General features: G+C 59.7%; 55 protein-coding genes (1 of these 55 running past the window's edge). 32 read left to right on the forward strand and 23 right to left on the reverse strand.

Annotated elements, in window-relative coordinates; translation table 11 throughout:
• Positions 1-117: 117 nt before the first annotated feature.
• The 8 genes from MLC70_RS12720 to MLC70_RS12755 form a co-directional block, all read right to left on the reverse strand.
• The gene (locus MLC70_RS12720; RefSeq protein WP_248184293.1) at positions 118-828 is read right to left on the reverse strand and encodes a sensor histidine kinase; all 711 of its coding nucleotides are present in this window, start codon (positions 826-828) and stop codon (positions 118-120) included.
• Positions 825-2471: a tetratricopeptide repeat-containing response regulator gene (locus MLC70_RS12725; RefSeq protein WP_248184295.1), complete on the reverse strand. Its 1647-nt coding sequence runs from the start codon at positions 2469-2471 to the stop codon at positions 825-827. Before MLC70_RS12725 ends, MLC70_RS12720 begins: the two co-directional genes overlap by 4 nt.
• Entirely contained in the window at positions 2468-5986 is a 3519-nt protein-coding gene (locus MLC70_RS12730) for a hybrid sensor histidine kinase/response regulator (RefSeq protein WP_248184298.1), read from the reverse strand. The genes MLC70_RS12725 and MLC70_RS12730 overlap by 4 nt, the downstream gene beginning before the upstream one ends.
• Before the next feature lie 51 nt (positions 5987-6037).
• Positions 6038-6541, reverse strand: a complete 504-nt coding sequence (locus MLC70_RS12735; protein ID WP_248184300.1) for a hypothetical protein — start codon at positions 6539-6541, stop codon at positions 6038-6040.
• 95 nt (positions 6542-6636) lie between these two features.
• Positions 6637-8403 carry a sodium:solute symporter family protein gene (locus tag MLC70_RS12740; RefSeq protein WP_248184303.1) on the reverse strand — a complete coding sequence of 589 codons (1767 nt, stop codon included), beginning with the start codon at positions 8401-8403 and terminating at the stop codon, positions 6637-6639.
• 6 nt (positions 8404-8409) lie between these two features.
• Positions 8410-8673, reverse strand: coding sequence for a DUF4212 domain-containing protein (locus MLC70_RS12745; RefSeq protein WP_248184304.1), 264 nt, complete (start codon positions 8671-8673; stop codon positions 8410-8412).
• A gap of 205 nt (positions 8674-8878) precedes the next feature.
• Positions 8879-9586 (reverse strand): 3'-5' exonuclease, encoded by a 708-nt coding sequence (locus MLC70_RS12750; RefSeq protein ID WP_248184306.1) that lies wholly within the window; start codon positions 9584-9586, stop codon positions 8879-8881.
• A gap of 17 nt (positions 9587-9603) precedes the next feature.
• The gene (locus MLC70_RS12755) at positions 9604-11520 is read right to left on the reverse strand and encodes a putative nucleotidyltransferase substrate binding domain-containing protein (protein ID WP_248184307.1); all 1917 of its coding nucleotides are present in this window, start codon (positions 11518-11520) and stop codon (positions 9604-9606) included.
• Positions 11521-11679: 159 nt separating this feature from the next.
• Here MLC70_RS12755 and smrA point away from each other — a divergent pair, with 159 nt between their 5' ends.
• The 9 genes from smrA to MLC70_RS12800 all read left to right on the forward strand — a co-directional run bounded on the left by smrA (position 11680) and on the right by MLC70_RS12800 (position 19344).
• Positions 11680-12261 carry a DNA endonuclease SmrA gene (gene smrA, locus MLC70_RS12760; protein ID WP_248184309.1) on the forward strand — a complete coding sequence of 194 codons (582 nt, stop codon included), beginning with the start codon at positions 11680-11682 and terminating at the stop codon, positions 12259-12261.
• A 67-nt stretch (positions 12262-12328) separates the two neighbouring features.
• Entirely contained in the window at positions 12329-12523 is a 195-nt protein-coding gene (locus MLC70_RS12765; RefSeq protein ID WP_248184311.1) for a hypothetical protein, read from the forward strand.
• An 87-nt stretch (positions 12524-12610) separates the two neighbouring features.
• Positions 12611-13099, forward strand: coding sequence for a (2Fe-2S)-binding protein (locus MLC70_RS12770; protein WP_248184315.1), 489 nt, complete (start codon positions 12611-12613; stop codon positions 13097-13099).
• 1 nt (position 13100) lies between these two features.
• Positions 13101-15308, forward strand: a complete 2208-nt coding sequence (locus MLC70_RS12775; RefSeq protein WP_248184317.1) for a xanthine dehydrogenase family protein molybdopterin-binding subunit — start codon at positions 13101-13103, stop codon at positions 15306-15308.
• 23 nt (positions 15309-15331) lie between these two features.
• Entirely contained in the window at positions 15332-16300 is a 969-nt protein-coding gene (locus tag MLC70_RS12780) for an XdhC family protein (protein WP_248184318.1), read from the forward strand.
• Positions 16301-16356: 56 nt separating this feature from the next.
• Positions 16357-16980 carry a methylthioribulose 1-phosphate dehydratase gene (locus tag MLC70_RS12785; RefSeq protein WP_248184320.1) on the forward strand — a complete coding sequence of 208 codons (624 nt, stop codon included), beginning with the start codon at positions 16357-16359 and terminating at the stop codon, positions 16978-16980.
• The gene (locus MLC70_RS12790; protein ID WP_248184322.1) at positions 16980-17537 is read left to right on the forward strand and encodes a 1,2-dihydroxy-3-keto-5-methylthiopentene dioxygenase; all 558 of its coding nucleotides are present in this window, start codon (positions 16980-16982) and stop codon (positions 17535-17537) included. Before MLC70_RS12785 ends, MLC70_RS12790 begins: the two co-directional genes overlap by 1 nt.
• Positions 17537-18229, forward strand: a complete 693-nt coding sequence (gene mtnC / locus MLC70_RS12795; protein WP_248184325.1) for an acireductone synthase — start codon at positions 17537-17539, stop codon at positions 18227-18229. Before MLC70_RS12790 ends, mtnC begins: the two co-directional genes overlap by 1 nt.
• Before the next feature lie 56 nt (positions 18230-18285).
• Positions 18286-19344 (forward strand): DUF3080 domain-containing protein, encoded by a 1059-nt coding sequence (locus MLC70_RS12800; RefSeq protein WP_248184327.1) that lies wholly within the window; start codon positions 18286-18288, stop codon positions 19342-19344.
• 5 nt (positions 19345-19349) lie between these two features.
• Here MLC70_RS12800 and tfpB read toward each other — a convergent pair whose 3' ends face one another.
• The 4 genes from tfpB to arsC are packed head-to-tail and all read right to left on the reverse strand — an operon-like array spanning position 19350 to position 22526.
• The gene (gene tfpB, locus MLC70_RS12805) at positions 19350-21131 is read right to left on the reverse strand and encodes a type IV pilus assembly ATPase TfpB (RefSeq protein WP_427902108.1); all 1782 of its coding nucleotides are present in this window, start codon (positions 21129-21131) and stop codon (positions 19350-19352) included.
• Positions 21132-21143: 12 nt separating this feature from the next.
• A complete protein-coding gene (locus MLC70_RS12810; protein ID WP_248184331.1) occupies positions 21144-21512 on the reverse strand; it encodes a DUF2069 domain-containing protein in 369 nt (122 codons plus the stop codon).
• 44 nt (positions 21513-21556) lie between these two features.
• Positions 21557-22159, reverse strand: coding sequence for an NAD(P)H:quinone oxidoreductase (gene wrbA, locus MLC70_RS12815; RefSeq protein ID WP_248184333.1), 603 nt, complete (start codon positions 22157-22159; stop codon positions 21557-21559).
• A gap of 13 nt (positions 22160-22172) precedes the next feature.
• Complete coding sequence (gene arsC / locus MLC70_RS12820) at positions 22173-22526, reverse strand: arsenate reductase (glutaredoxin) (RefSeq protein WP_248184334.1); 354 nt, start codon at positions 22524-22526, stop codon at positions 22173-22175.
• 69 nt (positions 22527-22595) lie between these two features.
• Between arsC and MLC70_RS12825 the strand changes: the two genes are divergently transcribed.
• The 17 genes from MLC70_RS12825 (at position 22596) to MLC70_RS12905 (ending at position 41266) form a co-directional block, all read left to right on the forward strand.
• Positions 22596-23063, forward strand: a complete 468-nt coding sequence (locus MLC70_RS12825; RefSeq protein WP_248184335.1) for a TlpA family protein disulfide reductase — start codon at positions 22596-22598, stop codon at positions 23061-23063.
• Positions 23064-23107: 44 nt separating this feature from the next.
• On the forward strand, positions 23108-26590 hold the full coding sequence (gene dnaE, locus MLC70_RS12830; RefSeq protein WP_248184527.1) for a DNA polymerase III subunit alpha: 3483 nt from the start codon (positions 23108-23110) through the stop codon (positions 26588-26590).
• Positions 26591-26769: 179 nt separating this feature from the next.
• Positions 26770-27723 carry an acetyl-CoA carboxylase carboxyl transferase subunit alpha gene (gene accA, locus MLC70_RS12835; protein WP_248184338.1) on the forward strand — a complete coding sequence of 318 codons (954 nt, stop codon included), beginning with the start codon at positions 26770-26772 and terminating at the stop codon, positions 27721-27723.
• Entirely contained in the window at positions 27707-29065 is a 1359-nt protein-coding gene (gene tilS, locus MLC70_RS12840) for a tRNA lysidine(34) synthetase TilS (RefSeq protein WP_248184340.1), read from the forward strand. The genes accA and tilS overlap by 17 nt, the downstream gene beginning before the upstream one ends.
• A gap of 88 nt (positions 29066-29153) precedes the next feature.
• On the forward strand, positions 29154-30782 hold the full coding sequence (pyrG, locus tag MLC70_RS12845) for a CTP synthase (RefSeq protein WP_248184344.1): 1629 nt from the start codon (positions 29154-29156) through the stop codon (positions 30780-30782).
• Positions 30783-30784: 2 nt separating this feature from the next.
• Complete coding sequence (gene kdsA, locus MLC70_RS12850; protein WP_248184349.1) at positions 30785-31630, forward strand: 3-deoxy-8-phosphooctulonate synthase; 846 nt, start codon at positions 30785-30787, stop codon at positions 31628-31630.
• Positions 31631-31714: 84 nt separating this feature from the next.
• Positions 31715-33010: a phosphopyruvate hydratase gene (eno, locus tag MLC70_RS12855; RefSeq protein WP_248184351.1), complete on the forward strand. Its 1296-nt coding sequence runs from the start codon at positions 31715-31717 to the stop codon at positions 33008-33010.
• 202 nt (positions 33011-33212) lie between these two features.
• Positions 33213-33485, forward strand: coding sequence for a septum formation initiator family protein (locus MLC70_RS12860; RefSeq protein ID WP_248184354.1), 273 nt, complete (start codon positions 33213-33215; stop codon positions 33483-33485).
• Positions 33486-33494: 9 nt separating this feature from the next.
• The gene (ispD, locus tag MLC70_RS12865; RefSeq protein WP_248184356.1) at positions 33495-34196 is read left to right on the forward strand and encodes a 2-C-methyl-D-erythritol 4-phosphate cytidylyltransferase; all 702 of its coding nucleotides are present in this window, start codon (positions 33495-33497) and stop codon (positions 34194-34196) included.
• 29 nt (positions 34197-34225) lie between these two features.
• Positions 34226-34705, forward strand: a complete 480-nt coding sequence (gene ispF, locus MLC70_RS12870) for a 2-C-methyl-D-erythritol 2,4-cyclodiphosphate synthase (RefSeq protein WP_248184358.1) — start codon at positions 34226-34228, stop codon at positions 34703-34705.
• Positions 34702-35790: a tRNA pseudouridine(13) synthase TruD gene (truD, locus tag MLC70_RS12875; protein ID WP_248184360.1), complete on the forward strand. Its 1089-nt coding sequence runs from the start codon at positions 34702-34704 to the stop codon at positions 35788-35790. The genes ispF and truD overlap by 4 nt, the downstream gene beginning before the upstream one ends.
• A gap of 70 nt (positions 35791-35860) precedes the next feature.
• The gene (surE, locus tag MLC70_RS12880; RefSeq protein ID WP_248184363.1) at positions 35861-36625 is read left to right on the forward strand and encodes a 5'/3'-nucleotidase SurE; all 765 of its coding nucleotides are present in this window, start codon (positions 35861-35863) and stop codon (positions 36623-36625) included.
• The gene (locus MLC70_RS12885) at positions 36625-37281 is read left to right on the forward strand and encodes a protein-L-isoaspartate(D-aspartate) O-methyltransferase (protein ID WP_248184366.1); all 657 of its coding nucleotides are present in this window, start codon (positions 36625-36627) and stop codon (positions 37279-37281) included. The genes surE and MLC70_RS12885 overlap by 1 nt, the downstream gene beginning before the upstream one ends.
• Complete coding sequence (locus MLC70_RS12890; RefSeq protein ID WP_486626568.1) at positions 37278-38222, forward strand: polyprenyl-phosphate transporter; 945 nt, start codon at positions 37278-37280, stop codon at positions 38220-38222. The genes MLC70_RS12885 and MLC70_RS12890 overlap by 4 nt, the downstream gene beginning before the upstream one ends.
• Before the next feature lie 286 nt (positions 38223-38508).
• Positions 38509-39294 (forward strand): peptidoglycan DD-metalloendopeptidase family protein, encoded by a 786-nt coding sequence (locus tag MLC70_RS12895; RefSeq protein ID WP_248184530.1) that lies wholly within the window; start codon positions 38509-38511, stop codon positions 39292-39294.
• 197 nt (positions 39295-39491) lie between these two features.
• On the forward strand, positions 39492-40490 hold the full coding sequence (gene rpoS / locus MLC70_RS12900; RefSeq protein WP_248184367.1) for an RNA polymerase sigma factor RpoS: 999 nt from the start codon (positions 39492-39494) through the stop codon (positions 40488-40490).
• A 200-nt stretch (positions 40491-40690) separates the two neighbouring features.
• Positions 40691-41266 carry a chalcone isomerase family protein gene (locus tag MLC70_RS12905; RefSeq protein WP_248184369.1) on the forward strand — a complete coding sequence of 192 codons (576 nt, stop codon included), beginning with the start codon at positions 40691-40693 and terminating at the stop codon, positions 41264-41266.
• A gap of 55 nt (positions 41267-41321) precedes the next feature.
• Here the strand turns inward: MLC70_RS12905 and nth are convergent, their stop codons facing one another.
• Genes nth through metG form a run of 8 tightly spaced genes read right to left on the reverse strand, consistent with a single transcriptional unit; the run spans position 41322 to position 49567 of the window.
• Positions 41322-41960: an endonuclease III gene (gene nth / locus MLC70_RS12910; protein ID WP_248184372.1), complete on the reverse strand. Its 639-nt coding sequence runs from the start codon at positions 41958-41960 to the stop codon at positions 41322-41324.
• Between the two features lies 1 nt (position 41961).
• Positions 41962-42678, reverse strand: coding sequence for an electron transport complex subunit E (locus MLC70_RS12915; RefSeq protein ID WP_248184374.1), 717 nt, complete (start codon positions 42676-42678; stop codon positions 41962-41964).
• A 2-nt stretch (positions 42679-42680) separates the two neighbouring features.
• Positions 42681-43382 (reverse strand): electron transport complex subunit RsxG, encoded by a 702-nt coding sequence (gene rsxG / locus MLC70_RS12920; RefSeq protein ID WP_248184375.1) that lies wholly within the window; start codon positions 43380-43382, stop codon positions 42681-42683.
• Positions 43383-43385: 3 nt separating this feature from the next.
• Complete coding sequence (rsxD, locus tag MLC70_RS12925) at positions 43386-44438, reverse strand: electron transport complex subunit RsxD (protein WP_248184377.1); 1053 nt, start codon at positions 44436-44438, stop codon at positions 43386-43388.
• A 22-nt stretch (positions 44439-44460) separates the two neighbouring features.
• The gene (rsxC, locus tag MLC70_RS12930) at positions 44461-46308 is read right to left on the reverse strand and encodes an electron transport complex subunit RsxC (RefSeq protein ID WP_248184380.1); all 1848 of its coding nucleotides are present in this window, start codon (positions 46306-46308) and stop codon (positions 44461-44463) included.
• Positions 46308-46886, reverse strand: coding sequence for an electron transport complex subunit RsxB (gene rsxB / locus MLC70_RS12935; RefSeq protein WP_248184382.1), 579 nt, complete (start codon positions 46884-46886; stop codon positions 46308-46310). The genes rsxC and rsxB overlap by 1 nt, the downstream gene beginning before the upstream one ends.
• A 28-nt stretch (positions 46887-46914) precedes the next feature.
• Positions 46915-47496 (reverse strand): electron transport complex subunit RsxA, encoded by a 582-nt coding sequence (gene rsxA / locus MLC70_RS12940; protein ID WP_248184383.1) that lies wholly within the window; start codon positions 47494-47496, stop codon positions 46915-46917.
• Between the two features lie 37 nt (positions 47497-47533).
• On the reverse strand, positions 47534-49567 hold the full coding sequence (metG, locus tag MLC70_RS12945; protein ID WP_248184385.1) for a methionine--tRNA ligase: 2034 nt from the start codon (positions 49565-49567) through the stop codon (positions 47534-47536).
• A 189-nt stretch (positions 49568-49756) separates the two neighbouring features.
• Between metG and apbC the strand changes: the two genes are divergently transcribed.
• From apbC to MLC70_RS12965, 4 genes are all read left to right on the forward strand, one after another.
• Complete coding sequence (apbC, locus tag MLC70_RS12950; protein WP_248184387.1) at positions 49757-50857, forward strand: iron-sulfur cluster carrier protein ApbC; 1101 nt, start codon at positions 49757-49759, stop codon at positions 50855-50857.
• Between the two features lie 242 nt (positions 50858-51099).
• The gene (gene dcd, locus MLC70_RS12955) at positions 51100-51666 is read left to right on the forward strand and encodes a dCTP deaminase (protein WP_248184389.1); all 567 of its coding nucleotides are present in this window, start codon (positions 51100-51102) and stop codon (positions 51664-51666) included.
• Positions 51663-52262 carry a YjaG family protein gene (locus tag MLC70_RS12960; RefSeq protein WP_248184390.1) on the forward strand — a complete coding sequence of 200 codons (600 nt, stop codon included), beginning with the start codon at positions 51663-51665 and terminating at the stop codon, positions 52260-52262. The genes dcd and MLC70_RS12960 overlap by 4 nt, the downstream gene beginning before the upstream one ends.
• A gap of 63 nt (positions 52263-52325) precedes the next feature.
• Entirely contained in the window at positions 52326-53612 is a 1287-nt protein-coding gene (locus MLC70_RS12965) for a valine--pyruvate transaminase (RefSeq protein WP_248184393.1), read from the forward strand.
• On the opposite strand, the gene MLC70_RS12970 is transcribed toward MLC70_RS12965, so the two are convergent.
• The 3 genes from MLC70_RS12970 to purM form a co-directional block, all read right to left on the reverse strand.
• Positions 53587-54366: a DUF3108 domain-containing protein gene (locus MLC70_RS12970; protein WP_248184396.1), complete on the reverse strand. Its 780-nt coding sequence runs from the start codon at positions 54364-54366 to the stop codon at positions 53587-53589. The genes MLC70_RS12965 and MLC70_RS12970 overlap by 26 nt on opposite strands.
• 78 nt (positions 54367-54444) lie before the next feature.
• Positions 54445-55119, reverse strand: coding sequence for a phosphoribosylglycinamide formyltransferase (purN, locus tag MLC70_RS12975; protein WP_248184399.1), 675 nt, complete (start codon positions 55117-55119; stop codon positions 54445-54447).
• Positions 55116-56180 carry a phosphoribosylformylglycinamidine cyclo-ligase gene (purM, locus tag MLC70_RS12980; protein ID WP_248184402.1) on the reverse strand — a complete coding sequence of 355 codons (1065 nt, stop codon included), beginning with the start codon at positions 56178-56180 and terminating at the stop codon, positions 55116-55118. The genes purN and purM overlap by 4 nt, the downstream gene beginning before the upstream one ends.
• Positions 56181-56373: 193 nt before the next feature.
• Here purM and MLC70_RS12985 point away from each other — a divergent pair, with 193 nt between their 5' ends.
• A complete protein-coding gene (locus MLC70_RS12985) occupies positions 56374-57636 on the forward strand; it encodes a DUF2066 domain-containing protein (protein ID WP_248184405.1) in 1263 nt (420 codons plus the stop codon).
• A gap of 24 nt (positions 57637-57660) precedes the next feature.
• Positions 57661-57671, forward strand: partial view of a CDP-alcohol phosphatidyltransferase family protein gene (locus tag MLC70_RS12990; protein WP_248184406.1) — the 5' end (the start) only. Its footprint extends 547 nt past the window's final position; 11 of the gene's 558 nt are visible here — the first part of the coding sequence; its start codon is at positions 57661-57663; the stop codon falls past the right edge of the window.

Here is a 57671-nt window from a genome sequence, read left to right on the forward strand (position 1 = left end):
CCATGTGAGAGTAGGTCATCGTCAGGCTCTTAATACCCAAACCCCAGCATCCTTGATGCTGGGGTTTTTTATTGCCTGAACTTCGGTGCGTCTTTTGATGCGGTTACGGATTCACCGTTATGGCAGCCAGATTTCGAACACCCCGCCACCCAGGCGCCCGTCATTGTGCAGGTGGATGCTGCCACCACGCTCACCCTCGCTGTGCAGGCGCGCGACCGATGACGCAAAAAACAGCCCGAGGCTGGTACTACCGCTGTTGAAATCCAGTGATTTGAAGTTGGGGGTGCCGGTATGCTGCATGCTCTCAGGGTAGCCCTGGCCATCGTCTTCAACGCCAATAACAAGGTAGCCGTCCCGCTCACAGGCAGTCAGCAGGATACGACTTCGGGTATATCGGATGGCGTTGTTGATGGTGTTGTTCAGTACCCCGGTCAGCAGGTCATCATCAAAAAAACCATTCATGTCTTCTGCTTCAACGGCGTATTCAATGCCCAGGCCCTGGAGCAAAGGGGTATGACGTGCAACGTGCTCCGCGAGAAAGTCCGGTACAAAGTGCTCCTCGATGTGGGCCGAGAGGTTATTCTCTCCGAGACGGTATATGCCCAGCAGTTGCACCAGATCGTTGTGCATGCGTTCCGCTTCGTATTGCAACGTGTTAAATCGTGATGACTCGCCCAGACTGGCTTGGTGATCCGCACGGAGCTCATCAATGGAGTTGAGCAACATGCCCAGCGAGTTCTTCATATCATGGACTGCCGAGGCAAGAACCATGGAAAAGTCGATGGAGTTGTCCCTGGACCGCTCATCACTGGCTGGCGTAGAGTTCATGTTGTCATTCCTTTCAGTTTTCTGGACAAGGCAACGTAGCGGCGGTGCTGACGGTGCTGCTCCGGTAGGCTGCCAAGCCGATCCAGGCACTGCTGGCACTGAACAAGGAGTTGCGGATCAGCCTGGCCATCGTGGTATTGCTTCATCAGCACCTGGACCAGGTTGAGGTTTAGGGCGGCATGGCCGGGCACAACCTTGAGGGCTTCGGTAAACTCGCAGACGGCGGCCTGAAGGTCTCCTGATTCGAACGCCTTGATACCATCCCGGTTGCAAGCCCTCGCCTGAAGTTTCTGGCGGAAACCAACCGGTTCATCCAGCAGGTTTTCAATCCTTTGCAGAACCTCGGGCTGATCGTCGAAACGTTGTGCCAGTTTCGCAAGCAGGGATTTGGCCTGGTCGTCTCGCCCAAGCCGGAACAGGGTTTTGGCGAAGTCGATTCCGGTATCCGGGTCCATTTTGTCTGGATCGGAAAGCGATTCCTTGACGGAATCGAGAGCTTTTTCGGCCTCCTGAATGCGCTCCTGTCCCGCATGTACCCGTGATTGAATCAGTCTGCTCCGGACCACCAGCGCCGACTCGTCATCCGGAAAGCGTTTTTCCAGGCGCGAGAGCACCTTCAGGGCTTCGTCAGCGTGCTCGGAACCCTCATCACTGAGATCGCCATCCGACAGGTCGGAAAGCGACTGACCCAACGCCAGATAATGGTCGGGGCTGTCGTGTATGGAGTGGGTCCCAAGTACCACGGTCTGCCGCCACGCATCCGAGGCCGTGGACATGTCCTGATTGGCGGTGGCAAGCCGGGCAAGCTGGCGATGGCGTAGGAGGGCGTTGGGTGAATGCTCGGCTGCCTTTTCAAGAACCTGTTGCGCCTGCGTGAGGCGGCCCAGGCGTTCAAGGCCCTCCGCCAGAAGATCGTAGGCTTCCATATAATCCGGGTGCTTGCTGATCAGTTCTTTGAGTGCGGCGACGGCGTCATCGTAATTTTGCGTCGCGAGCAGGATTTTGCCACGCCCCAGTCTGGCCCAGGACAGATCACGCTGCCCCATGACCTCGTCGTAGATCTTAAGTGCATGGCTGAAGTCCCCGACCTGGTAGTAAAGATCGGCCAGGGTTTTCATCAGCCAGGTCCTGTAACGGGGTTGCCTCGGTAAGGCTTCCAGGCACAGGGCGATGGCCTGCGGATAGTTTTCGCGGTCAATCTCCCGGTTGATGGGAAGCAGTGCACTGCGCTGGCTGATTAGGCCAGCCAGGCGTTTCTCCAGCATGGCACGGTTGATGGGCTTGGTCAGATAGGCGTCGGGCTGGTATTCCCTGGCGCCCATCACCATTTCTCTTGAGGTTTCCGCCGTGACCATCAGGAACAGCGAGGACCTTTTCAGCAGCTTCTTATGTCGTAATTCTTCAAGAATGTGCTGGCCGTTCTTGCCTTCCCCGAGGTTGTAGTCACACAGCACCACATCCACGTGGTTATAGGCACAATATTGAATGGCCGGTGCGGCATGAGAGACCAGTTCAATCTTGTCGGCGCCACAGCTTCTTAGCATTTGCCGCATCGACAGGCGGAAGTTCTCGAAGTCATCGATGATCAGATAATGGAGCTTTCCGAAAATATTTCCGCCGGTGGTTCTTGCTGTATCGGTCATGGGCGCTTCTGTTTCAGCAGCTTGTTAACCAGCGCCCGCAGTGCCGCAGGTTTCACCGGTTTGTAGAGAATCTGATAACCCCGTGAAATGGCGTCTTCCCTGACCTCAGGAGCCATGTAGCCAGTAATCAGTATGCCCGATATATCATTGCTGAATCCAACTCTGAGGGTATCCATGGCGTCGAGACCATTCTTGTTGTCGTCAAGCTGATAGTCAGCCAGAATGATGTCGGGTTCCTCGCCGTTCAGCTTCAGGCGAGCGTCCTCCAGGCTCTCCGCTGCGGTGACATCACACTGCCAGTTGCCCAGCAGCGCCGCCATTCCATGGAGAATAGCAGGGTCGTTGTCGATACAGAGCACGTGAAGACCGCCCAGACTGGAAACCCGGCGTGACTGGCTCTGGGTTCTGTTCGCTACCATTTGTGTAGCTTCCGGGGCAGCCGTCGGCACGGTGATACTGAAGGCACTGCCGCGGCCCTGCACGGAGTGAACATTGACCGGGTGGTTGAGCATGCCACTGATCCGGTCCACGATCGCAAGGCCGAGGCCGAGGCCTTTCTTGTCCCGGCCATGCTGGAAGCGCCGGAACTCCTCGAATATGTGGGCGAGCTGGTCATCGGGGATGCCCGGCCCGGTGTCCCACACCTCAATACGGATGTAGCCCTTCAGTCTGCGACAGCCCAGAAGAATCTTGCCTTCCGGTGTATAGCGGATGGCATTGGACAGGAAATTCTGCACCACCCGGCGCAGGAGCTTGGCGTCCGAACGGATCCAGACAGTGCTCGGCACTACGTGCAACTCGAGGCCCTGATCCTTGGCGATCGCTGAAAAATCAGTTGCCAGGTGGCGCATGATGTCATTGACCGGAAACGCGCCAATATCGGGTTCCAGCGCCCCCGCGTCGAGTTTCGAGATGTCCAGCAGAGTGCTGATGATCTCTTCCGCCGCGCCGAGGGAGCTGTCGATATGTTCGACAAGGTCTTTCATGTCCCCGTCACCGGCCTTGCCGGCCAGCGCGGAAGTGAACAGCCTGGCGGCGTTCAGGGGCTGCAACAGGTCGTGGCTCGCAGACGCCAGGAAGCGGGTTTTGCTCTGGTTGGCCTGCTCCGCGACGGACTTGGCTTTCAGCATCTGTTCGTTAATGACCTGGAGCTCCTGAGTGCGCTCCTTGACCCGTTGCTCCAGGTAGATATTGGTCTCTTTCAGGGCCTGCTCGGTACGTCTCATGGCCGTGATGTCCTGAAACGTCGTGGCGTAGCCGCCGCCCGGGATCGGGCTGCCGTCAATCCGCAGCACGGTGCCGTCGGGGCGCTGGCGCTCATAGGACATGGGGCGCCCGTCGCGCATGCTGTTGCAGCGGTCGACAATGATCTCGTCGATCCGCCGTGCTGACAGGTTGGCGTTGGTCAGGTTATACCGCATCAGATCTTCGACCGGGCGCCCCACGCGCACATAACCGGTGGGGTAGTTGAAGAGCTCCAGGTAGCGGTGGTTCCAGACCACGAGTTGCTGCTGGTGATTGACCACCGACACGCCGAGGCTGATGTTTTCGATGGCCGACTGCAGCAGCTCCCGGCTGAAGGTCATTGCCTGGGAGGCTTCATCGACAATGCTGACCACGTCCTCGATCTGCATGTCCCGTCCGGTGAGGGTGGACTCCAGCACGACACGGGCCGTTGACGCACCGATCACCGACGCGAGTTGCCGCTCGATGTATTTCATCAGGTGGGAGGAAGCGGGTCGCTGAGGATGCAGACGAATCGCGTTGCGGCGCTCGTAGTTGCGGAAGAGGGTTTCCGAACGCTCCTCGCCCATGAAACGGTCGGTCAGCGCCTGCAGGTCTGAAGTCAGAATTTCTCCCTGCCAGGTCTGGTGCTGCGGCGTTTCCGCCTTGGGCTGGGGGTCATGGAAGAACGATGCAATCTGGATTTTTTCCCGCACCCGTTGCCGTGTCAGCATGGAGAGCACGATGTAGGTTACGGTATTGATGCCCAGGCTCCAGACAATGCCGTGGCTGGTGCGATCAAGTTCGAGGCCGAAAAGTGCTGTCGGCCGGGTCCACGCCAGCCCCCACACGCCCTTGTCGATCAGCGATTCGGTCAGCCAACCGGTTGAAGCCAGCGCTGGCAGCAGCAGCGTGTAGCACCACATCAGGAAGCCCAGACCAAGGCCCCAGGCGGCGCCGGTGAAATTGCCCCGCCGCCAGATAATGCCACCCACCAGTGCCGGTCCGAACTGGGCCGCCGCCGCAAACGACAGCAGGCCAAAGGCCGTCAGGCTGTAGTCCGCGCCCGCCATGCGGTAGAAGCCGTAGGACGTGAGCAGCACCACGAAAATTGCAACCCGCCGAATGCTGAGCAGCAGGTAGCTGAGATCGGTCCGTTTGTTCATGCGCGGGCGGAAGAATTTGAGCAGCGCAGGCATGATGATTTCGTTACTGACCATGGTGGCGATGGCCACCGAGCAGACAATCACCATGGCTGCGGCTGCCGACCCGCCACCGAGAAAGGCCAGGATCGCCAGCCACTCTTCGCCCGCGAGGATCGGCAGTTTGAGAATGAGTATGTCCGGGTCAGTACTGGCGGCTTCCGGGTAGAGCAGGCCGGCCGCCGCGATGGGAAGCACAAAGGCGCTGGCGATGATCAGATAAATCGGCATGGCCCACCGGGCCGTTTCGAAATCCCGGTGATCGGTGTTTTCCACCACCATGACATGGAACTGGCGGGGCAGGCAGATGATGGCGAGCATCGCCACCAGCGTCTGGGTAATGAACGCCGGCGCCTCGAGTCCATCGGTGGTCAGGGTGCCGGTGAGGTCGGCCTCGCGAACGTTGGCCAGCAGGTCGCCAAAGCCCCCGAACAGACCGAATCCGACGAACAGACCCACGGCAACAAAGGCGACAATCTTGATCAGCGACTCGAACGCTACGGCCTGGATCATCCCGCGGTGATGCTCGGTGGATTCCAGGTGGCGGGTGCCAAACAGCACAGTGAACACGGCCAGCACCAGAGTGATGTACCAGGCGGAATCGTTCCAGGCCGCCGTACTCAGTTCCTGGTAACCGTTGCCGGTGTCCGAGAGCACGTTGAAGCCCATGGAGATGGCTTTCAGCTGCAGAGCGATATAGGGCACGCTGCCAATCAGCGCAAAGGTGGCGATCATGGCCGCCAGAATCTGGGACTTACCGTAGCGCGATGCGATGAAGTCCGCGATGGAAGTGCTGTTGTTGCGCTTGCTGATGTAGATGATCCGGCGCAACAGAGGCGCGCCAAACACGAAAACCAGCAGGGGACCGAGGTAGATCGGCAGGAAGCCCAGCCCTTCCTGAGTGGCACGGCCAACCGCGCCATAGAAGGTCCAGGAGGTAAAATAGACTGCCAGTGACAGGGCGTAGATATGGGTGCGCGCCCAGCGTCGGCGATAGAGGCCCGGGTGGCGATCGCCCGCCCAGGCAATGGCGAACAGCAGCGAGATGTAAGTGATGGATATGAGAACTAACAGCCAGCCACTGAGCATATACAGGCGTTCCCGTTAAACGAAAATTGCTGTCAGACCCGAAACACCGGGTCAGTTACAAGCGGCCCCCAACAGCCTGTCTCCGCCGGACAAGGTGCGCAGCTCATTCAGGTCGGGCTGGTTACTCCGGTCGAAAGGAACAAGCTCACGGGTATCGCAGTTGAGCAGATACATCTTGTGGGAGACGGCATCGGTATAAGACTGCTCAAACCGGTAAAGATTGAACCGTACTACGTTCTTACCGGGGTTGTCCCGGGCAACGCTCTCGGTGTCCAGCACCGTGAAAGCGGTCACCTGAGGAACCACATAGGTCCAGGGGCGCCAGGGCGCGCCGTATTTTTCTGTGCTTACGACCATTGCTTCCCCGGGAAGCATGGTTTGCTTGTGCTCAAACCAGTTGTACTCCATGTACACCAGATAACCCAGCATGCCCGCTCCGGCAAATACCGGGATAATCCACTTGGGCGCTTTCTTGCGGGTGAGGGCGCGGATGCCAAGGGCCAGGCCCGCGGCGCCCAATCCGGAGAAAATGGTCGCTACAAAAGTCCAGAACATAATCGGGTTTCCTCAAAAAAGAACGGGCTCCCTCACAGAGGAAGCCCGTTCGGGATCAACCGTCAGCCAAAGACTGGAAGCGGTTGATTTGTTGCTTAGTGGTCTTGGGCAGAACCGGCACCACGCGGGTAACGGACGCTTTCGACCAGCTCCTGAATTTCAACGGGCGGTTCTTCAGTCGCGTAAGAGACTGCAAAGGCTACCGCAAAGTTGATCACTGCACCAACTGCACCGAAGGAGAGCGGGGAAATGCCCAACAGCCAGTTGTCCGGTGTGTTGGCCAGGTTGTTGGTCTCGGGGATGAAGAACCAGCCCAGGTAGATGAAGATGTAAACCAGGGTTGCACTCAGGCCCGCCAGCATACCGGCAACCGCGCCCTTGTTGTTCACGCGCTTCGAGAAGATGCCCATCATCAGCGCCGGGAAGAGGGAGGCCGCAGCAATGCCGAAGGCCAGCGCTACCACCTGAGCCGCAAAGCCTGGTGGGTTGGCGCCCAGGTACGTCGCAACCACAATGGCAACCGCCATCGAGATACGGGCCGCTTTCAGCTCACCTTTCTCCGTTATCTTCGGATTGATGGAGCCCTTTATCAGGTCGTGACTCACCGCCGAGGAAATTGCCAGCAACAGACCTGCGGCGGTGGACAGTGCCGCGGCGAGTCCACCCGCAGCGATCAGACCGATAACCCAGCCGGGCAGGTTGGCAATTTCCGGGTTGGCCAGTACGAGTATGTCGTTGTTGACCACCAGCTCGTTGCCGGCCCAACCGCGGCTTTCCGCTTCCGGAGCAAAGGCCTCGGAATCGTTGTACAGCTGGATACGACCGTCGCTGTTCTTGTCCTCATAGGTGATCAGCCCGGTCTGCTCCCAGGTAGCGATCCACTCCGGACGATTATCGTATTCAATCGGCTCAGCCGCGGGGCCTTCCGGATAGATGGTGGTCATCAGGTTCAGGCGGGCCATGGAGGCAACAGCCGGCGCAGTCAGGTACAGCAGGGCGATGAATACCAGGGCCCAACCGGCAGACCAGCGCGCGTCAGTGACTTTCGGCACGGTGAAGAAGCGGATGATGACGTGGGGCAGACCGGCGGTACCGATCATCAGCGATAGGGTGAACAGAACCATGTTCAGCTTGTTGTCCACGTCGGCCGTGTAATCCCGGAAGCCCAGTTCGGTGATGACCTGGTCAAGACGCTCGAGAAGGGGCAGGCCCGATTCAATGTGCGTAGAGAACAGACCCAGCGGCGGAATCGGGTTGCCGGTGAGTTGCAGCGAAATAAAGACCGCAGGGATCGTGTAGGCAACAATCAGAACGCAGTACTGGGCCACCTGAGTGTAGGTGATGCCCTTCATGCCGCCCAGAACGGCATAGATGAAGACCACAACGGCGGCAATCATCAGGCCGGTAGTGGACTCAACCTCCAGGAAGCGTGAGAAGGCCACACCCGCACCGGCCATCTGGCCGATAACGTAAGTGACCGAGGCGACGATCAGACACAGCACCGCAACCAGGCGGGCCTGTTTGCTGTAGAAACGGTCACCGATAAACTCCGGCACCGTGAACTTGCCGAACTTGCGCAGGTAAGGAGCCAGCAGCATTGCCAGCAGCACGTAGCCGCCCGTCCAGCCCATCAGGAACGTGGAATTGGCGTAACCGCCGGCGGCGATCAGACCCGCCATGGAGATGAAAGATGCCGCAGACATCCAGTCAGCACCGATGGCCATACCGTTGGTCACCGGGTGAACGCCGCCACCGGCGACATAGAAATCCTTGGTACTACCGGCCTTTGCCCAGATGGCAATGCCGATATAGAGGAGGAAGGACCCCCCCACGAACAGCAGGTTGATTGCAAATTGGCTCATTTGATCTTACTCCTCGTGTACGCCGAATTTCTCGTCGATTTTGTTCATGCGCCAGGCGTAGAAGAAAATCAGAGCGATGAAGGTAAGAATCGAGCCTTGCTGGGCGAACCAGAAGCCAAGGTCGGTTCCGCCGATGGCAATGCCGGACAACAACGGGCGAAGCAGTATGGCAAAACCATAGGAAGCCAGAGCCCAGATAACGAGACTCCCGAATATGAGGCGGAGGTTCGCCTTCCAGTAATTTTCAGCGTCGTAGCTATGACCTGACATAAGATCACTCCTGTGTTGTTGTTGTATAGGTTGGGTAGGGTTCTGGAGAGCAGTAACCGTTAGAGAATTTATTATTCATATAGGTGTTTCTCCGACTTGTTGACTACTTCGACTTTACCGGTCAAGGGATTTATAGATATTGGCAAAAAGTCTAATTCTCAGTCATTTGCCGAAGAAATTACGTTTTCAGGCGGGTCTTCGAGGCTCAGATTCGATGCATGTTTTTCAGGCGGCGGTAATAGCGAAGTTTTTCGGTCAATTCGGCGAGGGTTGAGACGCCGGTTTTGTGGGCCTTGTTCAATGTCACCAGCGTCAGCTCTGCGGTGACCATGGCATCCGCTGCGGCGTGGTGACGAGCGCTGACTTCCAGACCAAAACGGTCTGCCCAGTGGTCAAGGCTATGTCCGCCGGTCCGGGCCTCCGGGAAAAAGGCCGGAAGCAGCTCAGCAACATCGATCCAGGTGTGCCTCTGGGTGTACCCGAGTACTTGTTTGAAGGTCTTTTCCAGGAACTTTTGGTCGAAAGCAGAGTGATAGGCCAGCACCGGGTCGCCGTCCATCCAGTCCAGCAGATAGAGCAGGGCATCCTCGGTTTCGTGGCCCCGTGTCAGTGCTTCCGGGCCGATGCCATGGATCAGCACGGTTTCGCTGATATCCAGTTCGGGTCGGCGCAGGATAAGATCAAACTGGTCCCCCAGAGGGATCACGTTGCCGCTGATGGCCACTGCGCCAATGGCGATAACCTGGTCCTTGGACGGATTGAGGCCGGTGGTTTCGAGATCCAGCACGATCAGGCGACATTCCGACAATGCCTGGGGCCCCGCAGACTTCGGGGTGGGCAAGTGTGCCGGGTCGAGTGCGCCGGCGCCTCCCACCCTGCGACGCTCGAACCATTGCCGGATATGTTCCAACATGTTGCCACGCCCGTGATTCACAGCTGGTACGTCACTTCCAGCTTCTGCTGGAGACGTTGTGCCTGGCGGAATGACTCGCGAAGAATCCTCCGGTCCAGGGGGTTCAGGTCATCGGGGTTGATGTAGTTGGATAGCGGCTCACCGCGCTCCAGCATTTCCTGATGCGCCCGCATGCGGATGGCCTGGATCAGGCTGTACGCCTCTTTCCAGGCATTGGCATCCTTGGGATCGAATACTTCTTTGGTGGCCAGGCGGTCCATGCGCTCCAGGGTGTTGGCTTCTTCCACCCCATTCGCCAGTGCGAAGACGCGGACCGCCTCCACGAAGGGCGCCAGCCCCTGGCGTTTGAGATCGAGGTTGCGTTTCTTGCCGTCGGGCGCGTAACGGAAGTTGCGGAACATGGTGAGTGGCGGCCGGCGGGTAATGGCGTTGCCGGCGAGCATTTTCTGGAACAGCGGGTTTTTACGAATTCGGGTCAGCACCTTGTCAAACAGCGCGTCAAGAGGCTCCATGGGGCCGAATACGGCCCGCATGTCCAGAAAAATCGATGAATAGACCAGATTCTGGGGGGTCGAGGCATCGATGAAACGGATAAACCAGTCGTCCCACTCTTTACCGCTCAGGCACAGCTTGGGGTTGCTGGCCATGATGTTGCCCTTGCACAGGGTGAAACCGCACTCGGCCAACTCCTTGTTCACCTGTTCCGCGAAGGGCAGGAGCTTTTCGCGGACCTGATCTTCGGTCATGCCCTCCGGTGTCTCGAACAGAATGCCGTTGTCCTGATCGGTCAGCAGGGTTTGCTCTTGCCGGCCCTCGCTGCCAAACGTCAGCCAGGTGAATGGAATGCCCGGGTCATGCTTTTTGATGTTGAGTTCGAGAACGCGCCGGACAGTCACGTCGTTAAGAGTAGTGATGATCTTCACCACCTGGCCGGAATCGGCGCCATGAGCGAGCATGGCGTCCACCAGTCGGGACACATCGGTGCGCAGGCTCACCAGCGTTCTCAGATGGCTGGCGGTGCCGATGGTGCGGGCCAGGTTCACCAGATCCACCCGTTGCAGGGAGAACAGGTCCCGCTCCGAGACAACACCGATCAGGCGGTGATTCTCATCTACCACACAAAGGTGGGCGAAGTGGTGCTCCGCCATCAGCATTGCCGCCTCGAACGCGTCAGAGTGGGAGGTCAGGCATATTGGGTCCCGGGTCATCACCTGCCCGATCGGGGTGTCCAGCGGGCCTTTTTCTTCCGCCACCATGGTGCGCAGGTCGCGGAGGGTGAAAATACCGATGGGATGGCGTTCATCATCGGTGACAATAATGCTGCCTACGTTGTTCTCGTGCATGCGGGCGACGGCCTTGCGCACTGGCAGATCCGTAGAGCACACAATGGGGTTCCGGAGCGCGTACCGCTCCAGCGGCGTGTCCAGAGAGTTACTGGAGCCCATGGAGGCCATAGCGCCGGATTGAATCCGCTGATTGACCTGGTCCAGCAGACTGCTGACGCCCCGCAGACAAAAATCGCGGAACGAATCGCTATCAGAAAACAGGGTGACAAAGGCGTCGTGCTCGATACTCAGGCAGAAGGTATCGCCTGCCGCCCGGTGGAGCGTGCGGGTGGGGCGCTCACCGATCAGTGCCGCGAGCGGAAAACACTCGCCCTGACTGATTTCAAAGGTGGTTTCGGTTTTATCGTCCTTTTCATTGTGGCGTTCACCACGGATCCGCCCCTGCTTGACGATGTAGAAGCGTCTGACCGGACCGTCCTCTGGCGACAACACCGCGTCATCATTGGCATAGAACCGCAGCGAGGCGTGCTCAGCGAAGTGGGCGAGGTGGGTGTCGTCCATGCTTGAGAACGGCGCATGCTCGCGCAGGAAGGTCATGATTGCGCGAGTATTCTGGGGGCGTGGCGTGTCCTGGGATGCGGCAACCATAGTTTTGTCCAGTTTACTTGTGATCGCCCCCCGAGTGTAGACCACTTCGTGGCGATGTAACCCTAAGATTTTCGTCGAAGACGACCTGCCATCTCTGCCTTTATACGCAACGGGCCTGATGGTAAAGTTTCGTCACCTCCTACGCTGAACGACATTGCCATGACGACCAAAGAAGAGCGATTGAGCTTTCTGGAAGAAATGAAGGATGTCCGGCGCATCCGCAAGCCCAATCGCGCAGAAACCCGCGTGCCGAAAGAATTGACGCCCGGTCATCTGGAGCGTCAGCGGGCCGCGGTGGAGCAGCCGCTCAAGGACAACAATCCTCTGACGGCGGATATGGTCGAGCCCCTGACAGCCCACGACATCCTGAGCTGGCAACGTCCCGGTGTCCAGCACGGGGTTTTCCGCAAGCTGCGACTGGGCCAATACCCCATCGAAGCCCGGCTGGATCTGCACCGCATGACAGTCGAAGAGGCTCGCAGGGAAGTGTTTGCGTATATAAACGATTGCATTCGCTATGGGCTGCGCACGGTGATCATCCTGCACGGTAAAGGTGAACGCAATCCAGACGGCATCGCCCAGTTGAAAAGCCATTTGGCGAAGTGGTTGCCAGAGCTGGACGGCGTGCTTGCCTTCCATTCGGCCCAAAAGCACCATGGCGGCACGGGGGCGGTGTATGTCATGGTGCGAAAAAGCGATCGCGACAAGCAGCATAACCGTGAGTTACACGGAAGCCGTTGAGTTTTGCGTCAGATAATTCATTCTTTTAGATTCACTGATTCCGGCGCCGCCGGACGTTGGAGATTTTATGTTCAAGAAACTGTGTCTACTCGCGTGCCTATCCCTGGCATTGGTCGGTTGTAAGGATCGGGTGATCTGGAACGACAATGGCAAAGTAGATGATGCCACCGAGAATCGCGAAGTGTGGAATACCCGGGGCGAACTGGACAAGGGTGACCGCAAGATCTGGACCGACAAAGACGGTAATGACGTCGTCAAGTAATGCACGCAGGCGAGCGGCCAGCGCGACGATAAACCAGGGCGCCCGGAAAGATGAGGCGCCCTGCCCAATCTCTGAGAGGAAACAGTAATGGCCCTGAGCCTGACGGTGAACGGTGAACGACGCACCCTTGAGGTGGACCTGGACACGCCCCTGCTGTGGGTGATTCGGGACGAGCTCGGTCTCAAGGGCACCAAATTCGGTTGCGGAGCGGGGCTGTGTGGCGCTTGCACCGTTCATCTGGACGGTCAGCCCGTGCGGTCCTGTTCGACCCCGGTGGAGGTGGCTCAGGACAAGTCGGTGACCACCATTGAAGGCTTGGGCACCGAGACGAAGTTGCATCCGCTGCAGAAGGCCTGGGTGGAGCATGGGGTGCCGCAGTGCGGCTACTGTCAATCCGGGCAGATCATGAGCGCGGCGCACCTGCTGGAGCACAATCCGTCGCCCGCGCGTGAGGACATCGTCGCTGCGTTGAGCGGCAACCTGTGCCGGTGCGGCACCTATTCGCGGATTATTGCCGCTGTGGAATCTGTCGTGGACGGCAGCACCTCCGCCGCCAACCGGCAGGAAGGGGCGTGACATGAGAATGAATCGACGGGATTTTCTCAAGGTCAGTGCCGGCTCCTCCGGTAGCCTGGTGCTGGCGTTGTCGCTGCCGGGTTGCGCCAGTATCGAAACCGGTTACGAAGAGGAAGACGGCAGCTGGCGGCCCGATGCCTGGCTGGAACTGACTACCGGCGGCGCGGTGTACTTCACCCTTGCCCGGGTGGAAATGGGGCAGGGCACCTACACCGGTCTGACCACCCTGATTGCCGAGGAGCTGGAAGTTGACCCGGCCTCGATTACACCGACCTTCGCCCCGGTAGCGGCGGAATACCGCAATCCCCTGTATAAACTCCAGCTTACCGGTGGCAGCACCAGCCTCGCCACCAGTTGGGAACCGTTGCGTCAGGCGGGCGCGGAAGCCAGGGAAATGCTGATCCTGGCGGCGGCGCGGGTCTGGGGCGTCAATCATCGTGAGTGCACGGCTTTTGAAGGGCAGGTGCGGCATCCGAACGGGGCTGATGCCTTACCCTACGGCAAGCTGGTAAAACTGGCGGCCAGTGAAGAGGTGCGCCATGACGTGGCCCTCAAGCCCCGCGATCAATGGCGTTATATCGGAAAGAATCGTGGTCGCCTGGACGCCACCGCCAAATCCACCGGTACGGCGGAATACGGCATCGACGTTGAGTTACCCGGCATGGTCTACGCTGTGGTCACCCGTCCACCCCGTTACGGCGCCAGGGTGAAGTCGTTCAATGGCGCCGACATCGAGACCATGCCCGGGGTTCTGAGCGTGATCGAGATCGAGCGCGGCGTGGCGATTGTGGCCAGCAAGTACTGGCTGGCCCGCAAGGCGCAACAGCAACTGATCGTTGAATGGAACAACGACGACGCCGTGACCCTTTCCACCGCTGATGTGTTTGCCCTTTACCACCATGCTGCGGACGAGGATGCCGGAGAGCGTGAGCGCAGCGATGGCAGTTTCAGTGAGGCGGCGGAAAACGCAGAGCGGGTAGTCGAGGCAAGCTATGAGCAGCCCTACCTTGCCCATGCCACCCTGGAGCCCATGAACGCGACGGCCTGGTACCGCGACAATGCCATGGAAGTCTGGGCGCCGACTCAGGCACCGGATCTCGGCCGCATCGCTGCTGCCCGGGTCAGTGACCTGTCACCGGGTGACGTAACCATTAACACCACCTTTCTGGGTGGCGGCTTTGGCCGCCGGTTGACCCAGGACTATATTGAGGAAGCCGCCGCGGTGGCCTACCGGATCCGGAAGCCAGTAAAGGTGATCTGGTCGCGGGAGGAGGATACCCGCCATGACCTGTTCCGTCCGGCCATGCTCCATCGCATGAAGGCCAGCGTCTCCGGCAAAACGGTCACCGGCTGGCACCATCAGGTGGTTGGCCCCCAGGTTCTGGACTGGTACGTTCGCAACGCGGCGCCGGCGCAATACCCGTGGTCGCCGAAATTCCTCTACAACACCCTCGGAAAGGTCGGCCTGCTGGCTGAGGGGATCGCCACACCAAAGGACATTTCCGCCATTGAGGGTGCCATCGATTACCCCTACGACATCGCTAATGTCGAGGTTCGTCACACCCACACCGATCCGGGCGTGCCCATTACCTGGTGGCGTTCGGTGGGGTATTCCCATAACGGTTTTGCGGCGGAAACCTTCATGGACGAACTGGCTCACGAAACCGGCGCTGACCCCTACGAATTCCGGCGGGGCCTGATTCGCAACCAGCCGCGCCACCTGGCAGTACTCGACAAGGTGGCCGCCATGGCGGACTGGCAAGGCGGTGCGCCGTCAGGTCGGGCGCGGGGTTTGGCGCTGTTCCAGAGTTTCGGCACCTTCGTGGCACAGATCATTGAGGCCAGTATCGAGCACGGCAATATCGTTGTCCACAAGGTCTGGTGTGCGGTGGACTGCGGGCAGGTGGTGAATCCGGAGATTGTGCGTGACCAGATCGAAGGAGGCATCATCTTTGGTTTGACGGCCGCCCTGCACGGTGAGATAACCCTGGTGGACGGCGAGGTCCAGCAGAGTAATTTCCACGACTATATGCTCATGCGCAACTACGAGCGGCCGGAAGTGCTGGTAAACATTGCCGAGAGCAGCGAGGCGCCGACCGGGATCGGAGAGCCGGGCGTGCCACCGGTGTTTCCGGCGCTGGGTAACGCTCTGTTCGCACTGACCGGCAAGCGGCAGCGCGCGTTACCTCTGAACGCCGAGGTGGGTTGAGTGTCGAGCGGGCAGGTCGGCGGATGATCAGTGCGCACCGGCAAGTTCTGGCGGACGTTTCCGGCTGGCTGGAGCAGGGCAAAACCGGTTGGCTGTGCACCATTACCCGAACCTGGGGCTCCTCGCCAAGGCCGGTGGGTTCCTGGTTGGCAGTCAGCGAGAGTGGCGACTGGTCCGGATCAGTTTCCGGTGGCTGCCTTGAGGAAGACCTGTTGCGCCGGTGCGTGCAGGATCGTCCGGAATTCCCCCAGTTGCTGAAATACGGCATCACTGAGGGCGACCGGAACCGCTTTCAGTTGCCATGCGGTGGACAGATACATCTGCTGGTTGAACCACTGGTTCCTCATCGCGCCATCGGGCATGTGCGCGAGCTTGAACGCGCGATGTCCCTCCGGGAGGCGGTGTATCGGCAGGTGTGCCTGACGTCGGGCGCAATGACTGTTGGCATTTGCGCACACCATCGGCGGGGTGTGGAAAACGCGCCGGAGATGGTCACCCATTACCTGGCGCCGGAATGCCGCTTGCTCCTGATCGGGGCCGGTGAGGTTGCGCACCACGTGCACGATTTTGCCACGGCCGCCGACTTCAGCGTCACCCTGTGTGAGCCGAGAGCCACGTTCGCGGATGGTTGGAGCTATCCGCACATTCCATTGGTCCGGGAGTTACCGGACGATCTGGTGGTGGCATCGTTCAACGATCCCGCCGTGGGTATACTGGCGCTGGCCCACGATCCCCGTATTGATGACATGGGGTTGCTGGCGGCGCTCGGGTCGGAGGCCTTCTATGTGGGCGCCATGGGTTCGGCAAAGACCTCCCGTGACCGGCGGGAGCGGCTCTTGTCACTCGGCGTTTCGCCGGCCGATCTGGCGCGCCTGCATGCGCCCATTGGCGTCAATATCCCCAGTAAAACGCCGGCAGAAATTGCCATCTCGATCGTTGCCGATCTGATTGTCGCACGCCACCGTTTGCGGGCGGCGCCTCCGTCTTTATAATGCCCCATTATCCGCCGCCCTTATCCCGGAAGGTGGCCTGAATCCGGAGACTGCCATTGTTTGATGTAACCCGTTACGCCGAGGCGGCCCAGTCCATTGTCGATGCCGGGCGCTTTTTGTATGGCCGCGGCTGGTCCCCGGCCACCAGCAGTAACTATTCTGCGAGGCTCGACGACCACCACATTGCCATTACCGTATCCGGGCGCCACAAGGGCGAGCTGGCGGCCGGTGATGTGATGGTGGTGGATCTGGCCGGCCAGCCAGTGCAGAGCCAGTGCCGCTCCTCCGCGGAGACGCTGCTGCACACGGTGCTCTACGGGGTGTTTCCGGAGGTGGGTGCGGTGCTGCACACCCATTCGGTCAATGCCACGGTTCTGAGCCGCCTGTTGCCGCCGGATCAGCCCCTGATCCTGGAGGGTTACGAGTTGCAGAAAGCCTTTCCCGGTCAGGACACCCACGATGCCAGTCTGCAGGTACCGGTGTTCGACAACACTCAGGATATTCCGGACCTCGCCGGCCGTACCGCGCAGTGGTTCCGTGATCATCCGCAACAGCCGGGCTACCTGATTCGCGGCCACGGTCTTTATACCTGGGGCCGCACCATGGCAGACTGCCTGAGACATGTTGAAGCATTTGAATTTCTGTTCGAATGTGAACTCGCAACCATGAGGCTCCGTTGATGACCACCCTGAGCATTTTCAATCAGAACCAGCCCGAGTATCCGCAGTCGGTGACAGAGGACAGCGACGAGATCCGGCGTCTTCTGGCCAAGAAGGGCATCCGCTTCGAGCAGTGGCAGACCCGCGAGTTGCCTGACGATGCCTCGGCCGAGGCTATTCTTGACGCTTATCAGGAGGAAGTGGCTGCGCTGAAGCGGGAATGCGGCTTCCAGACCGCTGACGTAGTCAGCCTGAATCCGGACAACCCCCAGAAAGAAGCCTTCCGCCAAAAGTTTCTGGACGAGCATGTCCACAGTGAGGATGAGGTACGCTTCTTCGTCCGTGGTCAGGGGCTGTTTTACCTGCATTTCGGCGACCAGGTGTATGCCGTACTGTGCCAGAAGAACGATCTGATCAGCGTGCCCGACGGTACCCGTCACTGGTTTGATATGGGCCCGCAGCCCAGATTCACGTGCATTCGTCTGTTCTCCAATCCCGAGGGCTGGGTCGCGGATTTCACCGGTGAGGACATCGCCCGTCGCTTGCCCCGTTACGAACAGCTGGCCGGGGCCGCCTGATGATCCGGGTGATTCTCACCGACATTGAAGGCACGACCAGTTCAATCTCGTTTGTGCATGAGGTGCTGTTTCCCTACGCGGCCGAGCACATGGGCGATTTTGTCCGTGACGGACACACCGCGGACCCTGCCATTGCCGAGCAGCTGGACGCGGTAGCGGATGTGTCCGGTGTCCCGCGGGGTGACATTGAAGCGCTGATTGACGTTCTCCGGGGCTGGATACGTGAGGATCGAAAGGAAACTCCTCTGAAAACGCTCCAGGGCATGCTGTGGGAACAAGGCTACCGGCAGGGAGCTTTCCGCGGCCATGTGTATGACGATGCAGCCGACTATCTGCAACGCTGGCATGATCGGGGGCTGCGATTGTTCGTATACTCCTCCGGGTCGGTCAAAGCCCAGAAACTGATCTTCGGATTCAGTGAGGCGGGCGACCTGACGCCGTTCTTCTCGGGTTACTTCGACACCCGGGTGGGCGCAAAAAAAGAGACGCAATCCTACCGCAACATTCTGGATCAGCTCGGGGTAGAGGGCAGCTCGGTTCTGTTTCTCTCGGATGTGGAAGCGGAGCTGGCAGCGGCGCAGGAGGCCGGCATGGCCACCGTGTGGCTGGTTCGGGATGGCGAAATTCCGGATACCGGGCGCGCGGTTGCGAAGGATTTTGCCGACGTGGATACCCTGCTGAAACGGCGCTAGCGGCACAGCCCGTGACGGGGCAGGCTGTTCACTCTGACACAGGGGAGGATCGCGCCGTGATCCTGAACAGAATAACGAGGGTCTGCTTGCTGCTGGCGCCCGCCTTGGTGTTGGTGGGGTGTAACCCCTTCTCGCAGGCGGACTCCATGATGGATGAGTACGTGGAGCGAGTGGCTCGGGTGCTCGATACAGAGCCTGTGCGGTCCGAACTCCCGCCGCTGGAGCGACTGCCCCGCCGCCGTGATCGTCGTCTCGAGATGCCCGAACTCGACATGGACATTCTGGATTTCCTGTCACTGTACGGCTGCCAACTGCAGTATGTGGTCGGTGAGCGCAATTCGGTGATGGGGCGGGTTATGGACCCATTGAATCGGCTGCGCTATGAGCTGCGTTTTATTGAAGCCGCTGGTGAGTGTTTACCGGACATCGATCGTGAAGACCTCAAAGCCAGCCTGCAGGATGCGATCGAGAGTAAGCGGGATTCCCTGCCGGTGGCGGTCTGGAACGCAACCTGGGGCGCAGAGGAAATCGAGACCCTGTTTACTTTGTCCAAGGGCCATTTCCCGGTGGCCGCCGAGGCCAATCCCATCTCCGACCTCTCGGCCGATGTGGGGCGCCTCAACAACACGCTGGATGATCTCCTGGCGGGGCAGGTGGAGCATTCCCTGGATTACGTAGGTGAGGTTCACCAGCGCTGGCAAGCCGAGCACCGCGCCGGCCAGCTTCTGAACAGTGCCAACTTGCTGATCACCCGGCTGGACGATGCGTCGGCCATCCTCCGAACCCGCCTCGACGGTCGTCCCCTGTGTTTTGATGGTAAACCGAACAATCAGTCCGATATTGTTCGCAACATGTTTTTCAGCGTGTACATCGACCGCATCCAGCCTTATATGAGCGACGTCAGCCGAGCTCGTGAGGTGCTGATCCGTCCGCTGTCGGAGATGGCGCAAGTGCAGAGCGAGGTAATGCCGGAGGCTTTCCGGGAATGGTCGAGCCGCCACCTCGCCCTCGACGACGAAGCGGGGATCTGGCGGGAGCTGGATCGGGCGATGGCCGTGCACACGGAACACTGGCAGGCGTTACTGGAGCAATGTGGCCTGCGGCCCGGTGCCTGACCGACTTAGCGCTGGCTTTCCGGTGTGACCCGCAGGATCTCTTCGATGGTGGTCAGGCCGGAGGCGACTTTCTGCGCGCCGCTCAGGCGCAGGGGTTTCATGCCGGTTTTATAGGCTTCCAGCCGCAATTCCTCCAACTCGCACTGATCGGTGATCCGCGCACTGAGATCGCCCGATAGCTTGAGAATTTCATACACCCCGGCACGGCCGTAGTACCCGGTGTTGCGACACTCCAGGCAGCCCACCGGCCGGTAAACCTGATCAGGCGTGGCGGCTTTCCAGGGGCGGGTCAGGCTCTGCCAGGCCTGCTCGTCTGCCGGCCCGGGAGCTTTGCAGTGCGGGCACAGGGTACGCGCCAGCCGTTGTGCCATGACCCCGAGTACCGTGGCCCGGATCAGATAGGGCGGGATGCCCAGCTCCATCAGGCGGGTAATGGCGCTGGGGGCATCGTTGGTGTGCAGGGTAGACAGGACCAGGTGGCCGGTCAGTGCCGCCTGCACGGCCATTTCCGCTGTTTCCAGATCGCGGATCTCGCCGATCATGATGATGTCCGGATCTTGGCGCAGCAGCGCCCGCACCCCGGAAGCAAAGGTCAGCTCGATGTTGTTCTGAACCTGCATCTGGTTGAAGGCCGGTTCAACCATCTCGATCGGGTCCTCGATGGTGCAGATGTTCACTTCCGGCGAGGCCAGCTGTTTTAAAGTGGAGTACAGGGTGGTGGTTTTGCCGGAGCCGGTCGGGCCGGTCACCAGAACAATACCGTGGGGGCGATCGGTGATGTCGCGCCAGCGCTCACGGTCTTCCCGGGAGAAGCCCAGTTGTTCGTAGGATTTCAGCAGTACTTCCGGATCAAAGATCCGCATCACCATTTTCTCGCCGAAAGCGGTGGGCATGGTGGCCAGGCGAAGTTCCACTTCGCTGTTGTCGGGCTTGCGGGTCTTGATCCGACCGTCCTGGGGGCGGCGTTTTTCCGCCACGTTCAGTCGCCCGAGAATTTTCAGACGACTGGTCACGGCCACGCCGACCTGTTCCGGAAATTCGTAGACGTTGTGTAGCACGCCATCAATGCGAAATCGTACCTGGGTGACGTTCCTGCGCGGCTCGATGTGAATGTCCGAGGCGCGCTGGTCAAACGCGTACTGCAGCAGCCAGTCAACAATCTTGACCACATGCTGGTCGTTGGCGTCCGGGTTTTCACCGGCGCCCAGATCCAGCAGTTGCTCGAAATTCTGGTTCCGGGCCGAGCCCTCACCCTGGCGACCACTGGCTTTGCTGACGGAGTTGGCCAGCTGGTAGAACTCGACGGTGTAACGGCGAAGGTCTTCGGGATTGGCAACCACCCGGCGGATGTCTTTCTGCACCGCCTGACGCAGGTTGCCCTCCCAGTCGCTCTTGAACGGTTCGGCGCTGGCGATCAGTACTTCGTCCTGGCGAATTTCCACCGCCAGGATGCCGTGGCGTTGGGCGAACGCGTACGACATCACCCTGGCGATAGCCGGGGTGTCGATCTTCAGCGGATCAATGTGGTACCAGGGTTGTCCGGCCCAGTCGGCCAGCCACTGGGTCAGCCGGTCCAGATCCAGTGTGCGGCCAGAATTCCGGCTTTTCAGGGCCGCCAGGGCGATCAGCTCCAGCGGGTGCCGCTGCCGGGCATCGGTGCCGATGTTGGCCTGCAATACGCGGTCTGCATCCTCCTGGGTAATCTCGCCACTGGCCACCAGTGCTGTGACCAGATCACGCAGGGTCAGAGTGTTTCTTGGCGGTGCCGGTGCGCGGACAGTGCCCATGGACATGCCCGTTTACGCGCCCGCCGGAGCGGCGGGCCGGTTTACCTTCAGGTGCACCATCGACACGGTGAACAGCAGGAAGCTCAGAATGGTCAGGATGAGCGGCGCCGGAGCCCCTTCGCTGAGCCAGGCGGAGACTACAGCCTGGGTAAAGTAGAAGATCACCACAAACGCCATCCAGATGTATCCGCGGTTGTGGCCGCGAAACACCGGTACCGCAAAGGCCAGCAAGGGCAGCAGCTTTACCGCGAGCATCAGCGACACCGAGACTCCCTCAACCTGAACCGGGTAAAAGGTCGTGATCAGCAGCGTTGCCAGTAAAGCTATGTAGAGCGCAATCGTCAGTCTGGCGGTAACTCGGGCTTTCGGGTTATAGAGCATGTGTGCCTTCCGTCAATAAAAGTTAGGTGTCAGCCGTAGCTGGTTCAGCGGAGCTTTTGTGCCAGTTCGCCCAGCCGCTCACCAAAGCTCTGGCATATGGCCTTCTCATGATCCGTCAGCGGCTGCTGTTCGCCGGTGCCGGCCCAATGCGAAGGGCCATAGGGTGTGCCACCGGACATTGTCTCGTTCAGGGCCTGCTCGGAGTAGGGCACGCCGCACAGCACCATGCCATGGTGCAGCAGCGGCATCATCATGGTCAGCAGGGTGGTTTCCTGCCCCCCATGCAGGCTGCCGGTGGAGGTGAACGCCCCGGCCGGCTTACCCGCCAGCGCACCGCTGAGCCAAAGGTCGCCGGTGCCGTCCAGGAAATGCTTGAGTGGCGCCGCCATGTTGCCGAAGCGGGTCGGGCTGCCAATGGCCAGGCCCGCGCACAGGGCCAGGTCGTCCTTGCTGGCATAGGGTGCGCCGTGATCGGGCACCGGCGGTAAGGTGGATTCGGTGTCCGGCGATACCGGCGGCACTGCGCGAATGCGTGCCTCCATACCACTGACACGGGCCACGCCCCGGCCAATCTGACTGGCCATTTCAGCCGTTTGGCCGCTGCGGCTGTAATACAGTACGAGCACGTAGGCATTTTCGGACGACATGATTACGCTCCGCTCAGAATAGGGTCAGCACGTTTTCGGGTGGGCGTCCAAGGGCCGCCTTGTTGCCATGAACGACGATCGGACGTTCAATCAATCTGGGCGTCGCCACCATGGCGTGGATCAGCTCGTCCTCACTCAGGGCGTCGTTGTCGAGGTGCTGTTCCCGGTACTCCTTTTCACCCTTGCGCATCAGTTGCCGCGGCTCAAGCCCCAGCCGATTCAGAATCTGTCGCAGCTCCTGCTCTGTCGGTGGGGTTTCAAGGTAGCGTATAATCTCTGGCTCGATACCGCGTGCTGTCAGCAGTTCGAGCGTTTGTCTGGACTTTGAGCAGCGGGGATTGTGGAAAATGCGGGTCGGTTCTGTCATCTTCTGGCCTGAGTTGAGTTTGGCTGTCCTGAATTCCGGATGCCCCGTAGTCTAACAGGAGGACTCCCCGTGCAGTACCCTGCAAGGTTTCGTTGTCGGAATCTGTTTACAACCGTTCTGGTCATTGTTGCACTCGGGTTTCTGGCCGGCTGTGAAAAGCTGGAGTTCGAGCAGGCTGGCGGCGAATCGCTGGACTGGGACGACCTCCGTGGGCAGTGGGTGCTGGTTAATTACTGGGCCGAGTGGTGTAAACCCTGCCTTGAGGAAATCCCTGAGCTGAATCGGGTGAACGAGAGCGGCGAGGTCACGGTGCTGGGCGTGAACTTCGATGGTGTCCGTGGCCAGGAACTGGTGGATCTGGGAGACACCATGGGCATTGAATTCACCATGCTGGCGGAGGATCCCGGCGGTGACTTCGGCTGGAAGACCCCCGTGGCGCTGCCTGCCACCTTTGTAATTGATCCGGACGGAGAGCTGCGAGAGACCCGTTTCGGGCCGCAGACCGAAGAGCAACTGAAAGAATTGACGGGCGGCTGAGGCCACCCGTGACTGGCATTCAACAGCAGGAATCCCCCGACGTTATGGCGCAAACCTTCATACACCTCCGTGTGCACTCCGAATACTCCATGGTGGATGGGCTGGTGCGGGTCAAGCCGCTGGTCAGTCGTGTGGCGGAACTGGGCATGCCAGCCGTGGGGCTGACCGAGCAGTCCAATATGTGCTCACTGGTGCGCTTCTACAAGGCGGCGACCGGCGCGGGGGTGAAGCCGATCATCGGGGCTGACCTGTGGGTGGACAACCCTGAAGAGCCTGAAAACCCGTTTCGCCTAACCTTGCTGGCTCGTGACAACGCCGGATACCTGCACCTGACCGAAATCATCAGCCAGGGCTACACCGAAGGGCAGCGGTTCGGCAAGCCGATCATTCAGCGGGCCTGGCTGGAAGCCCGGGCGGGCGGTCTGATTGCGCTGTCCGGTGGCAAGATGGGCGACGTGGGCAAGGCGCTGCTCGCCGGCAAGCCGGATCTGGCCCGCGAGCGCGCCCGCTACTGGGCCGAGCTTTACCCGGACAGCTATTACCTGGAGCTGCAGCGCACCGGCCGTGCCGGCGACGAAGACTGCCTGCATCTGAGCGTTGAGCTGGCGGACCGGCTGGAGATACCGGTAGTCGCCACCAACGACGTTCACTTCCTCTACGCGGACGATTTCGACGCGCACGAGGCCCGGGTCTGCATCGGTGAAAGTCGCACTCTGGATGATCCCCGCCGGGACCGCCGCTTCAGCGACCAGCAGTACCTGCGCAGCGCCGATGAGATGATCGAGCTGTTCAGCGATATTCCTGAGGCCATCGAGAACACCGTAGAGATTGCCCGCCGCTGCTCGGTAACGGTGCGCATGGGGGAATACTTCCTGCCGAACTACCCGATACCCGATGGCATGACCATGGATGAGTACTTCCGCAAGGTGTCTGAAGAAGGGCTGGAGGAGCGGCTTGCGAAAACTCTCAGCAAGGACGACCCCGAGTACGATGCCAAGCGGGAAGCCTATTACACCCGCCTGAACTTCGAACTGGACATCATTATCCAGATGGGGTTCCCGGGCTACTTCCTCATCGTGATGGACTTTATCAAGTGGGCGAAAAACAACGGCGTGCCGGTGGGCCCCGGCCGGGGTTCCGGTGCCGGCTCGCTGGTGGCCTATGCCCAGCTGATCACCGATCTCGACCCGCTGGAATACGACCTGCTGTTCGAGCGCTTCCTGAACCCGGAACGGGTTTCCATGCCTGACTTCGACGTCGACTTCTGCATGGAGGGCCGCGACCGGGTGATTGCCTATGTGGCGGAGAAGTACGGCCGCGAGGCGGTCTCCCAGATCATCACCTTCGGCACCATGGCGGCCAAGGCGGTGGTGCGCGACGTGGCGCGGGTGCAGGGCAAGTCCTACGGCCTGGCAGACAAGCTCTCCAAGATGATTCCGTTCGAACCGGGCATGACCCTGGAAAAGGCCATCGAGCAGGAGCCCCAGCTCGGCGAATTTCTTGAAAACGACGAGGAAGCCCAGGAAATCTGGGATATGGCCCTGAAGCTGGAAGGGGTGTGCCGTAACGCCGGTAAGCACGCCGGCGGGGTGGTCATCGCCCCCACCAAGATTACCGATTTCTCGCCACTGTACTGTGACGACGAGGGTGGCAGCCTGGTCACCCAGTTCGACAAGGGCGACGTGGAAGACGCCGGCCTTGTGAAGTTCGACTTCCTCGGTCTGCGCACCCTGACGATCATCGACTGGGCCCTGAAGATGATCAACCCACGCCGCGAGAAACGCGGGCTGGCGCCGCTGGACATCAACGAGATTCCGCTGGTGGACGCGCCATCTTTCGAGATGCTGAAAAAGGCGGAAACCACGGCGGTGTTCCAGCTGGAATCCCGCGGCATGAAAGACCTGATCCGCCGACTGCAACCGGATTCCCTGGAAGACATGATCGCTCTGGTGGCGCTGTTCCGCCCCGGTCCGTTGCAGTCCGGCATGGTGGACGACTTCATCGACCGGAAGCACGGCCGTCAGCCGATGTCTTTTCCGCATCCGGACTATCAGTATGAAGGCCTGAAACCGGTACTGGAGCCCACCTATGGGGTCATCCTCTACCAGGAGCAGGTCATGCAGATCGCTCAGGTGATGGCGGGCTACACTCTGGGTGGCGCCGACATGTTGCGCCGGGCCATGGGTAAGAAAAAACCCGAGGAAATGGCCAAGCAGAAGCAGATCTTCCTCGACGGCTGCGAAAACAACGGCATCAACAAGAGCCTGGCGGAGAACATCTTCGACCTGGTGGAAAAGTTCGCCGGTTACGGTTTCAACAAGTCCCACTCGGCCGCTTACGCGTTGGTGTCTTATCAGACCCTGTGGCTGAAAGCCCACTACCCCGCGGAGTTCATGGCCGCGGTGCTCACTGCCGATATGCAGAACACCGACAAGGTGGTCACGCTGGTGGAAGAGTGCCGGAACATGAAGCTGGATCTGCTGGTGCCGGATGTCAGCCGTTCTGAATTCACCTTCACGGTGAACGATGATGGTCAGATTGTTTACGGGCTGGGCGCCATCAAGGGCCTCGGGGAAGGGCCGATCCAGAGCATTGTGGACGGCCGCGCCGAGGGCGAGCCCTATCAGGATATTTTCGATTTCTGTCGCCGGGTGGATCCGAAGAAAGTTAACAAGCGGGCCATGGAGGCGCTGATTCGCTCCGGTGCCATGGACAAACTGGGTGCTGGTCGTGCGCAGCTGATGGCTAGTATCGACAAGGCCGTGCAGCAGGCCGGTCAGCAGTCCCGCAACGATGCCGTGGGCATGATGGATATGTTCGGTGAAACCCTGGAGGCCAGCGGTGACGCCGACCCCTACGAGGACGTCGCCCGGGTGCGGGAGTGGCCGGAGAAAGAACGATTGAAGGGGGAAAAAGACACCCTCGGCCTGTATCTGACTGGCCACCCGTTCGATGAGTATGAGCGGGAAGTGCGCCGTTTTGTGCGCTTATCCATTGCCGATCTGAAGCCCAGCAAATCCCCTCAGCGGGTTGCCGGTCTGGTGGTTGCCCAGCGCACTATGAAGACCCGTACCGGCTCGACCATGTGCTTCATCACCCTGGATGACCGCAGTGCCCGCATTGAGGCGACTCTGTTCTCGGAGGCTTTTTTCGAAAACCGGGAATTGCTGCAGTCGGATCAGGTCATCGTGGTGGAAGGGCAGGTCAGCCACGACGATTACTCCGGGCAGATGAAGATGCGTGTCAGCTCGGTGATGGATGTGGGCACTGCACGCCAACAGTTCAGCCGTGGATTGAAACTGTCACTTCACGCGGACCAGCTCCAGAACGGCCTGCTCGACAAACTCGACAGTACCCTGAGGCCGTTCCGCTGCGAAGGCAGTCCGGTGTGGATCGAGTACAGCAGCAATGACGCGAGTACCCGCATAGAACTGGGAGAAGGGTGGCGAGTTCAGCCTGATGACGACCTGTTGCTGGAACTTCGCTACCTCATGGGCGACCGGGCCGTGGAACTGGTCTATGATTGAGGTAGTCCGGCAAGGTTCGGTCTGGTGCCCCGGCTGACATATTGATAAGTTAACGTTTTGTCAGGAGGCGGACTCATACCAATGTCCGCTTTAGCCCCGCTTCGGGCGCTGCTATCTTTGTCCAAAATTCTGGTTTGGCGGGATGAATTTTCCGTCTGGCAATCAAATGATGGAACATCATGAACCCTAATTATCTGGATTTCGAACAACCCATTGCCGACCTGGAGGCGAAGATTGAAGAGCTTCGCATGGTGGGTAATGACACCGACATCAACATTTCCGATGAAATCAACCGGCTGAAGAACAAGAGCGTCAGCCTGACGGAAACCATTTTTTCCGATTTGCAGCCATGGGACGTGGCGCGCCTGGCCCGCCATCCACGCCGTCCCTACACCCTTGATTACATCGAAATGATCTTTGACGACTTCGACGAATTGCACGGTGATCGCCGATACGCGGATGATCTGTCGATCGTGGGCGGCACTGCGCGGCTGGATGACAAGCCGGTGATGGTGATTGGTCATCAGAAGGGCCGGGAAGTGCGTGACAAGGTCAAACGTAATTTCGGCATGCCGCGCCCCGAGGGTTATCGCAAGGCTCTGCGCCTGATGGAAATGGCCGAGCGGTTCAAGATGCCGATCCTGACCTTCATTGACACGCCAGGCGCCTACCCGGGCATCGGGGCTGAGGAGCGTGGCCAGAGTGAGGCCATCGCCTTTAACCTGGCCGTGATGTCGCGTCTCAAAACGCCCATTATCTCTACGGTGATCGGTGAAGGTGGCTCCGGTGGTGCGCTGGCGATCGGGGTCTGTGACCAGCTCAACATGCTGCAGTATTCCACCTACGCGGTTATCTCGCCGGAAGGCTGCGCCTCCATTCTGTGGAAAAGCGCTGAGTACGCAGCCCAGGCTGCTGAAGCCATGGGTGTGACTGCGGATCGCCTGAGGGATCTCGGGTTGGCGGACAACGTCATCAAGGAGCCGCTCGGTGGAGCACACCGCAATCCGGAAAAAATGTCCAAGGCGCTCCGCGCAACGCTCAAGAAAGGTGTTGCCGAACTGAGTCGTTTGCCCACTGATGAGCTGGTGTCCCGCCGTTACGAGCGGCTGACCCGATATGACACCGGGCGGTAAATCCGCCGCGGATTTCTCCTGGCCGGCGGAGCTGATCGATGCCGTCAGGCACCTGCCCGATGCGTCACGAGTGTGGGTCGCCCTCAGCGGCGGCCTCGACTCGGTTCTCCTGCTCCACTTGATTTCTCACTGTTGCACGGACCGGACGCCGGTTCTGGCTGTGCACGTCAATCACCAGCTACAACACAATGCCGCTGAGGTGGAGCAATTCTGCCGCCACTTGTGCGCGCGATTGAGTGTGCCACTGACCGTCGAGAAGGTCTCGGTACCGGTCAACCTTGGCCCCGGCACCTCCACCGGGGGTGTTGAAGAAGCCGCGCGCCATGCCCGCTACAACGTATTCGAACGTGTTCTGCAGCCCGGCGAATTGCTGCTGATGGCGCATCATGGTGACGACCAGGCCGAAACGGTGCTGTTCCGGTTGTTGCGGGGCAGTGGCGTGGGCGGCCTGGCCGGCATGCCGTCAAACCGTTCGCTGGGGCAGGGGCAGCTTCACCGTCCACTTTTGACGTTCAGCAGAAGGCAGATTGAGGGCTGGGCGCGGGAGGCCGGGCTGCGGTGGATGGAGGACCCGAGCAACAACGATCAGACCTACGACCGTAATTTTCTGCGTCATTCGGTCATGCCCCTGCTGAAATCCCGCTGGCCCTCTCTGATCAAGCGTCTGGGGCACAGCGCGCGCGCCTGCGGCGAGCAGGAGGCGCTGGCGGCATCGCTCGCACAGATCCACTACGCCTCCGTTGCCGGTGGTGAAGGGCGGCTGCGCGTGGCGCAGATGCTGGGCTTAAGCCACGTGGAGCAGAAAAACCTGCTGCACTGGTGGATAACCCGCGGTGGATACCGGTTTCCGACCGTTGCCAACTGGGGGCAAGCACTCAACGACCTGTTGCTGGCTGCGCCGGATAGAGAACCCGAGTTTTGCGGTGAGGGTTACGCGCTGCGCCGATTCCATGGCTGGATCTACCTGGTGCCGGACGAGCCCTCTGACCCGGTTGTGACGCAACCATTGTTGCCGGGACAGCCGGTCACCCTCGGGCGCTTGCGACTGGCGCTGCAACCCGGAGCTAACCCGGACCGCACGCCGCCGCCAATACGGATATCTACGAGGAAGGGGGGAGAGCGCATCCGGCCGCGTCCGGACGGCCCGTCGAAACCGCTGAAAAAATGGCTGCAGGAGCAGCGTGTCCCGCCCTGGGAAAGAGGCGGAATACCGCTGGTTTTCGAGGGCTCGGCGGAGGCCGGTGAGTTGATTGCCGTTGGCGATCTGTGGCTTTCCGGTAGATACTGTGGGGAGGCCCCGGCTGCCGGCTGGCGCATCGTTGTGGAGCGGGAATGTGATTGAGTAAGAGGGGGCTTTCTGGTAGTCTGGCGTCCCATCTTGAGATGACAATCTCCCTCCTTCACCGAACCAGACAAATCACGGAATTTGCATGACGCGTTATATTTTCGTCACCGGCGGTGTCGTGTCCTCCTTGGGGAAAGGTATCGCATCAGCCTCGCTGGCTGCGATCCTCGAGGCGCGCGGCCTGAAGGTCACTATTCTCAAGCTGGACCCGTACATCAACGTGGACCCCGGCACCATGAGCCCGTTCCAGCACGGTGAAGTATTTGTCACCGAAGACGGCGCGGAAACCGACCTTGACCTGGGCCACTACGAGCGCTTCATTCGTACCCCCATGAGCAAGCGTAACAACTTCACCACCGGCCGGGTGTATGAGGAAGTGATCCGCAAGGAGCGCCGTGGTGATTACCTCGGCGGTACCGTTCAGGTCATTCCTCACATTACCGACGAGATCAAGCGTCGTGTGGTTGAAGGCGCAGCCGGCGCCGATGTGGCGCTGATCGAGATTGGCGGCACAGTGGGTGACATCGAGTCACTGCCGTTTCTCGAGGCCTGCCGTCAGCTCAAGGTGGAAGTGGGCGCCCAGCGGGCGCTGTTCATGCATCTCACCCTGGTTCCGTACATCGCCACCGCCGGCGAAATCAAGACCAAGCCGACCCAGCACTCGGTGAAGGAAATGCGCTCCATCGGCCTGCAGCCGGATATTCTGCTGTGCCGCTCCGAATACGAAGTGGATGCCAGTTCCCGTCGCAAGATTGCGCTGTTCACCAACGTGGAAGAGCGCGCGGTGATTCCGCTTCAGGACGCCAAGTCCATTTACGCGATTCCGCGGATGCTGCACGAGTACGGCCTTGATCAGCTGGTCATTGAACGCTTCAGCCTCGACGCCCGCCCTGCAGATCTGAGCGAGTGGGATGAAGTGGTCGACTCGCTGATGAACCCCCAGAACGAAGTCACCATCGCGATGGTGGGCAAGTACATGGAGTTGCTGGACGCGTACAAGTCGCTGATCGAGTCCCTGCTCCACGCGGGCATCAAGACCCGCACCAAGGTCAATATCAACTACATTGATTCCGAAGACATCGAGCGTGATGGCACCGACGTGCTGCAGAGCGCAGACGCCATCCTGGTGCCGGGCGGCTTCGGCGAGCGCGGCGTGGAAGGTAAAATCCGTACCGTGCAGTACGCTCGTGAGAACAAGGTGCCTTACCTGGGCATCTGCCTGGGCATGCAGGTTGCGGTGATCGAGTACGCCCGCAACGTCGCCGGCCTGAAAGACGCGCACAGCACCGAGTTCCGTCAGCACACCCCGGAACCGGTGGTCGGCCTGATCACCGAATGGCTTGATGCCAGTGGCGAGCGTGAAGAGCGCACCCAGGAATCGGATCTCGGAGGCACCATGCGCCTCGGCGCGCAGGACTGCGTGCTGACCGAGGGCTCTACCATTGCCAACTGCTACGGCAAGAAAACCATCCGTGAGCGTCATCGTCATCGGTACGAAGTGAACAATCATTTCCTGCCGAATCTTGAAGGTGCCGGGTTGCAGGTTTCCGGCCGCTCGACCGACGGTCGTCTGGTGGAAGTGGTCGAGGCTCCGGATCATCCCTGGTTCGTGGCGTGTCAGTTCCATCCGGAATTCACGTCAACACCCCGTGACGGACACCCCCTGTTCAAGGGCTTTGTCCAGGCAGCACTGGCCCACAAGAAGGAATCCTGAGCATGGCCCGGAGTACGGTCAACGTTGCAGGTATTGAGGTCGCCAACGACAAGCCTTTCGTGCTGTTCGGTGGCATGAACGTTCTGGAATCGGCAGAGCTGGCCATGGAAGTGGCAGAGGCGTATGTGGAAGCCACCCGCAAGCTGGGTATTCCCTACGTATTCAAGGCCTCCTTTGACAAGGCCAATCGCTCCTCCGTCAACTCGTTCCGTGGCCCCGGGCTCGACAAGGGCCTGCAGATACTGGCGGACATCAAAAGCCGGTTCGGCGTTCCCATCATTTCCGATGTGCATGACCCTGCTCAGGCAGCGCCTGCGGCTGAAGTCTGCGACATCATCCAGTTGCCGGCATTCCTGAGCCGCCAGACCGATCTGGTGGTGGCGATGGCCAAAACCGGCGCAGTGATCAACATCAAGAAAGCCCAGTTCCTGGCGCCCCAGGAAATGAAGCACATCATCACCAAGTGCGAAGAAGCAGGTAACGACAAGGTGATCCTGTGCGAGCGGGGCAGCAGCTTCGGCTACAACAACCTGGTGGTCGACATGCTGGGCTTCGGCATCATGAAGTCGATGAACGTGCCGGTGATGTTCGATGTGACGCATTCCCTGCAGATGCCGGGTGGCCGCGCCGATTCCGCCGGTGGCCGCCGTGCCCAGGTGACGGATCTGGCGCTGGCGGGCATGTCCCAGGGGCTGGCAGGCCTGTTTCTGGAGGCTCACCCGGACCCGGACCAGGCCAAATGCGATGGCCCCTGCGCCCTGCGCCTGAGCCAGCTGGAGCCATTCCTCCAGCGGGTGAAAGCGGTGGATGATCTTGTTAAGAGTTTTAAACCTATCGACACCGCCTGATTGGCGGTGTTCGTTTTTGTCCTGCTCTAGACGAATCAACGAGTTAAAACCTTTAAGACATTGAAAACCTGGAGAGCCAGAAGAATGACCAAGATTGCCAACATCAAAGCCCGTGAGGTTCTGGATTCACGCGGTAACCCGACCGTAGAAGCGGATGTGACTCTGGAAGACGGAACGCTGGGTCGTGCCTGTGCGCCATCAGGTGCTTCCACCGGCTCCCGCGAAGCGCTGGAACTGCGTGACGGTGATGCGTCCCGCTACCTTGGCAAAGGTGTTCGCAAGGCCGTTGGGGCGGTGAATGGCAAGATCCGTGAGGCACTTGTCGGGAAAGATGCCGCCGATCAGGGTGGTCTGGATAACACCATGCTGGACCTGGACGGTACCGAGAATAAAGGCAACCTCGGCGCCAACGCGATTCTTGCAGTGTCCCTGGCGGCCGCCAAGGCAGCGGCGATTTCTCTGGGCAAGCCGCTTTATGAGCACATTGCCGATATCAACGGGACCTCTGGCAAGTTCTCCATGCCGGTGCCGATGATGAACATCCTCAATGGCGGTGAGCACGCGGACAATAACGTCGATATTCAGGAGTTCATGGTTCAGCCGGTGGCGGCCAAGAGCTTCGGTGAGGCCCTGCGTATCGGCGCCGAAATCTTCCACAGCCTGAAGAAAGTGCTGAAAGCCCAGGGCCTGAACACCGCGGTCGGTGACGAGGGTGGTTTTGCACCCAACCTGCCGTCGAACGAAGCGGCGCTGGCGGTCATTCAGGAAGCGGTCGAGAAGGCCGGGTACAAGCTGGGTTCCGACGTCACCCTGGCGCTGGACTGCGCGTCTTCCGAGTTCTACAAGGACGGCCAGTATCAGCTGTCTGGTGAGGGCAAGAGCTTTGATTCCGAAGGCTTCGCCGATTACCTGGCAGGCCTGTGCGAGCGCTATCCGATTGTGTCCATCGAAGACGGCATGGACGAGAGCGACTGGGACGGCTGGAAGATTCTCACTGACAAGCTGGGCAGCAAGGTTCAGTTAGTCGGAGACGACCTGTTCGTCACCAATACCCGAATCCTCAAGCAGGGTATCGACAAGGGCGTGGGCAACTCCATCCTGATCAAGTTCAACCAGATCGGCAGCCTCAGCGAGACCCTCGACGCCATCAAGATGGCTCAGGACGCGGGCTTCACTGCGGTCATCTCTCACCGTTCCGGTGAAACCGAAGACACCACCATCGCCGATCTGGCGGTAGCGACTTGCGCAGGCCAGATCAAGACCGGCTCCCTGTGTCGCTCCGATCGTGTCGCCAAGTACAACCAGTTGCTGCGTATCGAAGAAGCGCTGGACGGCAAGGCGCCCTACCGTGGTCTGAGTGAAATCAAAGGGCAGGGCTGAGGCCTTACCCGCACATTTTTTACCTGTGTGAGCGTCAACCCCAGGTAACAAAATGTTAAGGCCATCGTGTTCTGAATGAAGTTTCAGTCACGATGGCCTTTTTACACAACCATTTAGAAGAATTTGTTGTTAATCTACTTTAGCGTCTATACTCACCATCCGGTGTTGGTTTTTTGTTCGGGTTTGATAAACGGAATTAGCAATGAAGTTGCTCTGGTCCATTATGGCTGTCTTGATACTCCTGCTGCAGGTCCGCCTGTGGATCGGGGAGGGCAGCTTCGCGCAGGTTTGGGCACTGGAGCAGTCTATTGCCGAGCAACGGGAAGAGAACGAGGAATTGTCTGTTCGCAATGAGCGTCTTTATGCGGAAGTGCGTAACCTGCGCAACGAGCAGGGCGCCGTCGAAGAGCGCGCCAGAATGAACCTGGGCCTGATCCGTGATGACGAAACGTTCTTCCTGGTCGTGGAAAACTGATCAGTTGCCATGACGCACCCCCGCTTCTGGTTGATTGTACCGGCCGCTGGCATAGGCCAACGCATGCAGTCCGAGTGCCCGAAGCAATACCTCAGAATTGATCAACGCTTCATCCTCGATATTACCTTGTCCCGCACCTTCGACGCGGCACCTTTTGCCGGGTGTGTGGTCGCGCTCCACCCTGACGATCGCTGGTGGCCATCGACGGAAGCCAGCAAGAATCCCTGTGTTCAATCCTGCCCGGGTGGCTCCGAGCGTGCCGACTCGGTGCTGGCAGCGCTTTCGGCGCTGGCAGGGCAGGCGGCGGATGACGACTGGATACTGGTTCATGACGCGGCGCGCCCGTGCTTGCACCGGGATGACCTTGCCCGGTTGATGGCGGGTCTTCGCGATCACCGTGTGGGCGGTCTGCTGGCGGCGCGGGTGGCGGATACCATCAAGCGCAGCAATGACTCCCACCCACCGCAGGTTCTGGAAACCGTTGATCGCAGCAATCTGTGGCGCGCCCTGACCCCTCAGATGTTCCGCTACTCGACGCTGGTTGCGGCACTCGAGCATGCCCTGCAAGCCGGACACCCGATCACGGATGAATCCTCAGCTGTCGAGTTTTCAGGTAACATACCGGAATTGGTAGAGGGTCGGCCGGACAACATCAAGATTACGGTCCCGGCGGATCTTGCCCTGGCGAGCTTCATTCTCAGCCAGTTCTGAAACACCTGCATTTTCCGGGAAGTTCACTTATGCGTATTGGTCAGGGCTTTGATGTCCACGCCTTCTGTGACGGCGATTTTGTTACCCTCGGCGGCGTGCGTATCCCGCATCACCAGGGGCTGAAAGCGCACTCTGATGGTGATGTGCTTTTGCATGCGCTGGCCGACGCCTTGCTGGGTGCGGTCGCACTCGGCGATATCGGCCACCTGTTTCCGGACACCAGCGACGAGTGGGCAGGCGCCGACAGTCGTGATCTGCTCCGGCGCGTGGTGGCCAGAGTGCGCGAGGAAGGTTACAGCGTGGTGAATGTAGACACCACGGTCATTGCCCAGGCACCCAGAATGGCTCCTCATGCGGAAGCGATGCGTTTGAACATTGCCGAAGATCTTGGCATTCCCGCCAGTCGTGTCAGTGTGAAAGCGACCACGACAGAAAAGCTGGGCTTTACCGGCCGCAGTGAGGGTATTGCAAGCCAGGCAATCTGCCTGCTGGAAGCGGTGACCTCGTGAGCACTCCATCCGATAACCTGGCGGGCTGGCGGCTGGACTGGCCAACGTCGCGTGGAACACGGATCGCCTCCGCCTTGCTCAAAAGCGCGCCGGCGGACTTTCGGGTGGTTGAAGATCTTGGTATGACCGGATTTCCCGAGGGGGGCAATCCGGAGCGGCAAGAGGCCGGTGGCGAACACCTTTGTGTGTTTCTCGAGAAGACCGGTGACAACACCGAATACGTGGCTCGGCAACTGGCTCTGTTGTCGGGTTGTCGTCATTTCGACGTGGGATTCTGCGGGCTCAAGGACCGGCATGCGGTGACCCGTCAATGGTTCAGCCTTTACCGCCCGGGGCTGGAAGCTGAGGACGAGGAGTTCATCGGCCAGGTTAGCGAGCGATGGCAGGTAGTTGCCAGCAACCGCTTCGTGCGCAAGTTGCGCCGGGGTGACCACCGGGGCAACCGTTTCGGAATCACCCTGCGTGATGTTCGTGGTGACCGCGCCGCTATTGATGAAGCGTTGTCGACACTGGCCAACTTTGGTGCTCCGAATTATTTCGGCCCCCAGCGGTTCGGTCATGACGGTGCCAACCTCGATCGGGCGCTGACCGTGGACCCGACCAGGCTCAATCGGTCCGGCCGCAAAGGCGGGAAAAAAGGCAGCCGCGGTCGCAAGGGCTCTGGCAGTCAGGACAGTAAAAACGTATTGTACTTTTCTGCTGCCCGGTCGTGGCTGTTCAATGAAGTGCTGGCCAGCCGCGTTGCCGACGGCAACTGGCGCCAGGCGATGGACGGCGAACCCGGTTCCGATGCAGACCGGGCAACCGGTCCTCTCTGGGGGGACGGTGGAACCGCAGCGGTCGCCGGCCAGGGCGCGTTGGAACGGGACATCGTGTCCCGGACACCGGGGCTTGAGGCCCTGTTTTCGGTGACCCGGATGAAGCCCGAGCGTCGGCCCCTGATTGCGCTGCCGCAGGCGTTGCAGTGGCAATGGTTGCAGGAAGGCGTGCTGGAAATCGGCTTTTGGCTGGCGCCCGGGCAATACGCCACGACCGTACTGGCGGACGTATTCGAATTACGAGACGGGGCATCAGACCCCGCATAGAAAAATATCCGGGCGGGTAATCTGTAGCCAGATGCGATGACCCGGAGTGCAAAGGCTAGCGGAGAAAATTGTGCGCATACTGTTATCCAACGATGACGGTGTTCATTCACCGGGTCTTCAGGCGTTGTATGAGGGCCTGGCGGGTATTGGTGAGCTGGAAGTTGTTGCCCCGGACCGGGATCACAGCGGCGCCAGTAATGCCCTGACCCTGAGCCGACCGCTCACGGTTGAAGAACACCCGAACGGGTTCCGGTCGGTAGACGGAACACCCACGGACTGTGTCCACCTGGCGGTGAATGGCCTTTTCAGCCAACCGTTCGACCGGGTTGTGTCGGGTATCAACACCCACGCGAATCTCGGTGACGACATCATCTACTCTGGAACCGTCGCCGCTGCCACCGAGGGCCGAAATCTGGGGTTGCCGGCGATTGCGGTGTCTTTGGTCAATGAAGGGCACTTCCATTACGCAACCGCGGCCCGTGTGGTACGGATGCTCCTGGAGGGGAAAAAGCCGTTGGCACTGGGTCCACGCTGCATCCTGAACGTCAACGTACCGGATGTGCCCTGGGACAGAATCGCCGGGTTCCGGGTGACCCGCCTGGGTCACCGGGATCGTGCCGAGGGTGCCATCCCCATGACGTGCCCCCGAGGCAAGGAACGCTACTGGATCGGCGCCGCCGGGCAGGGCAGCGATGCCGGTCCGGGTACAGATTTCCATGCGGTGCGTGAAAACTACGTGTCAATCACCCCGGTTCATGTCGACATGACACGCCACGAGGCGCTGTCACCGTTACGAGAGTGGGTCGACGACGTGAACGCCGGGGAGAAATCGTGATGGTTGCAGAGCACCAGGGCATTGGCATGACTTCCCGCCGAACCCGTATGCGTCTGATTCAGCGCTTGCGTGATGCGGGCATAAAAGATGAAAAGGTACTGGCGGTTATGGGAGATATGCCTCGCCACATATTTCTGGATGAGGCACTCTCTCATCGTGCCTATGAGGATACCTCGCTGCCCATCGGCTATAACCAGACACTCTCCCAGCCCTACATTGTTGCCAGGATGACCGAGATTCTGATGCAGCATGAGCCGGCCCGGGTGCTTGAGCTCGGCACCGGCTCCGGCTACCAGACCGCCATCCTGGCGCGCCTCGTGGATCTGGTGTTCAGTGTTGAGCGGATCAAACCCCTGCAGGACCGGGCGCGTGACCGGTTGCGCCAGCTTGAGCTGCGCAACACGCTGCTCAAGCACGCGGATGGTGGCATGGGCTGGCCCGACAAAGGCCCTTTCGACGGTATTATGTTGACCGCAGCGCCCAAGGAAATCCCGCCTGAACTGAAATCACAACTGGCAGACGGCGGCGTCATCGTGGCGCCGGTAGGTGAAACTGATCAGACCCTGGTGAAAATGGTTCGCCGCGGCGACAGCTTCGAGATCACTCGAATAGAAGCCGTGAATTTCGTACCCCTGCTTGGCGGGGTCATACGGTGACCGACCCGCAGCGAGAGCATCGTCTGCCCGCGGTGTTCCTGCGGGGCATGGCCATGGGCGCAGCGGACATCGTGCCCGGAGTCTCCGGTGGCACCATCGCGTTTATCACGGGCATTTATTTCCGCTTGCTAGAGGCTATTAACGCGGTGCCCGGAGCCGTCATCGGCTCGCTCTTCCGCGGTGATCTGAAGGGCTTCTGGCGGCGTTGTGACGGCAATTTCCTGGTGTGCCTGCTGGTGGGCATACTGATGAGCATCGCGACACTGGCCTCGGCCATCAGCTATGCCCTGAACGAGCATCCCATTCTGATCTGGAGTTTCTTTTTCGGGCTGATTGTAGCGTCGGTCTGGCATGTCGGCCGTCAGATCCGGTCTTTCTCCGCCTTTCTGCTGCTTCCGTTGGCCGCCGGAATCGCTTTTGCCTGGGGGGTGACCACCCTGCCGGCCGGTCAGGTCGACCCGTCCGGGCTGGTCTTCTTCGGGGCGGGCGCCCTGGCAATTTGTGCCATGATCCTTCCGGGTATTTCCGGCAGTTTCATTCTCGTCATTATCGGGATGTATGCGCCGGTTCTTGATGCAATCCGTCACCTTGAAGTGGGACTTCTGCTGTTGTTCGCTTCCGGGTGTGTCATTGGCATCCTCTCCATCGCGCGGCTCATCACCTGGGCGTTTCACCACTTTCATGATCCGGTGTTGGCGCTGCTGACCGGTTTCATGATCGGTGCCCTCAACAAAGTCTGGCCCTGGAAGGAAACCCTGAGCTGGCGAACCAACAGTTCCGGAGAGCAGGTCGCGCTGAATGAGGCCAGTGTCAGCCCTGGCTACTATGCCGATATTACCGGTCTTGATCCGCAGCTTATGCTGGCGGTGACCATGGCTGTTGGCGGCTTTGCCCTGGTGTTGCTGGTGGAGTGGATTGGCTCCCGCAACCGCGCCGGGTGAGGGGGTGGTGTTACTTTTCGATCAGTCGTCGTGTGTGAACCGGTAACAGATGTGGCCGCAGAGTAACTTGGCATTGGCTATAAAATGTGCAATATATTAGTGAGTTACTCCAACAACTTTAGAATCTGCCGTATTGTTCATACGGAATTTTCATAACAGGACAGTTCTTATACCTGTGAGATTTTGTTCGCGTGGGTTTCCCCAAGCTGGCTTATCAGCCTGTCTTCGGCTCCTTTCCGGTGCCAGGAACGTCCTGTTGTCTGTCTTCTCTTCTCGCCGCTGTGCTCTGATTCCAATCGTGTTGGTGCTGGTGGCTACGCCATTGTTATTGACCGGCTGCAATACCAGCGCTATTTACCAGGACGACGCCTACAACCCACCGGTCTTCTGGGGGCGCCATGTGGTGAAGCCGGGAGAAACTCTGTACAGCATTGCCTGGCGCTACGGGCGGGACTACCGCGAACTCGGTAGCGCCAATGGTATTGACGCCCCATGGACCCTGAGAGCCGGCCAGGTGCTGCGCCTGGATGTTCGCGGAAAGGTCACCGCCGGAACGCAGACTGGAAGCGTCCGCAAGCCTGCCGCGAAGCCCCCCACACCGACGGTGGCCAAGACGCCACCCAAGCCGCAATCAAAGCCCAGGGTTTCGAAAGCGCCGAATAAACAGTCGCCCATTGGCAATCAGACCCAGACGGTGTCGAGCATAAACTGGCGCTGGCCGCACGTTGGCACCGTAATTGCAGGTTACTCAACCTCCGGTAAAGTCAATAAAGGTGTTGATATTGCTGGAAAACCGGGGGATGCTGTAAAAGCAGCGGCCGGCGGCAACGTGGTATACGCCGGAAGTGGATTGCTTGGTTACGGCAATCTGATTATTGTGAACCATAACGAGCACTATCTGAGTGCTTACGCCCACAACCGCAAGATTCTGGTGCAGGAAGGGGAGGATGTAAAAGCCGGGCAGGTTATCGCAGAGCTCGGAAGCAGCGGTTCGGATCGGCCCAAATTGCATTTTGAAATTCGTAGGAATGGCAATCCGGTAGATCCCATGCATTACCTGCCGCCACGCTGACCGTGAAACGCTAGCCAGCGAAAGGGAAAACCCGGCACTGACAGAAACAGCCGACAGTGAACAACAAAAACAAGGGTTACAGGGGTTGTAACCAGCCAATAGCTAAATGTCCTGAAAAAAGCGAATACAGCAGGCGCTCACAATAATAAGAAGTCGTGAGCGACAAACCAGGATGATAGACAGGCGGGGCAAAAGACATGTCAGCAGAACAAGATGAACTCATCATCGACCGCGTGAGCGATATTGAAGACGCCGAAGAACAGCTTCTGGCGGAAGACAAGGTCGAGAAAGACACTTCTGACACCGAGGTGGCAGAAGTCCAAGAAGGAATTCCGGCCCAGGGCCGTTATTTCACCAGCCAGAAACAACTCGATGCGACTCAGCTTTATCTGAACGAGATTGGTTTCTCTCCACTGCTTACTCCTGAAGAAGAAGTCTACTTTGCCAGACTGGCCCGCAAGGGCGAGGAGTCCGGTCGTAAGCGCATGATCGAGAGTAACCTGCGGCTGGTGGTGAAAATAGCGAGGCGATACGTCAACCGCGGTCTGACGCTGCTGGATCTGATCGAAGAGGGCAACCTCGGTTTGATTCGCGCCGTCGAGAAATTCGATCCCGAACGCGGTTTCCGCTTTTCCACCTACGCGACCTGGTGGATTCGCCAGACCATTGAGCGGGCCATCATGAATCAGACCCGGACGATCCGGTTACCGATTCACGTGGTCAAGGAATTAAATCTTTACCTCCGTGCCGCCCGTGAACTGACCCAGAAGCTGGATCACGAGCCGTCGGCGGAAGAAATTGCCCGCATGGTCGACAAGCCGGTGAACGATGTGAAGCGCATGCTCGGCCTGAACGAGCGGGTGGCATCCATGGACACACCCCTCGGTGCTGGCGGTGAGAAGTCTTTGCTGGACACCGTCGCCGATGAAGGCGCGTCAGACCCCGCCGATCTGCTGCAGGACAACAACATGTGTTCCTGTGTCGAGAAGTGGATTGATCAGCTCAGCGACAAGCAGCAGGAGGTACTCTCTCGCCGGTTCGGTCTGCGGGGTTATCCGGTCAGTACGTTGGAGGAGGTCGGGCAGGAAATCGGTCTGACCCGGGAGCGTGTGCGACAGATTCAGGTTGAGGCGCTGCGTCGCCTGCGGGAGATCCTGGAAAAAGAAGGCTTGTCCGGCACCCTGTTGTTCAAGTAAAGGTTAGCGTTCTGTCATCCTCTAAAGCCGGCCATGGAAAGTGGCCGGCTTTTCTGTTTCAGTGACCCCTCAAATGAGAACCAGGTTAAGCAAAGCCGCGTGCCCCCCTGCTAGAATGGCGTTCCGGGCAGGGAACGGCTGTCGACACCCGGTAGAACAACTAAAAAAATCTCATAAAAACGACTGAAAAGGAAAGGACGATGAAGAAGGCTCTATCAACAGGCTTTGTCTCACTGCTATTGACCGCTGCCCTGGCAGCACCGGCGTCAGCCCTGACGGTGGAAGGTGTCGACGTCCCGGACACCTATCCTGCCATGAACACTGAGCTCAAGCTGAACGGAGCAGGTACCCGTTCAAAATGGTTCATGGACCTCTACGTTGGCGGCCTGTACGTGCCGGAAACCATTGATGACGGCGAAGCGATCATCAATGCGGACGAGCCCCAGGCTATTACCCTGCACATTATCTCAGGGATGATTACCAGCGAGCGCATGACCGAAGCGACCATGGAGGGTTTTGTAAGCTCGACCGACGGCGATCTTTCGGCCATTCAGAGCGATGTGGACCAGTTCCTGTCGGTCTTCGAGGAAGAGATCAAGGAAGGGGATGTGTTCGATCTGGTTTACCTGCCGACAGAGGGCGTACGGGTCCTGAAAAATGGCGAGGTTCGTGATACCGTCGGGGATCTGCAATTCAAAAAAGCGCTGTTTGGTATCTGGCTGTCTGACAAGCCGGCGCAGAAAGATCTGAAAGAGAAAATGCTGGGTCAGCGATAGTCTCAGAGCGTGTATTGCTGCCGGGCACCCTGCTGTACCCGGCAGCAGCGGACGTTTACAGGTAGTCCCGCTTCTGTTTGAACTCGCAAAGATCCTCGATGATGCAGGCGCCACATTTCGGTTTTCTCGCGGTGCAGGTGTAGCGTCCGTGCAGGATCAGCCAGTGATGGGCGTCCAGAAGAAACTCTCCGGGCACCAGCCTCACCAGACGTTTTTCCACCTCTAGCACATTCTTGCCCGGTGCGATGCCGGTCCGGTTTGACACCCGGAAGATGTGGGTGTCCACCGCCATCGCGGGTTGACCAAAGGCGGTATTCAGCACCACATTGGCGGTTTTGCGACCCACACCGGGGAGTGCTTCGAGGGCTTCCCGTTGATCAGGCACCTCGCCACCGTGCTGTTCCAGAAGAATCCGGCAGGTTTTAATCACGTTCTCGGCTTTGCTGTTGAACAGTCCGATGGTTTTGACGTACGCCTTCAGCCCGTCCACCCCCAGCGCCAGGATGGCTGCCGGGGTATTGGCAACCGGATAGAGTTTGTCCGTCGCCTTATTGACGCCAACGTCCGTCGCCTGGGCAGACAGAATGACGGCAATCAGTAATTCGAAGGGTGTCGAGTAATTCAGTTCCGTGGTCGGATTCGGATTATCGGCCCGTAGCCGGGTGAAAATCTCGGTGCGCTTTTCCCGGTTCATATCAGGATACCTGCCCGGTCACGCGAACGCGCTTGCTGCCGGAAACTACCGGCTCGGCCACCCTGGCTTTGCGCCTTTTTTCCGCTCGGTTATCAATGCTGTTTTTCAGGGCAATCAACAGCCCGAGTCCCACAAAAGCACCCGGTGGCAGAACCATGAACAGCACATCCGGATAGCTGTCCAGCGGCCGGAAGCCCCAATCTGCGGCCACAGGGCCGAGCAGAAGATCCATATCTGTGAACAGCGTGCCCTGACCGATCAGTTCGCGCAATCCGCCAAGGACCACCAGCACCGCAAGAAATCCGAGGCCCATCATGATGCCGTCAAGCAGGGCGGGGATCGGGCCGTTCTTCGAGGCAAAGGCGTCGGCGCGGCCCAGAATGGCGCAGTTGGTCACGATCAATGGAATGAAAATGCCGAGGATCTGGTAAAGCTCGTAGGTGAAAGCCTGCATCAACAGCTCGGCACAGGTCACGAAGGAGGCGATGATCATCACGAAAGCGGGCAACCGCACTGACTCGCTTACGAAGTGACGAATCAGTGAGACCGCCAGATTCGAGCCCATCAGCACCAGCAGTGTGGCCAGTCCCAGGCCGATGGCGTTCACTACTGTGCTGGTGACCGCCAGCAGGGGGCATAGTCCCAGTACCTGAACGAGGGCTGGGTTGTTGGTCCACAAGCCCTCACGAATGATCTCAGCGTTGGTTTTGGTTGCCATAATCAGGATTGCTCCAGGTCACGCGGTTGGCCGGCAATGGCTTCCGGACTGGTCGGGTCGGCCTTGATGTCTGGCGCCTCGTTGAGTATCCCGCGAATCTCGGCGCGGTTCTGGCGAAAATAGACGAGGGTTTTCTGAACCGCTTTCACCACCGCTCTCGGCGTGATGGTGGCGCCGGTAAACTGGTCGAAAACACCGCCGTTTTTCTTCACGTTCCAGCGATCAGGACGGGGGTCGCCGAGAGAGCGGCCATTGAAGGACAGAATCCAGTCCGATTTCTTGCTTTCAATACGATCGCCAAGCCCCGGGGTTTCGCGATGACTGGTCACGCGCACCCCCAGCACCCGGCCGTCGGTATCAATGCCGACCAACAGGCGGATGTCGCCGGAATAGCCGTCGGGGGCTACCGCGGGCAGAATCAGGCCCACCGTGCGGCCGCCTTCGCGGGCAATCCAGGCCGTGATGGGGCCATTCAGCGCCAGGCGGTCACTGGCCGGCAATTCGACCCTATCCCGCAGCATATCGTTGTCATGGCGGCTTTCGGGAATGATCTCGAACAACGCTCTGGCTTCGGCGCGGGCTGACTGGTCCGCGATACGTTCTGCCGTCATCACCTGAGTGATCGCAATGGTGCCACCGGTAATGATGGCAAACAGGCCCAGGCCAATGGCGCTTCGACGAACAGACTGTGCAATGGCGGTCATGGCTTACCCCTGTGTCCGGCCAGGAACGCCCCGGCGGGCCTTGTGGTGGCCATAGGTGCGCGGCGGCGTGTAATGGTCAATGAAGGGCACGGCAAAGTTCATCAGCAGCACGCTGAAAGCAACCGCGTCGGGGTAATTGCCCCAGGTGCGGATCACGTAAATCAGCGCGCCGATGCCGGCTCCGTAGATCAGTTTGCCCTGGTGGCTGGTGGCTGCCGACACCGGATCCGTGGCGATGAAAAACGCCCCGAGCATGGTGCCACCGGCCAGCATGTGCAGGCCAAACGGTGCGTATTGATCCGGGTTGCTGCCAAAGGCCAGACTCATCACGGCAATACCTGCCAGCATACTGACCGGGATGTGCCAGGTGATGATCTTTAGCGCGATCAGCACCAGGCCGCCGAGCAGGAACGCGCCATTGACCCATTCCCAGCCACGGGCCACGCCGTCGCCAAAGGTCGGATGCTGAAGCACTTCTGCCGCCGTGTAGCTGGCAATTTTGTGTTTGTACTCATCCAGCGGTGTGGCCATCGTGAAGGCGTCAACCGCGGTTTGCTGACCAGAGGCGATGATCCCGAGGGTTTCGCCAAACCTGGGAGCGGCCTCCCAGAGCAGCGCGGCCTCAGCCCAGTTGGTGGTCATCGCGACGGGGAACGAGATCAGTACCAGGGCATAGCCCACCATGGCGGGGTTGAACGGATTCGAGCCCAATCCGCCATAAAGCTGCTTGGCCATGACAATGGCGGAGATCACCGCAATGGCGGATACCCAGAATGGCACAAACTGGGGCAGGGACAGGCCAAGCAACAAACCGGTGACCGCCGCGGTGTTGTCTTTCAGAAAAAACGCCAGCGGCTTGCCTCGCACCGCCAGCATGGCAGCTTCTGCACCGAGAGCCACCAGAATGCACCAGACCACATTGATCAGGTTGCCCCACCCAAAGAACAGGGTCTGCGCCAACAGGCCTGGCAGAGCCGCCAGAATTACCCACAGCATCACCCAGGAGGTAGGCCGAGCGTTGCGGGCATGGGGAGAGGACTGCTGTACTAATGCCATGTATGGAAAGCCCTGATGTCCGTTAGTCGGTGGATTGGGTTTCTGAAATTGTCCGTGCAGAGCCATCTGCCAAGGCCTGTTCCGCCCGCTTCACCCGTTCATGATTCTTTGCCACCGCCCGTTCGAGTTTGTCGACGTTGTCTGCCTGCTGGGCTTTGGCGTCGTCCAGCATGGACTGCATGGTGTCCAGTTTGGATCTGGCCTGGGCCAGCTGTTTTTCCAGCTCCGCCCTATCCGGCCTTTCTGCGGGCGTTGGGGCCGTGGCGGTTGCCGAGTCTGCGGAGGTGTCCGCAGCGGCCGGTGCCGCCCCCCCGGATTTCGCTTTCTTGCGAGCCAGAGCTTCCTGGACCAGCGCCGCCTTGGCGGACCGTTCGTCCGTTGCTCCGTTGTCCGCAGCGGCTTTCTCGGCTTCCACTTTTTTACGGGCCTGAGCTTCGGCAGCCGCTTTGGCACGCTCCTGGCGGCGCAGCTCTTTTTCCTGTTGTTCCCGCTCAAGGCGGGCCTGGCGCGCTTCGAAACGCTCCCGGGCACGGTCGGCCTTGAGCTGCTCCGCCTGCTGCACGCGGATCTCGCCTTTGGCAGAACGGTAGTACTGTACCAGCGGGATCGAGCTGGGGCAGACGTAGGAACAGGCCCCGCATTCGATGCAGTCAAAAAGGTTCAGGTGCTCGGCCTTCTCGAACTCGCCCGCTTTCGAGTACCAGAACAGCTGCTGCGGCAGCAGTTCCATGGGGCAGACTTCGGCACATTGGCCGCAGCGGATGCAGGGCTGTTCCGGCGCTGGATCCGGCAGCTCCCGGGCGCTTGCCGCAATCACACAGTTGCTGGTTTTGACGACCGGCACTTCGGGTGTGTTAAGGGTGTACCCCATCATCGGCCCACCGAGTACCAGCCGGTGTAACCGGCTCTCCTGAAGACCGGCTTCGGTCAGCAGGTTGCGGATGGGGGTGCCAATCAGTGCATCAAAGTTACCGGGCTCCGACACCGCTTCTCCGGTGATGGTGACGACGCGACTGGTCAGCGGCTCGCCCTTGAGTACGGCCCTGCCGACGGCAATGGCGGTGCCGACGTTCTGACACATCACGCCAATGTCGGCGGGAATGCCGCCACTGGGCACTTCCATGCCGGTCAGAATACGGATCAGCTGTTTTTCACCGCCTGAGGGGTACTTGGTGGGAACCACCACCACTTCGATCTGGGTGCCCTCTGCCGCCCTGGTCATCGCGGCGAAGGCTTCGGGCTTGTTGTCCTCGATGGCCACCACACAGCGCTCCGGGCGCAGAATCCAGGCCATGATCTTGAGACCGTCGACAATCTCGTCGGCACGCTCGCGCATGCTGGTGTCGTCGGCGGTAATGTAGGGCTCGCATTCCGCGCCATTGAGAATCAGCGTGCTGACTTTCCGGTCGCGGGGCGGGCGCAGTTTGATATTGGTGGGAAAGCCTGCGCCGCCCATGCCGGAAATGCCAGCATCGCGTATGGACGCCAGTACCGCTTCACGCTCGAGCTTGCGATAGTCGGGAGCCGGATGACGCTTGCACCAGCGGTCTTCGCCGTCTGGAACGAGGGTGAGGCACCAGTCTTCCATACCGGAGGGATGGGGAACCGGCAGGCGGGCAATGTGTTCGACGGTACCGGAGGTGGGCGCGTGAATGGGTACGCCCATGCCGTCCGATACCTCGGCAATTTTCTCACCTTTCAATACGTGCTGACCCGGTTCCACGATGGCTTCGGCGGGCACCCCGATATGCTGCTGTAGCGGAATCGACAAGCGTTCCGGCAGGGCGGCGCGGCGGATGGCACGGGCTGTGGACTGATGCTTGTTCTCGGCCGGATGGATGCCACCGGCGAAATCCCAGAGCTGTGTCATCAGGCGCTGGCCCCCTGGCGGTCGGTGGTGATGATACTGCTTTCCGGCGGATGCCAGGTCCAGGTGCGAATGCTGGGTTCCACGGTAATCATGTCGATGCAATCCACCGGGCAGGGTTCCACGCACAGGTCGCAGCCGGTGCACTCACTTTCGATCACGGTGTGCATGTGTTTAGCGGAGCCAAGGATGGCATCCACCGGGCAGGCCTGGATGCACTTGGTGCAGCCAATACACTCGTCTTCCCGGATCACTGCAACCCGTTTAGCCTGCTCCACACCGTGCTCTGCATCCAGTGGCTCAGGCTCCACGTCCAGCAAGTCGGCGAGGGCTTTGATGGTGCCTTCACCGCCGGGCGGGCATTTGTTGATAGGGCCACCGTCGGCAATGGATTCGGCGTAGGGCCGGCAGCCGGGAAAGCCGCACTGGCCACACTGGGTCTGGGGCAGCAGGGAATCAATCTCTTCCACCAGCGGATTACCCTCAACCCGGAAGCGTTCGGCCGCGTAGCCGAGCAGGCCACCGAATACCACCGCCAGCGCCAGCAACACCACAACGGCAACCAGAATGCTTGTCCACATAAACCGTTACTCCTGAACCTTCATGCCGTCACACGCCCACCAGGCCGGTGAAGCCCAGAAACGCCAGTGACATCAGCCCGGCGGTTACCATCCCAATGGCAGCACCGCGGAATGCGACGGGCACATCGGCAACGGCAATACGCTCACGCATTGCGGCAAACAGCACCAACACCAGCGAGAAACCGGCGGCGGCACCGAAACCATAGAGCACCGACTCCACAAAGTTGTTGTTCTTGTTAAGGTTGAGCAAGGCCACGCCGAGTACGGCGCAATTGGTGGTGATCAGCGGCAGGAAGATACCGAGCACCCGATAGAGCAGCGGGCTGGTCTTGCGCACCACCATTTCGGTGAACTGCACCACCACCGCGATCACCAGAATGAAGGTGATGGTTTTCAGAAAGGCCAGATCCAGCGGCGCCAGCAGGTAGGTGTAGGCCAGATAACTGCATACCGACGCCAGCGTGAGTACAAATGTGGTTGCCAGAGACATGCCCATGGCCGTCTCCAGTTTGCCGGACACGCCCATGAACGGGCACAGCCCGAGGAACTGAACCAGCACAAAGTTGTTCACCAGAATGGTGCTGACCAGAATCAGCAAATACTCGGTCATTCGCCTCGCTCCATCACGCTGCCGTTATGACGGTGCGTTACATGATCCGCATGCCCGGCGTGGCGCCGGAATCCGGTGACAGGATAAAAATGTCCTTGCCGCCCGGGCCGGCTGCCAACACCATGCCCTCAGACATGCCGAATTTCATTTTTCGCGGCTTGAGATTGGCCACCATCACCGTTAGCCGGCCTTCCAGCTCTTCCGGTTTGTAGGCGGATTTGATGCCGGCAAACACGTTGCGCTCGCCATGCCCGATATCAAGGGTGAGGCGCAGCAGTTTGTCAGCTCCCTCCACGTGTTCGGCTTTGACTATGTGGGCCACCCTGAGATCCACCTTCGCAAAGTCACCGAAGTCTATCTCGTCCGCTACCGGCTCCAGATTGGCTGCCCCGGCCGGTTTTCCGGTCGCTGCGGGCAGCTCCTCTCTCGAGGCATCCAGCATCTTTTCGATCTGTGCCATGTCGACCCGGTTCATCAACGGCTTGAACTTGTCGATGCCATGGTTTTCCAGGCGTTCACCACGGGCGTTCCAGTCCAGTTTTGCGTTCAGGAAGGCTTCTGCGGCTTTGGCGGTTTCCGGGAGCACCGGTGCCAGGTAGGTCATCAGCAGGTGAAACATGTTGAGAGCGTTGGTGCAGATGGCCTGCAACCTGTCATCCTGACCTTCCTGCTTGGCAATGACCCACGGTTGTTCATCATTGACATATTGGTTGGCAATATCCGCCAGCTCCATGATGCGGCGCATGGCACGGCCGAACTCCCGGGCTTCGTAGAATTCCTCGATCTGCTGGCCGGCGTCGATGAACGCTTTCAGCTTGTCCTGTTCAGTGATCTGCCCCAGTTGCCCGTCAAAGCGCTTGGTGATGAAACCGGCGCTGCGGCTGGCGATGTTGACGACCTTGCCCACGAGATCGGAATTTACCCGTGCGGCAAAGTCCTCAAGGTTCAGGTCCATGTCATCAACACCGCCGGTCAGTTTGGCGGCGAAGTAATAACGCAGATACTCCGGATTCAGATGATCCAGGTACGTCCGGGCCATGATAAAGGTGCCCCGGGACTTGGACATCTTTTTGCCATTTACGGTAACAAAACCATGGGCCCAGACCGCGGTCGGCGTGCGGAAGCCGGCGTCGTGCAGCATCGACGGCCAGAACAGGGCGTGGAAATTGATGATGTCCTTGCCGATGAAGTGGTACACCTCGGCCGTCGAATCCTTCTTCCAGAAATGCTCGAAGTCGATGCCTTCACGCACGCACAGGTTCTTGAAACTCGCAAGATAGCCGATGGGGGCGTCCAGCCAGACATAGAAATACTTACCGGCCGCATCCGGAATTTCGAAACCGAAGTAGGGCGCATCCCGGCTGATGTCCCATTCCTGCAGACCGGCATCCAGCCACTCCGCCAGCTTGTTGGCCACTTGCGGCTGCAAGGTACCGCTGCGGGTCCACTTGCCCAGGAAATCGGCGAAGTCCGGCAGTTTGAAGAAATAGTGCTCGGACTCCTTTTCAACCGGCGTGGCCCCGGACACGGCAGAGCGGGGGTTGATCAGCTCCGCCGGCGTGTAAGTGGCGCCGCAGGCCTCGCAGTTATCGCCGTACTGATCCTCGGTCTTGCACTTGGGGCAGGTGCCCTTGATAAAACGGTCCGCCAGGAACATGTTCTTCTCGGGATCAAAGAACTGGGTAATCTTGCGAGTCGCAATGTGCCCGTTTGCCTGCAGCTGACGGTAGATATATTCCGAGAACTGGCGATTCTCCTCGGAATGCGTGGTGTGGTAGTTGTCGAAGCGGATATGGAAGCCGCTGAAATCCTCCTGATGCTCCTCGCGGATGCGGTCAATCAGTTGCTCGGAGGTAATGCCTTCGCGCTCGGCGCGGAGCATAATGGCAGTGCCGTGGGCATCGTCGGCGCAAACGTAATAGCAGTTCTGACCGCGCATTTTCTGATAGCGCACCCAGATGTCGGTCTGAATGTACTCCAGCAGGTGACCCAGATGGATAGGGCCATTGGCGTAGGGCAGGGCGCTGGTCACCAGAATATCGCGCTGTTGCTTCGAACTCGCTTGCGTCATGTTGATATCCGAACCTTCAATGAATAAGGATTTGGCGTAAATCAGTACAACAGAGCCTGCCGTTGATTCGGGTAAAGACTCCGTATGGTCAGAAACGGGCACAGATGATACCTTCCAGCCAGACTTTTTTCATCCGAAACACCTGCTTCCGTGCTCAAAATAGAGCATTAGCTTATTCCGGAGAACCCGATGACACAGATTTCAGAACAGGCGCTGCAGGCCGCGGTTCGCGAGTACCGCGACCCGTACCTCAACAAGGATCTCTACGAGCTGGGCGCGGTTAAATCCCTGAACGCGGACGACACCGGCAAAGTCACCGTGATGGTGGAGCTGCCGTATCCCTCAAAAGGCATTGCCGGCGCCCTGAAACAACTGGTCAGCAATGCCCTTGAAGACGTCGACGGTGTGGACAGCGTCGACGTTCACGTCGGCCAGAAAATTCACTCCTATAAAGTCCAGAAAGACCTGCCTTCGGTGCCCGGCGTGAAAAACATCATTGCCGTCGCTTCCGGCAAGGGCGGTGTCGGCAAATCCACCACCGCCGTCAACCTCGCCCTGGCGTTGCAGGCGGAAGGTGCGAGAGTGGGCATCCTCGACGCCGACATCTACGGTCCCAGCATCGGCATGATGCTCGGTGTACCCGAAGGCAAGCGCCCGGATACCCGTGAAAACAAATACTTCGTACCCATGGACGCCCACGGCCTGCAAGCCAACTCCATGGCCTTCGTGGTTACCGAGAAAACCCCCATGGTCTGGCGCGGCCCCATGGTCAGCGGCGCGGTGATGCAGCTGCTGCAACAAACCCTGTGGAACGAGCTGGATTATCTCATCGTCGACATGCCCCCGGGCACCGGTGACATCCAGCTCACCCTGGCCCAGAAAGTCCCCGTCACCGGCGCGGTGATCGTCACCACCCCCCAGGACATCGCTTTGCTCGACGGCAAAAAAGGCATCGAAATGTTCCGCAAAGTCGACATCCCGGTGCTGGGCGTGGTCGAAAACATGAGCGTCCACATATGCAGCAACTGCGGCCACGAAGAACCCCTTTTCGGCCACGGCGGCGGCGAACGCATCGCGGCAGAATACGACACCACACTGCTGGGCCAGCTGCCCCTGCACATGACCATCCGTGAACAGACCGACGGCGGCAGGCCTTCAGTCGTGGCGGAACCAGATTCCGAAGTGGCCCGCCGCTACCGGGATATTGCCCGACGGGTGGGTGCAGAGCTGTCGACCCGTGAGCGAAACCTGAGTGGTTCGATTTCCAGCGTATCGGTGACAGAGCACTAGTCTTAATAATGCGGGGACGCCAGCTCCGTTGTCAGATCAAGGGGGCAGGAAGGTCGGTCCAAAAATTTCGGAGGCCATGGATGGCCGGAGAGAAGCGCACAGGGAAGTGCTTGTAGCGGTTTTTGGACCGCCCTTCCTGCCCCCGCAGCCCCCCAAGGCCCAGAAGGATGAAGCTTCGACAGACTTCAACCGAACAGGTAAACTACGCCTCAATTTTTCCCAGTGAAAACGAGACTTCACCCATGAGCATCAAATCCGATAAGTGGATTCGCCGGATGTCCCAGGAACACGGCATGATCGAGCCCTTCGAGGCCGGCCAGGTCCGTGAATCCGAAAAAGGCCGTGTCATCTCCTACGGCACCTCCAGCTACGGCTACGACGTGCGCTGCAGCAACGAATTCAAAATCTTCACCAACGTTCATTCGGCCACCGTCGACCCCAAAAACTTCGACGAAAACAGCTTCGTCAACATCACCAGCGACGTTTGCATCATACCGCCGAACTCCTTCGCCCTGGCACGCACCGTCGAGTACTTTCGTATACCCCGAAGCGTACTCACCATCTGTCTTGGCAAATCCACCTACGCGCGTTGTGGCATCATTGTGAACGTCACCCCGCTGGAACCGGAGTGGGAAGGGCAGGTTACCCTGGAATTCTCCAACACCACCAACCTGCCGGCGAAAATCTACGCCAACGAAGGCGTGGCCCAGATGCTGTTCTTCGAATCGGACGAAATCTGTGAAACCAGCTACAAAGACCGGGGCGGCAAGTATCTTGGCCAGACCGGCGTGACCCTGCCGCGGACATGAACGCCAATCAGTTTCTCAAAGCGATCTCACAACTGCAGGGCTGGCGGGAATGCGCATTCCTGCTGGCCCTCGCGGAACGCTCCTTCCCGAACTACGCGCTGTTTGCCGAGGCTGTCGACCTGAAAACCGGCGCCAAGATGCGTCAGCTTCTGGATCTTGCCTGGGACATGCTGCAGAAAGATGCCTCGGAAGCGGCCATACCGCAGCTGCTGGCCAAACTGGAAAGCCTGTCGCCGGACATCAACGCCTACGACGCCTATGGTGTATACCCGGCGTTCGATTTCTGCCAGGTGCTGGAGCAGGGCTTGCTGAATCGGCTTAATCCCGGCAAGCACCGGGCCACCGAAGCGTCCCGGATGGCCACTGCCACGGTCATGAGCTTTGTGGAGATGTCCGAAGGTGAAGACCTCGACGAAGACGAGCTGGTCCGGTTGCTGGAGCAGCATCCGCTGATGAAAGAAGACAAAACCTTCCAGCGGGACCTGGTGCTTGAGCTCAAGCGTCAACGCACACCCACCAGCCAGTTTGTGGAGCGTCTGCGCGAGCGGGCTGCAAACGACGGCGTGAGCAACCTGGGTGTCTCCCTGGGAGACTGAGCCTGCGGTTGCTGCGCAACTGTCCTACACTGAAACCGTCACTCCTGTTGTATTGGTTATCCTATGAAACTCTCCGCTTTTGGTCAGAAATTTACCGCAGAGGCCGGCATCACCTCGTTGATGGACGATCTCGGTAACGCGCTGGCCTCGGGCGATGACATGATCATGATGGGCGGTGGTAATCCCGGGCATATCCCCGAGATTCAGGCACGGGTGAAAGAGATTCTGTCGGACATCGCAGCCACGCCGGCGGACCTGCGTCGTCTGGTGGGCATCTATGATCCTCCCCAGGGAGAGAAACAGTTCATTGCGTCGCTCGTGGAACTGCTCAACCGTGAGTACGGCTGGGGGCTGACGCCAGCGAATATTGCCCTCACCAACGGCAGTCAGGCCGCTTTCTTCATGTTGTTTAACATGTTCGGGGGCGACTATGGCGACGAGCATCGCAAGCACATACTGCTCCCGCTGGCGCCGGAATACATTGGCTACGCGGATGCCGGCATCGAACAGGGGCTGTTTCGCGCCGTGCGGCCGGAGATTTCATTCACCGATGCGCACGAGTTCAAATACCGGGTGGATTTTGACGCCGTTGAGGTGACCGGCGAAACCGGAGCTATCTGTGTTTCACGTCCCACCAACCCCACCGGAAACGTGATCACCGACGACGAGCTGGCGCGTCTCGAGCACCTGGCCCGTCAGCACGACGTGCCGCTGATTGTGGATGGCGCCTACGGCACACCGTTTCCCAGTCTGCTTTTTGTTGACGCCACGCCGACCTGGAATGAGCAGATCATTCTGTGCCTGAGCCTGTCCAAGCTCGGCTTGCCAGCGGCGCGAACCGGCATTGTGATTGCGGCAGAGCCGGTGATCAAAGCGTTATCCGGCATCAACGCCATCATGAACCTGGCGACCGGCAGTTTTGGCGCGATGATCGCTGAGCCGCTGGTGAGGTCGGGAGAAATTCTATCGCTGAGTCGTGATGTGGTGTGCCCGTTTTATCGGGCCAAGATGGAGAAGGCCGTTGCAGTGTTCCGGGACGCCATGGGTGAGGGCGGTTGCCACTGGTACGTGCATAAGCCCGAGGGTGCCATGTTTCTGTGGTTGTGGTTCCCGGACCTGCCGATCACCAGTCTGGAGCTTTACCAGCGCCTCAAGGCCCGGGGTGTTCTGGTGGTGTCGGGTCACTATTTCTTCCCGGGTCTGGCGGATGACGACTGGCAGCATCGTCACGAGTGCCTGAGAGTGACCTACTCCCAGGACGACGAGCGGGTGGCCGAGGGCCTGCGGGTCATTGCAGATGAGGTCAAGGCTGTCTGGGCCGCCGTCAGCGACGAATCTCCGCGTCGTTGATCATGATTTCGTAACTGCTGCCGTCCGGTTCCACCTGCCGCAACCGGATCAGCAGGTATTCCTGGTCCGGCGCAAACCACATCAGGGTCTGCCGCTTGCTGCTGTTGTCGCGAACCTTCTCTGCCTTCAGGGTATTCACGTTGCCCTGATCGGTTTTCAGGATTTCTTCATCAATCACCGCAAACCGGTCAGTGTCATAACCGCCCTTGTCGATGACCCGATACTCCATCTCCCGCTTGCCTGCACGAATATCCTGGTGCAGTTGCAGTTGATAGCCCATGGGGTCCAGCGCGCCCGGTTCAAGCTCCAGCGAAAAGCGGTCACCCTCGTGATGACCGCTGGCAATGCCGTTTTCCCAGTCAAAGTCGATGGCTTCCTCGCGCTTGCGTATGAGGAAACCGGACAACCGGTAACGGTATTTCAGGGGCACGACCCGGTTGTCCTGCCAGCGGAGGATCAGCGATTCATCGATGTCGGCGATGAACGAGTCCACCTTGGTGCGGTATATCCAGGTGCCGTCGTCGCGTTCTTCGAGGGTGCGGAGGGCACTGCCATTGAGGGAGATGCCCTTGTCCATGGACGCGTTGTAGCTGACCTGCAGGGGCAGCAATTTTGGGGTCTCTGCCGTATCCGGGCCGATCTGTGCTTTCTGGCTTTCCCCGGCCTGATCCTCTGCCCGAACCGGACCGGATATCAGCAGCACCAGTAAGGCGAGAGAGGTAACGGAAAGTCGGGCGGAAACGGATGCGAGCATGGTGCGGCTCCTGTTGCGCAAAGCTACATGATGCCCACAGTGTAGCCCGCCCGGGTGGGCGGGAGGATGACAATCTGTTTAATGAACGACCCGGTCGTCGGGCAGCCGCATGGGCTGGCGCAGCAGCTCACCGTCAAACAGCACATAGTCCGAGCCGAGCTGGATACGGCCTTCACAGAACCAGCGCACCACGATGGGGTAGAGCAGGTGTTCTTTCTGCTGCACTTTCTCAGCCAGGGAGTCTGACGTGTCGTCCGGGTCAATGGTGACTTCGGCCTGGGCGATCACCGGGCCTCCGTCCAGCTCCTCGGTAACAAAGTGCACAGACACCCCATGAACCTTGTCGCCGGCATCCAGCGCACGCTGATGGGTGTTGAGCCCGGTATATCTGGGCAGCAGGGACGGGTGTATGTTGAGCATGGTACCGCGCAGGGCGCGCACAAAATCAGTGGTGAGGATGCGCATGAAACCCGCCAGCACCACCAGGTCAGGATTGTGGCGGCGGATCTCGGCCATCAAGGCGCCGTCGAATTCCTCCCGTGAACCGTATTTTGTGTGGTCCACAACGAAGGTCTCGAGGTGGGCCTGAGCCGCCCTTTCCAGCGCGAAGGCATTCGGGCGATTGCAGCCAACAGCGACGATCTGACCCGGAAAGCCCCGCTCCCGGCTGGCGTCAATCAGGGCCTGAAGATTGGTGCCGCTGCCTGAAGCAAGGATCAGGATGCGGGGCAGTGGGGCTGGATCAGAATTCATTCCGCAAGCAACCCCGGCGCATAGCGCACCACCGGATCGGCCGCGGCATCGTCCGCGCTCTCGATAACACCAATCTGCCAGGTCTTTTCACCCATGGCATTGAGCGTATCGATCGCCAGGTCTTTCTGGTTGGCGGGCACGCAGACAATCATGCCGAGGCCGCAGTTGAAGGTGCGATACATCTCCTCGCTGGCCACGCCGCCGGCGTCCTGCAGCCACTGGAATACCGGAGGCAGGGTCCAGCTGGCGGTGTCGATGGCGGCCACTGCGCCGTTCGGCAACACGCGGGGAATGTTTTCCGGCAGCCCACCGCCGGTAATGTGGGACAGAGCGCGGACGTCCACTTCGCGAATCAGCTGCAGCAGGTTCTTCACATAGATGCGGGTGGGGGCCATCAAGGCATCAGCCAGTGAGCCATCGCCCATGGGCTGGTTGAGGTCGGCATTGCTGACCTCAATGATCTTGCGAATCAGCGAGTAGCCGTTGGAGTGGGGGCCCGAGGAGCCCAGTGCCAACAGCACGTCGCCGGACTGAACACGGCTGCCGTCGATGACTTCACTGCGCTCGGCCACGCCAACACAGAAGCCGGCCAGATCGTAATCGTCGCCCTCGTACATGCCCGGCATTTCGGCGGTCTCGCCACCAACCAGGGCGCAACCCGCCTGCGAGCAGCCTTCACCAATACCCGATACCACCTGCGCGGCAACATCCACGTTGAGTTTGCCGGTGGCGTAGTAGTCGAGGAAAAAAAGTGGCTCGGCGCCACCCACCACCAGATCGTTCACACACATGGCGACCAGGTCTATGCCGATGGTGTCGTGCTTGCCCAGTTGCATGGCAAGCCGCAGTTTGGTGCCCACGCCATCGGTACCTGAGACCAGAACGGGTTCGCGGTAGCCTGCAGGGATGGCCACCATGGCGCCGAAACCGCCAAGGCCTCCAAGAACTTCCGGGCGACGGGTACGGGCCGCCGTGTCCTTGATGCGGTTGACGAGTTCGTTTCCGGCGTCAATATCAACGCCGGCGTCCCGGTAGGTAAGGGAGGGCTTCTGTTCGCTCATGGTGTGCTTAACCGTTTGGCCAGTGGGTCAGGCCTCGGATTTTAACAGGTGAGGAGTGGCGCTCCAAATTGATTTTCCGAAACCCCCGTTAGCTACTCACGCCATGGGCCTTGGTGTATCCTATGCGCCATTCAAGCGAATTGCAGGGTGTTTCATGTCATTATCAGCACGAATCTCGACACAGGCAGCGCGAATGGTCCGGCAGGTTCTGTGGGTCGCCGGTGTTCTGGCGGCGCTGGCCGCCACTCCCGCGGGTGCGGTATCGGTGACCGGTCTTTATTCTGTGGATGTTCCGGTGCGGGGCTCCTCGCCCGACCAGTTGCGTCAGGGATACGCTGATGGCCTGCAGAAAGTGTTCGTGCGTGTGTCCGGTAGCCGCGATGTTCTGCAGAACGAGGGCGTGAGGGCGTTGCTGGATGATGCGGAATCGCTGCTGCAGTCTTACCAGGTGGTTCGCAGTGATGACGGCGACCGTTTACGCATGTCATTCGGCGCGGTCGGTGTGAATAATGCCCTGGCATCCGTAAACGCGCCGGTATGGGGTGCCAACCGGCCGTTGACGCTGGCCTGGGTTGCCGTGGAGGAGCGGGGCGCGAGATCACTGCTCACGTCCGGTGGCGACAATGCCTGGTCGCAGGCATTCCGGCGCGCCGCCGCTGACCGGGGCTTGCCGGTGGCGCTGCCCCCGGAGGAGCGGGCTGGTGACCGGGAGCTGCTTTCAGATATCTGGGGCCAGTTCACGTCGCGGGTCAAATCCCAGTCTGAAAACATCGGCCACGATGTGATGGCGCTGGTCCGTGTCAACCGCTCGGGCGGACAATGGCGTGCTGGCTGGATCTTTGATGGCATGGGCATGGATGACGGTGAGCAGTCGGTGACGGCGGCCACCGAGCAGGAGCTGGCTGAACAAGTGATCGGTTTGTGGGCTGACGCCTATGCCAGTCGTTACGCGGTTGCCGCTGGTGATGTGGGCGACCTGCCAAGAGTCGACATCGTCATTCGTGGGGTGGGCAGCCTTCAGGACTACGGCAATATCATCAACCTGCTGGACGATCTCACGCCGGTTCAGACCGTTGATGCCTCCCGCGTGGCCGGTGATCAACTGACGTTGCGGGTCGCGTTCTCCGGCGAGCTGGATCAGTTGCAGGAGTATATTGCGTTGGACACCCGCTTTGTGCCGTTGTCTGATGCAGAGGCGGCCGACATGGCCGGCGAATCGGAGCCTGCCGGAGCGCCGGTGTCTGCGGGCGCGGCCGAGGGTCCGGCGCAGGGCACCGAGGCGTCGAACGCTGAGGTGTCCAGTGACACGGACGAGTCGCTGTCCGACCCCCTGTTTGTTTATCAGCCGCTGCTGGGGGGTATGGAAGAATCTGAGGAAGCGTTTGAATCGCTCTATGAAATTCTTCACTATCGCTGGCAGCCCGCATCGGTTATCGGGACGGATGTCGGGGAGTAACCCGGGAACAAAGGGAGCGTGCAAATGACGGAACG

Origin of the sequence: Marinobacter goseongensis, from assembly GCF_023156235.1 — a bacterium.
Classification (GTDB): domain Bacteria; phylum Pseudomonadota; class Gammaproteobacteria; order Pseudomonadales; family Oleiphilaceae; genus Marinobacter; species Marinobacter goseongensis.

Bases quoted from the DNA above. Each gene is read 5' to 3' on its own strand.
- eno (WP_248184351.1), top strand. From the start codon at position 31,715: ATGACCAAGATTGCCAACATCAAAGCCCGTGAGGTTCTGGATTCACGC.
- MLC70_RS12730 (WP_248184298.1), bottom strand. From the start codon at position 5,986: ATGCTCAGTGGCTGGCTGTTAGTTCTCATATCCATCACTTACATCTCG.
- MLC70_RS12740 (WP_248184303.1), bottom strand. From the start codon at position 8,403: ATGAGCCAATTTGCAATCAACCTGCTGTTCGTGGGGGGGTCCTTCCTC.
- MLC70_RS12720 (WP_248184293.1), bottom strand. From the start codon at position 828: ATGAACTCTACGCCAGCCAGTGATGAGCGGTCCAGGGACAACTCCATC.
- rsxG (WP_248184375.1), bottom strand. From the start codon at position 43,382: ATGACCGCCATTGCACAGTCTGTTCGTCGAAGCGCCATTGGCCTGGGC.
- rsxC (WP_248184380.1), bottom strand. From the start codon at position 46,308: ATGACACAGCTCTGGGATTTCGCCGGTGGCATCCATCCGGCCGAGAAC.
- rsxD (WP_248184377.1), bottom strand. From the start codon at position 44,438: ATGGCATTAGTACAGCAGTCCTCTCCCCATGCCCGCAACGCTCGGCCT.
- purM (WP_248184402.1), bottom strand. From the start codon at position 56,180: ATGAGCGAACAGAAGCCCTCCCTTACCTACCGGGACGCCGGCGTTGAT.
- MLC70_RS12965 (WP_248184393.1), top strand. From the start codon at position 52,326: ATGAAACTCTCCGCTTTTGGTCAGAAATTTACCGCAGAGGCCGGCATC.
- ispD (WP_248184356.1), top strand. From the start codon at position 33,495: ATGACGCACCCCCGCTTCTGGTTGATTGTACCGGCCGCTGGCATAGGC.
- dnaE (WP_248184527.1), top strand. From the start codon at position 23,108: ATGGCGCAAACCTTCATACACCTCCGTGTGCACTCCGAATACTCCATG.
- pyrG (WP_248184344.1), top strand. From the start codon at position 29,154: ATGACGCGTTATATTTTCGTCACCGGCGGTGTCGTGTCCTCCTTGGGG.
- nth (WP_248184372.1), bottom strand. From the start codon at position 41,960: ATGAACCGGGAAAAGCGCACCGAGATTTTCACCCGGCTACGGGCCGAT.
- MLC70_RS12905 (WP_248184369.1), top strand. From the start codon at position 40,691: ATGAAGAAGGCTCTATCAACAGGCTTTGTCTCACTGCTATTGACCGCT.
- MLC70_RS12860 (WP_248184354.1), top strand. From the start codon at position 33,213: ATGAAGTTGCTCTGGTCCATTATGGCTGTCTTGATACTCCTGCTGCAG.
- MLC70_RS12765 (WP_248184311.1), top strand. From the start codon at position 12,329: ATGTTCAAGAAACTGTGTCTACTCGCGTGCCTATCCCTGGCATTGGTC.
- tilS (WP_248184340.1), top strand. From the start codon at position 27,707: ATGACACCGGGCGGTAAATCCGCCGCGGATTTCTCCTGGCCGGCGGAG.
- smrA (WP_248184309.1), top strand. From the start codon at position 11,680: ATGACGACCAAAGAAGAGCGATTGAGCTTTCTGGAAGAAATGAAGGAT.
- MLC70_RS12775 (WP_248184317.1), top strand. From the start codon at position 13,101: ATGAGAATGAATCGACGGGATTTTCTCAAGGTCAGTGCCGGCTCCTCC.
- MLC70_RS12745 (WP_248184304.1), bottom strand. From the start codon at position 8,673: ATGTCAGGTCATAGCTACGACGCTGAAAATTACTGGAAGGCGAACCTC.
- MLC70_RS12770 (WP_248184315.1), top strand. From the start codon at position 12,611: ATGGCCCTGAGCCTGACGGTGAACGGTGAACGACGCACCCTTGAGGTG.
- MLC70_RS12750 (WP_248184306.1), bottom strand. From the start codon at position 9,586: ATGTTGGAACATATCCGGCAATGGTTCGAGCGTCGCAGGGTGGGAGGC.
- accA (WP_248184338.1), top strand. From the start codon at position 26,770: ATGAACCCTAATTATCTGGATTTCGAACAACCCATTGCCGACCTGGAG.
- dcd (WP_248184389.1), top strand. From the start codon at position 51,100: ATGAGCATCAAATCCGATAAGTGGATTCGCCGGATGTCCCAGGAACAC.
- rsxB (WP_248184382.1), bottom strand. From the start codon at position 46,886: ATGTGGACAAGCATTCTGGTTGCCGTTGTGGTGTTGCTGGCGCTGGCG.
- MLC70_RS12725 (WP_248184295.1), bottom strand. From the start codon at position 2,471: ATGACCGATACAGCAAGAACCACCGGCGGAAATATTTTCGGAAAGCTC.
- MLC70_RS12915 (WP_248184374.1), bottom strand. From the start codon at position 42,678: ATGGCAACCAAAACCAACGCTGAGATCATTCGTGAGGGCTTGTGGACC.
- MLC70_RS12755 (WP_248184307.1), bottom strand. From the start codon at position 11,520: ATGGTTGCCGCATCCCAGGACACGCCACGCCCCCAGAATACTCGCGCA.
- tfpB (WP_427902108.1), bottom strand. From the start codon at position 21,131: ATGGGCACTGTCCGCGCACCGGCACCGCCAAGAAACACTCTGACCCTG.
- MLC70_RS12780 (WP_248184318.1), top strand. From the start codon at position 15,332: ATGATCAGTGCGCACCGGCAAGTTCTGGCGGACGTTTCCGGCTGGCTG.
- mtnC (WP_248184325.1), top strand. From the start codon at position 17,537: ATGATCCGGGTGATTCTCACCGACATTGAAGGCACGACCAGTTCAATC.
- MLC70_RS12985 (WP_248184405.1), top strand. From the start codon at position 56,374: ATGGTCCGGCAGGTTCTGTGGGTCGCCGGTGTTCTGGCGGCGCTGGCC.
- arsC (WP_248184334.1), bottom strand. From the start codon at position 22,526: ATGACAGAACCGACCCGCATTTTCCACAATCCCCGCTGCTCAAAGTCC.
- MLC70_RS12735 (WP_248184300.1), bottom strand. From the start codon at position 6,541: ATGTTCTGGACTTTTGTAGCGACCATTTTCTCCGGATTGGGCGCCGCG.
- rpoS (WP_248184367.1), top strand. From the start codon at position 39,492: ATGTCAGCAGAACAAGATGAACTCATCATCGACCGCGTGAGCGATATT.
- MLC70_RS12970 (WP_248184396.1), bottom strand. From the start codon at position 54,366: ATGCTCGCATCCGTTTCCGCCCGACTTTCCGTTACCTCTCTCGCCTTA.
- apbC (WP_248184387.1), top strand. From the start codon at position 49,757: ATGACACAGATTTCAGAACAGGCGCTGCAGGCCGCGGTTCGCGAGTAC.
- purN (WP_248184399.1), bottom strand. From the start codon at position 55,119: ATGAATTCTGATCCAGCCCCACTGCCCCGCATCCTGATCCTTGCTTCA.
- rsxA (WP_248184383.1), bottom strand. From the start codon at position 47,496: ATGACCGAGTATTTGCTGATTCTGGTCAGCACCATTCTGGTGAACAAC.
- wrbA (WP_248184333.1), bottom strand. From the start codon at position 22,159: ATGTCGTCCGAAAATGCCTACGTGCTCGTACTGTATTACAGCCGCAGC.
- MLC70_RS12790 (WP_248184322.1), top strand. From the start codon at position 16,980: ATGACCACCCTGAGCATTTTCAATCAGAACCAGCCCGAGTATCCGCAG.
- metG (WP_248184385.1), bottom strand. From the start codon at position 49,567: ATGACGCAAGCGAGTTCGAAGCAACAGCGCGATATTCTGGTGACCAGC.
- MLC70_RS12960 (WP_248184390.1), top strand. From the start codon at position 51,663: ATGAACGCCAATCAGTTTCTCAAAGCGATCTCACAACTGCAGGGCTGG.
- kdsA (WP_248184349.1), top strand. From the start codon at position 30,785: ATGGCCCGGAGTACGGTCAACGTTGCAGGTATTGAGGTCGCCAACGAC.
- ispF (WP_248184358.1), top strand. From the start codon at position 34,226: ATGCGTATTGGTCAGGGCTTTGATGTCCACGCCTTCTGTGACGGCGAT.
- MLC70_RS12810 (WP_248184331.1), bottom strand. From the start codon at position 21,512: ATGCTCTATAACCCGAAAGCCCGAGTTACCGCCAGACTGACGATTGCG.
- MLC70_RS12885 (WP_248184366.1), top strand. From the start codon at position 36,625: ATGGTTGCAGAGCACCAGGGCATTGGCATGACTTCCCGCCGAACCCGT.